Here is a 42,800-nt window from a genome sequence, read left to right on the forward strand (position 1 = left end):
TCTTCCCGCGCGATGCCTATCGCCAGACCTTCGAGCACCTGCTCGAGCAGACACCGCCCAGGGACGCGTGCAGGATCATGGTCGAACTCCTCGCCATCGCCCATGAGCGTGCCTGCGAGGCTGAACTCGCCAGCGTCCTCGCCGCCGATAGCAACGCCGGCCGACAGCCCGACCTCAATGCCATCCGCCAGCGCTTCGCACCCGATCCCGCCAGCCTGCCCGCACTCACCATCCCGACCATGCCGCTCGCCAGCTATGACATCCTGCTCCAGGGAGCAGCCGCATGAGCGAGACCGCACGCACCGTCGACGCCCAGCGCCTTACCCTGCTGCTCAACGAGCTCAGGCTCCCCGCCATCAAGCAGGTCTGGCCCGACTTCGCCGCCCGCGCCGACAAGGAAGCATGGCCCGCCGCACGCCTCCTCGCCACGCTCGCCGAGCACGAGGTCGCCGAGCGCGACCGCAGGCGCATCGAGCGCCACCTCCTCGAAGCCAGGCTGCCGCCCGGAAAGACCATCGCCACTTTCGCCTTCGAGGCCGTGCCGATGATCTCCAAGGCCCAGGTCCTCGCCCTCTGCTCCGGCGACGGATGGCTCGATACCGGCGCCAATCTCCTCGCCTTCGGCCCACCCGGCGGAGGAAAGTCCCATCTCGCCGCAGCCATCGGCCTCGCCCTCGTCGAGAATGGCTGGCGCGTGCTGTTCACCCGCACCTCCGACCTCGTCCAGAAGCTCCAGATCGCACGTCGCGAACTCGCCCTCGAGGCCACCATCGCCAAGCTCGACAAATTCCACCTGCTGATCCTCGACGACCTCGCTTACGTCACCAAGGATCAGGCCGAAACCTCAGTCCTCTTCGAACTCATCAGCACACGCTACGAGCGCCGGTCCCTGATGATCACCGCCAACCAGCCCTTCGGCGAGTGGGGAAAGGTGTTCCCCGATCCCGCCATGACACTCGCCGCCGTTGACCGCCTCGTCCACCACGCCACCATCTTCGAGATGAACGTCGAAAGCTATCGCCGCAAAACCGCCATCCAACGACGAACCGGACCAGGACGCCCACCCACACGAGCGACAATCACCGAAAACGGCAGATTGTCGCGCCACGACATGTGTGGACGGCCCGCGGGGTTCAAGGTGGCGTCGCAGAGAAGCATGGCGGCGGTTCGACTGCGGTCATGTGTCCGGCTTCTTCGTGCGGTCTATGACCGCGAGCCCAGATGGGTTCCGCGAATGGCATTCCAAAACAATCAACCGGCATTGAGATGCCTTTGTCGCGCACTGGATGTGTGCCATTCGTCGGCTCGACCGATCGCCATCTTCTCCTATCGCTCTTGAACCCCAGGCACCGACGCGGGGCTCAGGCGGCGCTCGGCTGACGCCGATACGCTTCCCCCCGCGCCATCATCGCCCAGACGACCCGGGCGATCTTGTTGGCCAACGCGACCGCCGCGACCTTTTTCGGCTTGCGCGCCAGCAATCCCAACAGCCAGGCCGAACTCGACGGCCGCCCCGGTCTGGTAACCCGGATCACCGAAGTTGCCCCGACCACCAACAGCGACCGCAGCCTCTTGCTGCCGGCCTTGGTGATCTTGCCCAGTCGGTGTTTGCCGCCGGTGGAATTCTCCCGCGGCGTCAGGCCGAGCCAGGCGGCGAAGTGGCGTCCGCTCTCGAAGTTCGCCGGGTTCACCGACAGCGCCAGGGTGATCGCGGTGATCGGGCCGATGCCGGGAACCTTCACCAAGAGTTGACTGATCGGGTTGCTCTTGTGTTGCTCGAGGATTTGCTTGTCCATTGCCGCGAGCTTGGCGTCGAGATCGGCGATATGCTCGCCCATCGCCGCGAAGGCCACCTTGGCGGCCGCGGGAATCTCGGCCGCCTCGGCCAGGACCGCCAGCAGCGGCTCGACATTGGTCGTGCCTTTGGCTGCGATCACGCCGAATTCCGCCGCATGCCCACGCAGCGCGTTAATCGCCGCAGTCCGCTGCCCGACCAGCAGCTCGCGGTGCTTCACGATGACCGTCGCTGCCTGCTCATCAAGGCTCTTCACCGGCACCGTCGGCATGCTTGGCCGTGACGCCGCTTCGCCGATCGCCTCGGCATCGTTGCGGTCGTTTTTGTTACGCTTGACGAAGGGCTTCACATACTGCGGCGGGATCAGCTTCACCCGATGGCCCATCGCACCGAGCCGGCGGCCCCAGTGATGCGCGCCGGCACAGGCTTCCAACGCCACTTCGGTCGGCTCCAGCTTGGCGAAGAACGCCTCGACCTGCGACCGCCGGAGGTCCCGGCGCAGCGCCGGCCGCTCCGCCTCATCGACCCCGTGGATCGTGAAAACATGCTTGGACGTATCGATCGAAATGCGTTTGTATTCCATTGGGCGGCCCTCTCCTTGGGTTGGTAATGCGACCCTACCTTGGCACATCCGATGCCGGCGGGCCGTCCACCCCAACAATCAAGTCGCCGAAACCCGCTTGCCAGCATCAAACCAATCCGATTAACGTTCCGAGGTCGCGATCACTTTCTCATCCTGATCGTCGCGCTTCTCATCCTGATTGTCGCGCTACACGCTTTGCCGCCATGGCCAGCCATTATCTGTTCGAGACGGATTTTTGCAACCCGGCATCGGGGTGGGAGAAGGGACAGGTTGAGAAGAACGTGCAGGATGCACGGCGCCGGCTATGGCAGTCTCTGCCCAGCTTCCCTGACCTGGCTGCGCTCAACGCCTGGCTTGAGGCATGTTGCATCGAGCAATGGGGGCAAATCCAGCACGGCACTCTGCCTGGCACCATCGCCGACGTGCATGAGACCGAGCGCGCTAGCCTGATGCCGCTGGGGCGTTCCTTCGATGGCTTTGTTGAGCACACCAAACGTGTGTCACCGACCTGCCTCGTGCATTTTGAGCGCAACCGCTACAGCGTGCCGGCATCCTTTGCGAACCGGCCGGTGAGCCTGCGGGTCTATCCGGAACGGATCGTTGTCGCCGCGGAGGGGCAGATTCTGTGCGAGCATCCGCGGATTATAGAGCGCGGTCATCACCTGCCGGGCAAACGGTTTATGACTGGCGGCATTATCTCGCCGTCCTTCAGCGCAAGCCTGGGGCTTTGCGCAATGGCGCGCCCTTCGCTGAGCTGCCGGAAGCCTTCAGGCAATTGCAGACCCAGCTTCTCAAGCGCCCCGGCGGCGACCGTGAGGTGGTCGAGATCCTCGCCCTTGTGCTTCAGCATGACGAGCAGGCGGCGCTGTGCGCCGTGGAACTGGCGCTCGAGGCGGGCGTTGCCACCAAGATCCATGTCATCAACGTTCTGCACCGGCTGACGGACGGGAAGACACCGCCGGCAGCCCCCATCGACGCACCTCAGGTCCTGCGTCTGACACGCGAGCCGGTTGCCAATGTCGAGCGCTATGACGCCCTGCGCGACAGGGACCAGCGCCATGCGTCATGATCCTGCAAGCGCCGCCGTGGTGGTGATGCTGCGCGGCCTCAATATGTTCGGCATGGCCCAGGCCGTTGGCGAGCTGATCGAACAAGGCGCCCCCGCCTTCGATGCGGCTGTGCCCATTCTCTCCCAGCTGCTGAAGGCGGAGGTGGCCGAGCGCGAGGTCAGGTCCATCTCCTGCCAGATCAAAGCAGCCCGGTTCCCCGCCTACAAGGACCTGGCCGGCTTCGATTTTGCCGCCAGCGAGGTGAACGAAGCCCTGATCCGGCAACTGCACCGCGGCGACTTCATGGATGGAGCCGATAATGTTGTGCTCATCGGCGGCCCCGGAACTGGCAAAAGCCATATGGCCACTGCCTTGGGCGTCCAGGCGGTCGAACATCACCGCAAAAAGATCAGGTTATTTGCCACCGTCGATCTGGTCAATGCTCTTGAACAGGAAAAGGCAATGAACAGAGCAGGCCAGCTCGCCGAGCGCCTGCTGCGCCTCGACCTCGCTATCCTCGAGGAACTCGGCTACCTGCCGTTCAGCCCGTCAGGCGGTGCACTGCTCTTCCACCTGCTCTCCAAGCTTTACGAACGCACCAGCGTCATCATCACCACCAACCTCAGCTTCAGCGAATGGGCCGGCGTGTTCGGGGATGCCAAGATGACCACAGCCCTGCTCGACCGCCTGACCCATCATTGCCACATCATCGAGACCGGCAATGACAGCTTCCGCTTCAAGGACAGCGCCACCAAACCCAAAGCCAGAAAGGATAAATCACCAGCAGCTTGACCGTCCCTCGCAACGCGGGACATACCTTCAACCCGGATCAATTCTCGATGAAAATCCCGGGTCAGATCTCGGTGGAAATCAACAGGCCAGCGGTCAAATGCACCGCACCGGAAGGCCGGACATATGACCGCTGCCGACCAGTTTGTTCAGCACAAAAAATGTCTTGCCAACGAGGCCGTCCACATATGACGCCGGATTCTCACGTTGATCGTCGCGCGACAGTGGGGACGACTTTATTGCTGTAATGTCGTCTGAGGCTGATGTTTGTGGGCATGAGCGACGTCTGTGTTCCTGTTATTTTCAAAGTGGAGCCGGTTGAGGCGATAGGAGCCGCTCCTGCGAGCACTCGTAGGAGTGCTTCGAAGGACCGGGCATCATGAGGTCGCACCGGACACCGGCGAAGAGCACTGTGCGCTGATGGCGACGCTGATCAGGTCCGCCAGGCTCAGCGGCGTCGAACCGCTCGCCCGGCTCACCGACGTAATCCAACGCATCGTCGCCGGACGCACCAAGGCCAACGAAATCGGCAGCCTGATGCCGTGGAACTGGAAAACTCAGGCTGCTCTGCCAGCCGCCGTGTAGCGCTTGCTCGCAAAAGCAAGGCCGTCATTCAGATAGCGCTTACGCACCGGGCGCACGCGATGGCGCACCAACTGACGCAGCAAATGCACGAACAGTTCGGCGGTCAGGCCGCCCTCATAGGTGCAGTAACAGAACCCGCCCTTGGCGTTGACGGCCGACGCAGCGTTGATCGTCTGACGCTGACCCGGGCGCTCAACGACCGGTTCAGTGGAAATCGGCATCGAGCGTTCCGTCACTCCGAGGCAACGCGCACAGCAGCGTGAGACCAGCAACAGAAGAGACGACTGAGGCAGCAAGGATACCCAGCTTCGCTGCGTTGAGCGTGGCATCTTGAAATGCCTGGCCGGCGATAAACAGCGCCATGGTGAATCCGATACCGGTAAGAAGAGCCCCACCGACAAGTCCCCCCCAGGTGAGCCCCGCCGGCCGAATGGCGACACCCGTGCGCACCCCCAGCCATGCGAATGCTGTGACGCCGATCGGCTTGCCGAGGACGAAGCCCGCCATCACCGCCAGCGAGACTGGGTTGATAAGTCCCTTGATCGTGATCGGTACCCCCGCGTTTGCAAGCGCGAAAAGCGGCATAACGCCGAAGGCGACCCAGGGATGGAGCATGGCCTCGAGCCTCTCGACGGGCGACAACGTCTCGCCCCACTTGGACAGTGGGTTTTATAAAGTCTGGTGATATCAATAGTTTATTTGCCCGCGTGCGGGTGTTGCCACTACATTTTTGGGGCGTTGGGTCGGCGGTGCGTGGCCGCGGCTTCAGTCTGCGGGGTGCTCGCTGATGTTGTGGGGCAGCGCGATGCCGGCGGCCTTGAAGACATTGCCGACCTGGCCGGTGACGTGGGTCCTCGTGGTGATGACCTTGCCGCCCTTTTCGATGGTTGCCTGCTGGAGCCTGTCGAGATCGTTCAGCAACTTCTGCCATTCGGGCTGGAAGCCCCTGGCGCCGCACAGGCGGTTCAGTTCCTTGGCAAGTGTCAGGGCCAGGAAGGAACAGAAAACGTGGCCGCGGATCGCGGCGTCAGCCTGGTGAAAGATCGGCCTTGTATCGAAGCTGGCCTTGGCGGCGCGGAACAGGGCCTCGACCTCGAGCAGGTCGCGATACCGGATCACGGCCTGCAGGGGCGTGACCCTTGCGTTGGTCCTGAGCACGCTGAGGCCATCGAAGCGGGCCTCCTCGGCCAGCTTGCCCGGATCGATCTCGAAGGCGTTGCCGCGGCTGCGGAGATAACGTCGGTAGGCCGAGTTGCCGACCAGCGCCTTGTCGCCCTTCTTCAGCTGGGCCTGCAGCCCGTCGATGATGGCCTGGCGGTCCTCCCTGTCCTTTCTCGCCTCGGCCTCATTGACCGTGACGATGTAGCGCTGGGCCGCCTTGCCCTTGCCAATCCGGACCTCCTTCACCCACAGCTGGGTCTCGCCATGCTGGCGATCGAGCACGAGCGGGACCATCGCGGCCTTGTCCTTCAGCACGACGTCGCGGATCACCCGGCTGGTGCGCTCGCGCGCGCCGAGGATGTATTCCACCCCCAGCGCTTCCAGTGCCGCGATGGTATCGGCGCTGATCATGCCGCGGTCGGCGACCACGCAGGCGCGGGTGATGCCGAAGCGCTCGCGCAGGCGCGTGACCACCGGCATCAGGATCTTCACGTCGGCGGTGTTGCCCGGCACCATCTCGGTGCAGATCGGCCGCCCTTCGGCATCGATCACCAGGGCCAGGATCATCTGCGCGAGGTCGGGGCGATAATCCTTCGAATGGCCACGCCGGCCCAGCGTCTCGCCGCCCTCGCCGTAGAAGGAGAGCGAGGTCGTATCCATGAACACCAGGCTGAGATCGGTGAACAGGTCGCGCCGGCGTTCGAAGAGTTGCTCCTCGATCACGTCCTTGACGCAACGTGGCGCGAGGGCGCCCGCTTGCCTGTCGCCGAGTTCCTCGCCCAGCCAGGCCATCGCGCGATAGAAGTGGTGCAGCGCCAGATCCTCCGCGCCATCGATGGCGTAGCTCTGCATCCAGTCGACACAGGAGCGGTCGGAGCCCGAGACGAACAGCCGGTGCAGTGTGGCGACGAAGACGGCGCGCTCGACGGCAAAGCCGAACTGGCGGCCCTCGAGGAGGTTGTTGAGCACCTCGCCGATGCCGAGCCGGTCCCAGAGGCGGCCGAACAGCAGGGGGCCACCGATCCTGTGGGCGGCGATCCGGCCGGCATCGATATCGGAGAGGATGATGGAACGTTCGGCGTGCCGTGCGATGGAGGCGACGAGCCTGTCGAGTTCGCCGGATGCGGCGAGGACATCCTTGCGACCGAGGGGTTTGATGGTGCGCTGGCGGACGGATTTGCCCACGCGCACGCTTTCGACGAGGTAGAGATAGCTGTGGCCGCGGGCGACTCTCTCGACGACGAACATGCTGATGTTGTGACGGCAATGCCATGCCGAATTCAACAAAAAACTGCCATTCAGCCAAAACTGTTGTTACTACACATTTTTCGCGCCCAAATGTCACCCATTATATATCAATGACTTATATCCATTCGTTGTAACCGGGGCAGAATCCCGGGCGATTTTGTTCAAGCCTGGTGGGCGCGGGCCCTGAGCAGATCCGGGAGATAGGGGACGGCGGCCTGATCGGGGACGTGGAGGCGATCGCCGAGATAGTCCCAGAACGAGAAGCCGAGCCTGGTTGTGGTGCGCATGAGGCCGAGGAAAGCGTCGCGGCAGTCGCGGCCGAGGACGGCCTGGGTGCCGCCGCTGATCTTGCGCCTGGTCACGTGCAGGCGGATGTCGCGCTCGGAGCCGTTGGTGTGGAGCGGGATCTCCGGGCGGTCGAGCACGGTCAGCAACTCCGCCTTGTTGGCGTGCAGGCGTGCAAGCAGGCGGTCGAGAGTGGCAAAACCGGTGCGTCTTCGGAAGATGCGATCGAAGCGGACGCGCAACTCGCTTCGGCGTCGTCGCGTGGGATCGGCACGGTAGGCCTTGAGATCGGCGTAAAACCACCAGATCAGATTGCGGACATGCGCCTGCGCGGCCCGATGTCGCTCGGTGAAAGTGTCGAGCCTGTGCACCAATCGTTCGGCGTGGACCCAGCACAGCGCGTGCCTGCCGACCACGAACTGTCCGGCGTCGTCGCTGACGATGACGGTGTCATTCAGGAACCCGTGGTCCCGGACGGCACCCCAGAGCGCACCTTCGGTGGCGATCCGGACCGGGTCGGGATGGACCTTGAGCACGCTGATGCCAAGCCGCTCCAGATGCGCCTGCCAGGCCGCATGATCGGCGAACTCTTTCGCCGCGGCGTCGGCAAGAGTGCGGATCACCGGGCCAGCGAGCGCGCGCCCGCGCATGTAGGCGAGTGCCGCGTCGTTGACGACATAGTCGGTGTGCCCGGCCCGCAGCAGGTCGAGGAAGTTCAGCCGGCTCTTGCTCTCCCTCGTGCCGAACCAGGCGAAATCGTCATTGCCGACATGGGTGCAGAACCCGTTCCGCCCGGCATGCCGCGCGCCGGTGTCGTCCACCGTCACCCAAGCCGCTGTCGCAAGTCCCGCCCGCAGGACGTCGCGGCTCTCCGCAAGGAAACCCTCCTGTCCCTCGATCAGCAGCCGCAGCACCTGCCGCTTGGAGATCGCCACCCCAAAGGCCCGCAACTGCGCCGTCAGCCGCTCCACCGTCACCTGCCCCTGGTGATGCAGCATCAGCACGAAGCGTCGCAGTTCCGCGCCGAAATGCCCCACCACCCCCGACGGCAGCGGCGCAACGATCGTCCGGCCCGCCGGCGTCACCCACCGCTCCCGCCGGTAGCGGATCGCTCGCGCCCGCAGAACCAGATCCTGAACCAGAAAACTCTCATATCCCTTGAACCGCGAGCCCGCCGGTGCATCCGCCGCGATGACCCGCTCCTCGATGCCAATCCGGGGCGTGAATTTGCCCCGACCTTTGCCGCCCGGCGCCCGCGTCGGCGACGTCGCGCGCTCCATCCCGCTCGGCCGGCTCGGCGGCTTGATGTCGGGAGGGCCTTTAAGCCCCTTCAGACGCGCGACCTCCTCACGCAACGCCGCAATCTGACGCGCCTGCTCCGCGTTCTCCGCCAGAAGCTGAAGCACCATATGCTTCAGCTCACTCGCAGGCAGATCATCAAAGTCGGACGGCTCGGTCACCCAAAGTTTGAATCAGTCCCAACCGTGACCGCGCAAGCAAAAAATCATTCCCCGCCCGGACTTTTGCCCCGGTTACCATTCGTTCCCCATCCGTTCTCACCCCACTGTCCAACTCGGGTCTCGCGCACCGCGATACCGGCAACCTGCAGCGCCCGGTTATCCTCGGTATCGCCACTCCAATGATCTCCCGGGGGATAGGAGAGCACCTTTCGCAAGATTTCCCCCAGACGCTGGTCGCTCACCCAGCCAGCCGTCGGTGTCATGAGCCCGAGGATAACACCAACAATCGTCGCGTGGATGCCGGACGCATTGACGGCGAGCCAGATTATTGCCCCAGCCAGAAAGTAGACGCGGATGTTACGAACGCCGAGTAATGCCATCCCCCGAATTATCACCAGTCCGACGGCGCCGAGCGCAAGGGCAGTCCAGTCGATTGATCGACTGTAACCGACGGCGACCACGAGGATGGCGGCAAGGTCGTCGACGACCGCAAGCGATAGCAGGAAGACGCGTAGGCCCGGAGGCACACGCGAACCAAGGAGCGCCAGGCAGCCGATGACGAAAGCTGTGTCGGTCGGCATCACGACGCCCCAACCATGCTGCCCAGGTTGGCCATGCTGCAGCGCCAGATACAAGCCCATGGGCACAAGCATGCCTCCTGCCGCAGCTACGACCGAGAGAGCCACCATGCGCGGGTTCCGAAGTTCACCAAGCACCACTTCGCGCTTGATCTCGAGCGCGACGATGAAGAAGAACAGCGTCATTAGACCGTCGTTGATCAGATCCCGCAAAGAGCGCAGAAACTGGAACGCACCGATCTGAATGCCGATTGGTGTCTCCCAAAGAGATCTGAAGCCATCGGACCAGGGTGAGTTGGAAAGCGTCAATGCAACGACGGTGGCCAACAGGAGAACGGCACCACTCGTGGCTTCGATGCGCAGGAACTGCGAAAACGAGTTGGTCAGCGCGTCGATGTGTGTGGTCGGCAGTTCGCCTTGCTGCGGCTTACTGTTCTGGTCCGTAATCAAATCGGCCATCTCCCCTTATATCTCGAGAAAACCCACCCCGCCCGGGGTGTCGAGGCGGTTACCCGTCCCGGCAAGCCCAATTTTTCCCGGCATCAGGCTGAATGCGGGCAGTGCGTGTCGGAATATGCCGTAGCCAGCACTCTCGCAGGATGCGGATCCGGCGTCCGGAATCCACCCGAACGGGGTCGGACCACACCGATCAATGGGACATCGGGCCGTGAAAGCTGCCACCAAACAACAGGAATAGCACGAGGATGACGATGAGCAGGGTCAGGATTCCCCCATAGCCGCGTCCTCCATAATAACCCGACCGGTAACCGTAGTATCCTCCACCGCCAAAGAGAAAAATCAGCACCAATATAAGCAGGATGAGGCCCATGAGCGTATCCGTTCCAAACTATTTTGCAGGTCAATCTGGTCAAGTGTTGCCTACACCGTGACCGATGCCCGGCTGCACCGGATCGGTGCGAGATCAATCAGCAAATGTTGATGCAGCCAATTGATACCTAACTTCCCGACCTTACTGAGTTGTTGTCGAACGTAAGATCTGCGTGGTCGTGGTGCCTTGCACTGGCAGCACTGGTGCCGCCACGGACGAGGTAGTTCGAGGTACGCCGTTTGGATTAAGTGTATCCGTGAGCGCGCTAGCCGCCCGACGAGGTGCGCGTCGTCCAAAGAATACCCTCGGCATCAGAGCGAAAACGCACCGTAACGTTTCTATCCGAATGGGTTACTGACCAATCAATCCCCGCCTTTCCGAATTCCTTCGAGAGAAGTTGCAACCATGTCATATTACGGCTGCGATCATAATAGCCTTTGGGCATCGGATACTGCTGTGATTGCAAGGCGACTCTTTCCACTGATCCTGGCGGAAATGGCGCAATCATTTGTTCGTTGGCTAACATGAGTTCATTCCTTCAATTTGAGACCACGGCGCTCCTCCAGTCGATTTTCCTATCCTACAGGAAACGCATTGCAATCTTGCCAGTACGGGGTGGAGCGTCCGCGTTGGCTGTAGGCTTGATAGCCAATTAAGGAGCCAGCGGCCCGCCTGGCATCTCAGCAACCGTTACCCCATGATCTCCCTAGCGATCTGATACTGCAAAGTACGAATAACGGCGCACCCCTCGAAAGAGACGTCTACAGGGACACTGCCAGAGCGTGCTCGCACAAGCCAAAAGGCACCTAGCTGCGGTCAGTATTAGACCCAGCGATGAATGCCGCCGAATAGCATTATCAGAACCAAGGCGATGATGGTTAGGCCGAGTAGCCCTCAAAAGCTACGACCGCTATAATAGATGCAAAAGTAACCGTAGTAACAGTCGCCACCCTACAAGAGGACGATTGGAAGTATCAGAATGATCGATGCAATGGATCGGGATTCTTCGTAATGGGTAGCAGCTAGGCCGATGGGTCTCGCTGCGGACGTGATTGCTATACGCCGACGTTCGCTTGTCGTCGAGCAACACGGTCGCCGTTATCGAGATTTTGGCCGACGTCTTGGCGTTATATGTTATGCGGATCCTTTACACACACGCAGATCATCGTTGCCAGGGTCAGGATCTGCGTTATGGCCTTGATTTGGATTGATTTGGTGCGGGCCGTCATGGCGTGTGCTTTACCGCGCTGCTTGTGAGCGCATTGCCTCCCGAAGAGATGTCCCTACCGACACCGGCAGTCGTATGGCAGCCGTCAAGCAGGGGCGCTACGGCTATCAAGACGAGTAGCGCCAGTGCAATCCTGAAACTCTTTTGCATGGTGATCATCCTTTCCGTTTTCCGTCGTAAGATGACGAGTGGATCCCGATGTGCAATTGGACGGTTCCCCGAAACCACTGTTTGACGTAATGCCCGCCCCGAACGCACAAGTGTATCTGCGATAGTCGGCGGGTGGTATGCACCCAGTTCTGAGGAACAAAAACTTACTCGTCGGTCTGGTTTTAAGCCGACAGCGCACTAGTGGGCACGCAGATGTAGCGCCGATTGTTTCGGCTTCAGTGCCAAAAAAATTGTCGACCGCTGCGTGGGTTTGTCGCAATTCAGATCAGGGGCAACAAGGCAGGCGGATCGCGGTAGGCGTGGTCTACTCGACGGTGTCGATCGGTTGTCCCGGGGGCACTTAGCCATCGCAGTATGTGCTTTGTGGGCCCGTGTAGCCTACCGGAACAAATCTGAAGATTTGGCTGCATCTTGTCTAATTCCTGGTGGGTCCACTGGCGGGATTGTGCGCGGTTGGATCGCCGGACAACTGGCTTACGATGTGGTCGTTTCCGCAACGTCTGTATGACTGATCATCAGCGTCGACACTGCCGATTCCGCAAGCGACGTCGTCATCATGGCGGATACTCCCGAAACACCGTTTCGAAGGCGATCGCTCGCGTGTTCAATTTTATAGAATAGATGATTCGCGCCGACACTGATAGTATCGGAAATTACTTAGTGTCCGTCCGCAAACAAACTGAGTCGGCAGAGTCGGTTATGCGCCGCAGGGTCTTGCGTCGTCTGAATCACTTGTGATTCGTAAGCGAGGCGTGGCGGCCCTTCTTCGATGGTGATGGTACGGATGAACCGGCCGAATCTGTTCTTCTGATGGGCGAAGACGTGTTCGACATGGGCGCGGATCGACGATTTCGCGCCATTGGCCCGCGCGACATGTCGCGGCATCGGCTTGCCGGCCGGCTTGCGCCGGTGAATGCGGCTGCCCAACATCGGTGATGGCAGCCATTTCTCGTTTGTCTGCGGGCGATAGCACTACTTTGGCAGAAATCTGATTTTTAGGATTCCCATGGCACGGATTGCGTGATTCATGGGGAGCCAGCTTTGATGGAGGCTGGCGATGGACGAGGACTGGCAGGGAGATCTGGAGCGGTGGCTTGCCCCTTATCTGAAAGGTCTGGGCAACAAGACGCGACGACGGATGTGCCCGGCTTATATCGCCGGCTTGATCGGGCCGGGTGATCGCAAAAGCATCCAGCCCATGGCGGCCCGGTCGGACGCCATTTCCTATGACCGGCTGCATCATTTCATCGGGGCTGGTCTGTGGGACAGCGCGCCACTGGAAGCGACCTTGTGGGACCAAGCGGATAAATTGGTTGGTGGCAATGAAGCCTGGCTGATCATCGACGACACCGCCTTGCCCAAGAAGGGTAAGAGTCCATTTCGAATCGGATTATTAACGAGCCAATCTGCGTAGCAGGAGAATGCTGGACGCGGCGTAGAGGAAGGCCTCGACACTCTCGATAGTGGCTTCGAAATCCTTTGCCAGCCGCCTGTTGCGATTGATCCAGGCGAAGAACCGTTCGACGACCCAGCGTCGAGCGATGACGGCGAAGCCGACCTGGTTGTTGGCCTTGCGCACCACCTCGATGCGGATCGGGCTGGCGTCGGCGACACGGGGCCCGGCATAGCCGCCATCTGCGTAGCCCAGCGCCACAAACGGCCAACTCGCACGCGACGCACGGAGCAGCGGTCCAGCCCCGTCACGATCCTGGATGGCCGCCGAATGGGCCTGCAGCTTGAGCGCCCGGCCGTCGGTATCGACCATGGCGTGCCGCTTGCGCCCCTTGATCTTCTTTCCAGCATCGTACCCCCGCGTGCCGCCACTCTCTGTCGTCTTGACGCTTTGACTGTCGATCACGGCCGCCGTCGGACTGGCCTCGCGACCCACCCTCTCGCGGTCGCGCATCACCAGATGGTGGTTGATCCGCTCCCAGGTGCCGTCGTCGCGGAACCGGGCAAACCAGCGATACGCCGTGGGCCACGGCGGAAAGTCCTTCGGCAGCAGGCTCCAGGCAATCCCACCACGCAAGACGTAGAAGATCGCGTTGACAATCTCGCGCATCTCCCACTTCCGATGCCGGCCGCATGGGCTCGGCGCGGGCAGGAACGGCGACAGGAGCAACCACTCCGCGTCGGTCACGTCACTTCCATAGCGCAGTCCGGTGCGGCTATGCTGCGCACGGGTGGTTGGCGTCCACATGGTGTCTCCGGCAAGGCTTCGAACACCTGCCCGGAATCACATTTGGCCCAACCATCCAACCCCTCATCAAAAACGTTCCGACCCCATTCCGAAATGGCCTCTAAGGCCTCGGTTGGCGTCGCGCCGCAATATGCTACGGCGCTCGGCAAGAATGCCAACTGTCAGACGCTGGTGTCGGTGACGCTGGCTTCGGGCGCAGTTCCGCTCATGCTGAGCTTGCGGTTATTTCTGCCGGAAAGCTGGACGAGCGATATCGCGCGCATGGACAAGGCGGGCGTGCCTGCCTGTTTCCAGGAATACCGCACAAAGCCCGAGATCGCGATCGAGGAGATCGATCGCGTCATCGCTGCCGGCGTGCGCTTCGGCTGTGTGCTGGCCGATGCCGGTTACGGGCTGTCGGCTCCGTTCCGGCAGGCGCTGAGTACACGCGGCCTTTGCTGGGCTGTCGGCATCCCCCGGCACCAGAAGGTCTATCCGGCGGATGTGCAGCTGATCTTCCCGGTCGCAGGCCGCGGTCGCCCACGGGTGCGTCATGTGCCCGACGTCAAATCCATGGCGGCACAAGCGATGCTCGAAGGCGCGAAGTGGCGGCAGCTCGGTTGGCGCAAGGGAACAAAGGGGCGTCTGACAGCCCGCTTTGCCGCCATGAGGGTACGCATTGCTGATGGCGCGCCCCAGCGAATCGGTTCTGCCGGTGCCCAGCACATGCCGGGAGAGGAAGCCTGGCTGGTGGGTGAGCATCGCTCGAATGGCGAACGAAAATACTATCTCTCGAACCTGCCTGCCGACACCCCGATCAGAGCTCTGGCTGGCGCCATCAAGGCGCGCTGGATCTGCGAGCAGGCCCATCAGCAACTCAAAGAGGAACTCGGCTTGGACCACTTCGAGGGCCGATCCTGGACTGGCCTCCACCGCCATGCCCTGATGACGATGATGGCCTACGCCTTCTTGCAATCCCGAAGGCTCGCTCAGGCGGGACGGAAAAAAAAGAGTCCCCGGTCCGCCTCCCCAACCCACCCTGCCAGCAGTGCGCCAAGCCATCCTTGACCGTCTTTCTCGCTCACCGCCGCGGCATTGCCCTCATTGCGGATGTAGCCTCATCGGACATCACAACAAACTTCTGCCAAAGTAGTGATAGGCACTGTCCGCCCAAACCTCCGAAGAGGAATTCTGTGTGCTCACCAGTCATGACAGCATCCTCCCATCCGGCTGCGCGGCCGAGGTCACAGCACTCTCGTGGATGAAGCCGAAGCGCCGGTCGATGGCGATGTGGGATTTGTAGCCGAACACCGGCAGCGCAATCTGGGGCAGTGGCGTGCCGTCCGGCCGATACCGGATCTTGCCACCAATTTTCAGCGTCCACCGGGCATCCGTGTCCTTCTGGGCCGCCTTGTTCTGCTCATTCGGCCAGATCTCACGGGCCGTCTTGCCAGCCTTGATCGCTTCCTTCTCCGCGTCCGTGTTCCGTTGCATCGGCACCAGCGACGCATTGACGATCTGGCCCGACATCGGGATGTAGCCCTTGTTCTGCAACCGCCAGTCGAACGCCCTCATCACTCGCTCCAGCGTGCCGGTCTCGGTCAGTTTGTTACGGAACAGCCGGATCGTGTTCTCATCCGGCGTCGGTACGCCAAGATCAAAGCGCAGGAAGCGCGTCCAGGACAGGCGGTCACGGATCATGAACTCCATCCTGGCATCGCTCAGATTGTGCTGGTCCGATAGCGTCCGTCAATGTGGTGGAAATTCTGGTGTAGCTGAAGCGGCCAATGGTCACGCGGCGACGGTGGAAATTCGTGGTGTATCGGCATCGATGGCGGGTGCCATGAGTTCGACCATTCCCTCGATCTGCATATAGCGGTTCTGTGTCTGCCATTCGTCGTTGGCCTCGAGCAGCACGGCCCCGATCAGGCGGATGATCGAACCTTCATTGGGAAAGATGCCGACGACATCGGCGCGGCGCTTGACCTCCTTGTTCAGGCGTTCGAGCGGGTTCGTCGAGTGAATTTTGGTTCGGTGCTGGGCGGGAAAGTCCATGTGCGCCAGCACGTCGGTTTCACTGTCGTCGATGAACGCGCCAAGTTTTGGCCATTTGCCCCGGAGCTGGTCGGCCACATGGCGCAGGGTCTGGCTGGCACTGACGCGATCCGGCTGGATAAACGCCTGACGCAACGCTGCAGACACCATGCTCTGCTGCCCCTTCGGCACATAGGACAAGGCGTTGCGCATCCAGTGAACGCGGCATCTTTGCCAGGATGCCCCCATCACCCGGCGGATCGCCGCCTTCAATCCTTCATGAGCATCGGAGATCACCAGTTTCACCTCACGCAACCCACGGCGGACCAAGCTCTTGAGAAAGGTCGACCAGAAGGTCTCCGCCTCGGACGGGCCGATGTGCAGGCCGACGATCTCGCGCCGACCGTCGGTGTTCACCGCCACTGCGATTATCGCTGCAACTGAGACGATCCGCCCACCTTCGCGCTGCTTGAGATAGGTCGCATCCAACCACAGATACGGCCACTCGCCGGCGAGTGGCCGGTCGAGGAAGGCGTTCACCCTCTCATCGATGTCCTTGCACAGTTTCGAGACCGTGCTCTTGCTGATCCCCGTCAGCCCCATGGCCTGCACCAGCTCGTCTACCCGCCGGGTCGAGACGCCGCCAATCCAGGCTTCCTGGATGACCGCGGCCAGCGCCTTCTCCGAGGTCCGGCGAGCTTCCAGGAACGGCGGGAAGTAGCTCCCCTGCCGCAGCTTCGGGATCCGAAGCTGCAAGCTGCCAAGCCGCGTGTCCAATGCGCGTTCCCGGTAGCCGTTGCGATAGGTCGCGCGCTCGCCGCTGCGCTCGTAGCGGCTGGCGCCGATCAGCCCATCCACATCCGTCTCCATCAGCAGTTGAACCACCGCCTCCGCAACGCTGCGCAGAAAATCGCCGTCCCCGGCTTTGGCCAGTAGCTCAGCCAGTGGTAATCTATCTTCGGTCATCGGGTTCTCCAGGCTTCAGGTTGAAGTCTCGCAACTCCACCATAGCCGACTGATCCGATGGCCACCTCAAACTACACCGTTACAGGGCCCAAAAGTGCCTCCTCGACGCCGCGAGTGGAACTTCGGCGGTTCCTGAAAGTGGCGTGACCACCACCGCAGGTAGCAGCCCTGCCACGCTGGGGCCAGTTTCTTGGTTCGGCTGGAGTGCCGTTTCTTCGTCCCGGCCTGATCGTGCGCGGGGCGTCGTGCACAGCCGCGGTCAAGAATGGCCGCAGGCCATCGCGTAGCGACGCGCAGCGTTCTTGACGGCGGCGAGCACGGCGCCAGTCTTGAGGCAGACGGGCCGAGCAGCCGCATCCCGCAGTCCGATCGCGCATTGGCGCGGCATGCGGTGCCAGCCCGCACGGGACACTCTGATTGCGCGGAGCACCGCCATGGCAAGCAGCGACATCTTCACCCTCGGCCTCGGACTGACCCCACCCTGGCGCGTGGTCGACCAGCGGTTGGAAACCGACTACCAGCCGCATGAGTTGCATCTGGCCGTCGCCGCCGACCCAGGCGCCCGCTTCCCCTGCCCAACCTGCGGCCGGCTGTGCAAACCGCACGACTGGAAGGAACTGAGCTGGCGGCACCTCAACTTCTTTCAGCACGCCTGCATCATCGAGGCCCGTGTGCCACGCACCGACTGTCCGGAGCACGGCGTACTCCGCATTGCTGTGCCTTGGGCACGTCCCGACAGCGGCTTCACGCTGTTGTTCGAGCAGGCCGCGCTGGCTCTGATGCGCGAGATGCCGGTTGCCGCTGCCGCGCGCATCATCGGCGTCACCGACCAGCGGCTGTGGCGCATTCTGCGGTACTATGTCGGCCGGGCGATCGAGCGGCTCGATCTCAGCGGGGTCGAGGCGATCGCACTCGACGAAACCGCGGCCAAGCGAGGCCACAGCTACGTCACCGTGTTCATTGACCTCGATGCGGCCGAGCGCCCGGTGCTGTTCGTCACCCCCGGAAAGGGTAAGGAATGCATGACCGCCTTCCGGGCCTTCCTGGCGGAGCACGGCGGCGAGGCCCGCCGCATCGCCGAGGTGGTGTGTGACATGTCGGCGGCCTTCCTTGCTGCTGCGGCGGAGAGCTTCCCGCAGGCCTCGGTCACCGTGGACTGGTTCCACGTCGTGCAGATCTTCACCACCGCGGTCGAGCAGGTGCGGCGCGCCGAGGCGCATCAGCACAACCTGCCCAAGGGGGTACGCTGGGCCACGTTGAAGCGACCGGAAAACCTGACCATGGCCCAGCGGCAGGCGCTCGACCAGTTGGAGAACAGCGGCTTCGCCACAGCCGAAGCCTATCGCGCCAAGGAGATGCTGCGCTGGGTTCGCCTGGCCGCAACGCCACAGGCCGCGCGCTGGCGGCTGACCAACTTCCTCAACCACGTCACCGCCCGGCTGGACGATCCCGACCACCTGCTCGATCCTGTTCGACAGGCCGTCGATACCGTACGGCGCAATGCCAAGCGGATCATTCGACGCTGGAAGTCAGGCCATTCCAATGCCCGCCTCGAAGCGCTCAATGGGCTGTTCCAGGCAGCCCGCGCTCGCGCCCGAGGCTATCGCAACACCGCTACCTTCGCGTGCATCATCTACCTGCTCGGCGCGCCCATCAACGCCATGCTCGACGTCTTCCATTCCACTTGAGACGTCGAAGAGCCCCAAAAGTCCACCACGACCCCGGACACTACCGCTGGTCCCGAAGGATCGGCGCCTTGAACATCGAAACAGGATTGAAGGGAGGACGGCCGCACGTGGCTCCGGCGCCGTAACCCAGCCATTCAACCAGCCAGCCACGGAAATGCTAGAAATCGACCTGCGCCTCCAGAACCTCCAGCGGGTCCCCAGTCTTGCTCAGACGCTCAATATGCTCCGAAAGCCCGAATAGCGACCACGCCTCCATCCACCCGCCCCAAGTCACGACCGCCTCTGTCGCGCGACATGTGTGGACGGCCCGCGGGGTTCAAGTGGACGGCGGGAAGATTTGGGGGCGGTTCGACTGCGGTAATGTGTCCGGCCTCTTGATGCGGCATCACGGCCGCCGGCCCAGATGGGTTCCGCGAATGGCATTCCAAAACAATCAACCGGCATTTGAGATGCCTTTGTCGCGCACTGGATGTGTGCCATTCGTCGGATCGACCGATCGTCATCTTCTCCTAACGCCCTTGAACCCCGGCACCGGTGCGTGGATCAGGCCGAGGCCGGCTGATGCCGGTAAGCCTCACCACGCGCCATCATCGCCCAGATGATCCGGGCGACTTTGTTGGCCAGAGCGACCGCCGCGACTTTCCGTGGCCTGCGCTCCAGCAGTCCCAGCAGCCAAGCGGTGGCCGACCGCCGCCCTGGCTTGGCGACGCGGATCAATGCCGTTGCCCCCACCACTAGCAGCTGTCGGAACCTCTCATTGCCGGCTTTACTAATCCGCCCCAGGCGATGTTTGCCCCCCGTGGAATGCTCCCGTGGCGTCAACCCGAGCCAGGCCGCGAAATGCCGCCCGCTCTCGAAGTTCGCCGGGTTGACCGACAGCGCCATGGTGATCGCGGTGATCGGTCCGACACCGGGGATCGCCCAAAGTCGCTGGCTGACCGGACTTCCCTTGTGCTGCTCGAGGAGTTGTCGGTCGACTGCCACGATCTTCGCATCAAGATCGGCGACGTGCCGACCCATTTCAGCGAACATCGCCTTCGCAATCTCCGGGATCGTCGGCTCGGCCGCCAGGGCAGCGAGCAGCGCTTCGACATTTCCTTTGCCTTTGGCCGCGACGATACCGAACTCCGCCGCGTGCCCGCGGAGCACGTTGATCGTCTGGGTCCGCTGCCCAACCAGCATTTCTCGATGCTTGACTATGACCGCCGCGGCTTGCTCCGCCACCGTCTTCACCGGCACCAACGGCATCGTCGGCCGAGACGCCGCCTCGCTGATGGCCTCAGCATCGTTGCGATCATTCTTGCCGCGTTTGACGAAAGGCTTCACGTATTGCGGCGGGATCAGCTTCACCAGGTGGCCCAAGGCGATAAGCCGCCGGCGCCAGTGGTGCGCCCCGGCACAGGCTTCGAGCGCCACCTCGGTCGGCGCCAGCCGGGCGAAGAACCGCTCGATCTGCGCGCGCCGGAGGTCGTGGCGCAAAACCGGTCGTTCTTTCTCGTCCACCGCGTGGATCGTGAAAGCATGCTTGGACGTGTCGATCGAAATCCGCTTGCATTCCATCTGGCGGCCCTTTCATCGGATTGGTTATTCGACCCTACCTTGGCACATTCGATGCCGGCGGGCCTCAGTGAACGTATGGCCCGCCCCGTCCGCAAGGGGTGATTTTCATCTGGCTCTAATCAGTCTGCTTCAACGTATCCGGTCTCGGGTTTCGAACCCGGCCAAGATGGAGATCCGCGCGGCCTGATCCTCATAATCACGCCGGCCTCGGAGGCCGTTCAATGAGTCAGGTTTTCAAGCCGCCGTTCGACTGTCAGGCCATCTTCCTTTCACCTCACGCAGACATCGACTGCCCTTTCGCGCCCAACTGTGAGCGCTGTTCGGGCGATTCCGTCATGCGGCCGCAGCCGCCGCTTCGAATTGGGCGTCGTAATTGCAACCGTGCGCCAAAACGGCCCATGCGATCCGAGCCAGCTTCGCGGCCAGCGCGACTACGACCACGTTCTTATGAGCTCGATCGAGCAATCCCCGCGCCCAGCGGCCCAACGGCGTATCGCGTTCGACAAGATAAGGCAGCGCCGCTCGTGCGCCATGGATCAAGTTCTTCCGCAAATAACGATTGCCGCGTTTGCTGATGCCGAGCAGGCGCGGTTTTCCTCCCGTTGTCATTTGCCGTGGAACGAGCCCCAGCCACGCCGCCATGTCTCGCCCACGTTTGAATGCCTGCGCCTCGCCGACCGCCGCCGCCAGCGCCGTAGCGTTTATCGTTCCAATTCCTGGGATTTTGGTCAAACGTCGCACAGCCACGTCGTCACGAGCCAACTGAACGAACTCGGCGTCGAAGCCGGTGATCCTCTGGTCGAGTGAACGCCATTCCGCCCGAAGATCTTCGATCAACGTCCGGATGCGCGGGCTCAACGCGGCAAAACCGCCATCTTCGGCCAATGTCTCAAGCTCGGCTTCCAGTTTCCTCCGGCCTTGCGGAACGACGATCCCTCGCTCCAGCAGCAACGCCCGCAAGTGATTGATCAGCGCCGTCCGTTCCGAGACGAGACGCTCCCGGGCTCGGTGCAAAGCCTGGAGATCAGATTGGTCCTGGCTCTTCACCGGCACGAAACGCATCGTTGGCCGCGTCGCAGCCTCTGCGATCGCCTCCGCGTCGAGATCATCGTTCTTCTGCGCCTTCACGTACGGACGGACATATTCCGGCGACATCAGCCGCACCTCATGGCCCCGCGCGGCGAAAATCCGCCCGAGGTGATGAGCGCCGCAACATGCTTCCATTGCCACAATGCACGACCCAAGCTCGCCAACGAAACTTTCCAACGTTCCCCGCCGAAGTCTCCGCCTCAAAACAACCCGGCCGGCGGCGTCCATGCCCACCACGCTGCAAGAGTTCTTCCCAAGATCGATGCCGAGAATCATGATATCCATCGGTCTGCTCCTCTCTCCAAACCAGCGGCGATACTACCCGATCGCCACGAGAGGGGCGGGCCATCCCATAATCACGAATTCTACAACCTTCACAGGGTTAATGCGGGTGTCCAGCTGCGAAGGTTGAGTAGTTTCCGACTCTCCCCGCGCCGGCATACATTCCCGATAAATGTTCCACTCTATTCTCTGCGTCTCAAAACAATTGTGGCCAACGGCCTGTGGAAGGGGCGTCCACGATCCAGCAAATGCGGGGCACACCCGACACCCGTGTTGCTCAGTCGAATAATCACTGTGGGATATCAGAAAGGGATTGAAGCCATGTATATCGGCGGTGGACTTCTGGGACTGGTAGTGCTGGTTGTGATTATCGTTCTCGTATTGCGTGTCATGTAATAGCCTTGCACAATGATACCGACTCGCGGGGGATTCCTCAGGACTGTTCAACGCTAATTTCTGAGCCGGGGTGAGTCCGATGCGAAACACCGCGGTGCCAACTGATTTTCTGGGGAATATAGGGGTTACCGACCGGCGGGGTTTCGGATTCTTGGGAAGGCGACCGATTCGGAAGTTGCAGTGCCCACGTGCAGTCCGTTGCTTGATATCCTGGCGGAAGTCCCGGATCTGCGCTGCGCGGAAGGGAAGCTCTACAAGCTGCCGCGTGTCCTGCTGTTCTCTATCCTGGCGATCATCAGCGGGAGCAACTCGTATCGCGGCAGAAAGGGCGGTCTTCTGAGTATGATTGATCTGGTCGACGGCGGCGCTGAAGCTTGCGGCAACCACTACGCCGACACCCGGACGGGTTATCAGCAACCGACATGTCGGGTCGGCCTTGACCGCGGCCATCAGCTTGCGGTCCAGTACGGCGATCTGATCGCGGACGGCGCGCCAGGCCGCAAGCAACGGCTCGACCACGCCGGCGACCTCGGGCCGGCCCTCCAGCGCGATGCGCACCTTCGCTTCGAAGACGCATCCGGCCCCGCCTGTCGCCCTCAGCCCAAACGTCTTCAACGTGCTGCGGATCTGGTTCGACACATCGATTGAAATACCGATGAGTTGTGAACGGGCACCGACCAGACGGCGCATGGCGTGTGCGGCCCAGCCCTAAACACGAGCCTCCCGATACCAGCCAGTCCGGACCAACTGCGCCAAAGTTTCAGCGTCGGGTGCGTCAGTCTTGTTCCGCTGCGACGCTGTCGCCATGCGTGCATGGCGCGCATCGAGGCAGATCACCGGAAAACCGACATCCTTGAGCGAATGGTAGAGCCACGGCGCCAACTGTCCGGTCTCGAGCCCGACCCGAACGAGTTCGGGCGCATGCCGGCGCAGGGCCGCGGCGAGCACCTCCGGCTCGCTGGCCCTCTTGCCCCGCCAGACCAGCTTCCCGTAGTCGTCCACAACGTGAATGGCGGTGTCTTTGTCCGAAACGTCCAGTCCTGCGTAGTGCGCCATGATTGCCTCCCTGGGTTCCAACAAGCGGACCACCCGCTCGCATCGCGCCCCAGTTTGACAGATCAAACCGCCGGATCGCGATCACCGCATGGGGAACGCATCATTGCCTGGTTGAACCGATGCCAGGCCTGAGCATGGATTGGGAGTGCCTCAACCGAAACGCCCTGGCATTCATCCTCTGGGCCTCAATTCGGCTGATGCTACGAAGGCTCTGTCAGAACAGAATATCATCTTGGACCGACTCTAAGTGTGACGTCGGATAGTTGTCGATGTAAGTATTTCCCGAGCCTCCCGGGCAATGCGATGGTCTGATATCTTGAGTTTGTTCTTGGGCAAGCTATCATATGCCTCCCACGAACGGTAACCTTGGACCATTTCTGGAGAAGTCACATGACAATAGCGAATCCCGCCGCTGTGAGCCCCGGCACCCATCAATCGGCCCCCAATCATCCGGCGGCCGCCGTGCATATCGCTGCGGCATCGCATCACGCCGTAGCAGAACACCATCACCTCGAGGCCGCGCACCATCTCAACATGGGTGAGCACGAACCCGCAAAGCTGCATGCTGCCGCGGCCATGGCGCATTCAGAGAAGGCCCATGCCAAGACGGTTGAAGCGGCCAAACCACCTGCCAGATAGGTCTCGGTAAAGCTTACGAACTTTTCCGAGTGGCCGATCGTTCCTGAATTACCTGATCTGGCAATTCTCGGTATCATGTTTTTCGGAGCGGGCCTGCGGTGCCGAGACAGTCGATGCGGACAATAACAGGAACGATCGGCGCAGGAACTTGGGATCGCTGCATAGGGGCTGTCTGTCTAACACATGCATATCGCATATTCACACAGGTCGTGAATATGCGGCTGCGGATGCAACGTGACGATCAACTGGGTAGGCAGCCTCAACCGGACTCTTACTCACCAGTCTGTAATAGGCTACACTGGAGGCGAGGAAGAATGAGCGCACGAGTGCAGGTACTCGCTTGATGGCGGCGAGTTGGGCGTCGATCTTATCACGCAGCTTCTCACCCTTGCGCAGCGGATTCCTGGCCACGCCGGTGCGCTTCACATGGCTCCAGACCAACTTGTCCGGGTTCAGTTCCGGCGCGCAGCCTGGAAGGAAATGCAGCGTCAGACGCCCCGCGGTCGAGGCCACGTAGTCCTTGACCAGGCGCGTCTTGTGGGCAGAGCCTCGGAGAACCTCCTGCCTCAATGCATCTTAATCTCGTCGCCTGACCTCGTCAGGCTCCCCAAACCAGAGACGCCGCCACAGGCAATTTCCACACAATCCAAGACGCCAACGTTCTCGGCGAAGGTGACGTCTTGGACATAGTGGGAGGAATTTTCGACTGCGCCCACGGCGCACGCTGAGAAGGGCCCACTCCAAGACCGTCGAGGTGGACAAGACTCCGGCCAAATAGCCCACAATGCCGCGCCCCGGCTTTGCAAGGCTCGGTATCGCGCGCGCTCGGAAGCCTCGGCCACATTGGCGAGATCGGATTTCTTCCACTGGGAACTACGTAGATTCCGGTCCTGCATGATCGTTTCGCGGGTCGCCATGTTGAGCAGTGCGACTATCTCGGCATGCGCGTCAAACACCCGCCTACCGGCCAACACAGAGGTGCTGCGGACCCGACGCGCGACCATGGCGCGTCCATCAGGAGCTTTAGCATGAGATCGTATAGACTGGCTTGGTTCACCGTTGCCGCCGGAGCCGGGTTGCTACTCGGCGGCTGCGGCTATTCGCCGGGAGGCCGTGCCCTGTCCGGTGCTGCGATCGGCGCAGGGACGGGCGCGGTTGTCGGTTCGGTGACCGGCATCGGGCCGGGTGGTGGCGCGCTGATCGGCGGTGGCGTGGGTGCAGCCGTCGGCGGTCTCACCAGTCCGAGCACGATCAACCTCTCGCCCCGTTAACCGGAACCCGCCCAGGTGACGTTTAAACACCCTGAAAGCAGGAAAGAATCCATGAACCGCATTCAGGTTATCACGCCGCTCGGCGCCGGCCTCGCTCTGGCGACGGCTGGCGCGAACGCGCAGACGACGACCACAACATCCACCGCCCATACGCTACAGCCTACCGCGATGACGTGGACGCCGGTCATGCCGTCGCCGAGCGGCACGCTGAGCACGACCGAAACCAGCCGCAGCGTCGATGCGGCCGGGAATACGTCGCAATCGCGGAAGACGACCTATGGCAGCGAAGACGGTGCGGTCAGCCAGTCCACCAGCACCACCACGATTACACCTGTGCCACACACTAGCACCACGACCGACACAACGTCTCCATACTCGACCACGAAATGAACCGGAGGACATCATGCGATCGAACAAGACCACCGCGGCACGCATTCTGCTTGCCACGTGGATGAGCGGGGCCGTCCTGGTCCTCGCCGGCTGCGGTGGCGGTTCGCCGGACACCGCGACGACGACGACGACGCAACATACGAGCACCTCGACCACAGCGACCGCGGCGGCGCCGCCAATGCTGGGCGCGCCCGTGACCACGACCACGCAGACCACGCGCTCGACGACGATGGAGTAGCGCGATGGCGTGCGCCGCCACCGCGCTGCATGAGTAATTTCCGAGGCTGTCCGGCGAGCGGTCGGGTCTGCCAGATTGTAGGCTCGACCGCTCGCTTCGCGCGTGCCGTCAATAGGTGGGGTATGGAACATGGATGACAGAACAGGCCGTCCGCGCAACATAGTGTCATTGCAGGTCGCATCTCTCGACGCCCATATCGGCGGTCAGATCACGGCACGGCGCGCGGAAATTGGACTCTCTCGCCGGCAACTGGCGATGACACTGCGCGTGCCAGTGAGAGGGATCGCCGCCTACGAGCGCGGCATACAGCATGTCGCACCAGCGGACCTGTTCCGGTTAGCGCAGGCGCTCGGCGTGGACCTCGCCTATTTCTACACGGATTCGGCGTCCTCGCCGCAGGCGCCAAAGGCCGAAACCGGGTGTCCGGTCGGCGGTCGCGCCGCGGGCGGCGTCGGGCAGGCCGCCGTGGACATGCGCCAATATGACGATATCGACCAGATCGCCGATAGATTCAGTCGGATTCGGAATCCGGCAATTCGGCGATGCGTTACCCGGATGCTGGACAGCCTTGCCGAGCATGAGGTATCGAGTGTCACGGTCGGAGATGTCCGGACCGAGCCACTGATCTCCGCGTTCGAAGAGCTCGCCGAGTTGGCATATGCGCCGCCCTCGGCATCGCGCGGATGAGCGCGTCGCGCCGGCGCGCGTGCGCGTGAAGGCATGCCGAACCGGACGCCCGCCACGCGCCCTTCGCGGAACGCTCGGGCCGTGGCCTGGCGGGCCTCTCGCGGGCGTCGGAGCGTATATGTGTGCCCTACATTGGAGCCGCAGGTGGCGGCTGAGCTGGTCGCCGCGCCGGGGTATGCCGCGACCGCATCGTCGAACGCTTTGATGAAGTGTGATAAGCCTCCTCGAGACGCCCGCCCTGGCGCGGCCTCCACGGGGCGAGTACGCAGAGCCGGAGATGCGTAGTTTCCGAGCCTTCTATGGGAAGTGAGGCCCTGCTAATTATTGAGGCCTCGGCAGGCCGGATCACACGATCCAGTATAGCGATCGACAGCGAACGAGCCGCACCGGGTTTCGTGCAAAGCCTTAGCAGAGATCGTAACGGGAGCCGGCTGATGGACAAGGATCGCGTAGCTGGATTGGCGAAAGAGATCAAGGGCGCCGTGAAAGAGGCCGTCGGTAAACTCGTCGGCGATGCCAAGCTGCAAGCCGAAGGACGTGCCGGCAAGACCGAGGGCAGGGTGCAGAATACGGTCGGCGGTCTGAAGGATTCCGTCCGGAAATAGCATTCCGCACGCGCGCTACTATGTGGGACGGCTGCGTTCACATCCGCAGCGCGCGCTTGAGTGCCCCACCCGATGTCTGGCTCGACGCCAAGGCAGATCCATCGGCGCTCGGCGGTGGTTGATCGCAACCTGCCCAAGCGTGCCCATGTCTGAGAACATCACAGATACATTCGCTTCAAGAGCAACAGCCGATCGGATGGAAGCATATGATCGGATGATAGTCACGCTATCAGACAGCTCACGCGGTGAGACAGACAGTGCACCAAGCCGGCCGTTGGTGCGGACAAGAAGGTGTTGCAGACGTGAGGTGAGTGTCTTGTCGAAAAGGTTGACTGGAAAGACCCCATTCATGCGCATGTGGCTGGGTGGGGCGAACGCTATCGCACGCCACTCCCGCGCCACCAAAGTCGCGCGGCGGCAGGCCGCGGCGCTGGTAAAGGATGCCGCCCGCGTCTGGAAGCGGGCGTTGGTGGATCGGCCGGTGTCGGCGGCTCGCATGTCGGCAGGTTGCGTGTCGGAAGTCGTCGGGTTCGGCTCCAATCCCGGCGCATTGAGGATGCTGGTTCATGCCCGCGCCCGGCTGCCCGCGGGCCGGCCGCTGGTCGTCGTCCTGCACGGCTGCGGCCAGGATGCCGCAGCCTTTGCCAACGCGTCCGGCTGGCTCGCGCTGGCGGACGAGTTGGGGTTCGCGCTGCTGGTGCCCGAACAGGTTCACGCGAACAACCGTGGCCGCTGCTTCAACTGGTTCCGCCCTGATGACGTCCGCCGGAGCGGCGGCGAGGCGATGTCGATTCGCCAGATGCTGAGAGTCGCGGTCGCACGCTATGGGTCCGACCCAAGACGAATCTACATTGTCGGATTTTCTGCCGGCGGCGGCATGGCCGCTGCGATGCTCGCCGCATACCCTGCGGTGTTCGCTGCGGGGGGCATTGTCGCGGGCATGCCGGTCGGCTGCGCGCAAACCCAGGTCGCAGCGATGCTTCACATGCGACGGGCAAACATGTCGCGGTCGCGGCAGGCGCTCGCTGGCGACGTCCGTGCAGTGACGCAGGCCCGTTCACGACGGTCGTGGCCACGCGTCTCGATCTGGCAAGGCGGCCGAGATCGCACGGTTGATCCGGCGAACGCCGAAATACTCGCGGCGCAATGGGGCGAGTTGCATGGCCAGGATACGGCGCCGAGGACCGACAACGTGGCATCGGGGCATCGGCATCGGACCTGGGGCCGGCCCGATCGACCGCCCGCCGTCGAGATCTGGACGCTGCCCGCGATCGGGCATGGCTTTCCCGTCGATGCCAGCCTGCCCGGGAGCGGCCGCACCAGCCCGTATCTGGCGCGCGCGGATCTGTCCGCCGCGCGCCAGATCGCGACGTTCTGGCTTCTGAACAATGACCACGCCAAACGCGCGGCCTTGCACCGCTGAATGGGTTCGCCGATGCTCGTAACACCAGTACCACGGCTACGTTGATGATAGATCTGTCGCCGCCACGGGCGCGACCGGGCACGCCAGCCGCGATCAATGACACCTCGGGGCTGATGACGCTGATCAGCGTGGTGGTGGCGGTCGCCACGCTGTCGATCGCCCGCGACGTGCTGATCCCGATCACGCTGGCGGTGCTGCTGTCGTTCCTGCTCGCCCCGCTGGTAAATCTGCTCCGCCGCACCGGGCTGGGGCGGGTGCCGGGGGTAGTACTCGCAGTGCTGTTGGCGCTCGGCGTCATCCTCGGCACCGCCGGCCTGATCGGCACCCAGGTCGCCGATCTTGCCGACGACATCCCGCGTTATACGGACACCATCCAGCAGAAGGTCGATGCCGTTCAGAGCGCGACGTTTGGCCGCCTCTCCGCTTTCGTCGGGAGCATGGGCAGCCAAATCAATCGCGACAGCCACGCGTCGGCCGGCGCGCCGGCGAGCGCCGGCACGACCGTCAGTGCAGCGTCCGCCGCGGCACCCACCAACGCGGCCGCGAAGCCGATACCGGTGGAGGTCCATCAGCCGGAACCGTCGCTGATGAAGCTGGCGAGGCGCGTCCTCACGCCGATCCTATCGCCGTTGATGACTACGGCCATCGTCGTGGTTGTGGCGATCTTCATTCTGCTGCGGCCCGAGGATCTGCGCGACCGACTCATCCGCATGCTCGGCACCGGCGATCTGCACCGGACGATGACCGCGATGGATGAGGCCGGGCACCGCCTGAGCCGGTACTTCCTGACCCTGCTGGCATTGAACACTGCATTCGGCAGCATGATCGGCCTCGGTCTGTTCGTCATCGGCGTGCCGAGCGCGGTGCTGTGGGGCATCATGGCGATCCTCATGCGCTTCATTCCGTATATCGGCCCGTGGCTCGCGGCCGCGCTACCGCTTGCGCTTGCCGCGGCAGTCGATCCGGGTTGGTCGATGCTGCTGTGGACGGGGACCCTGTTCGTGGTTAGCGAGGGCGTGATGGGCCAGGTGATCGAGCCGATGGCATATGGGCACAGCACCGGATTGTCGCCGCTGTCCGTCGTGGTCGCGGCGATCTTCTGGAGCTGGCTGTGGGGGCCGGTCGGGCTGATCCTGTCGATGCCGCTCACACTCTGTCTGGTCATTCTGGGCCGCCATGTGGATCGATTGAAGTTCCTCGACGTGCTGCTCGGCGACCGTTCAGCGTTGACGCCGGTAGAGAGCTTCTACAACCGGATGCTGGCAGGCCGACTGGACGAAGTGCAAGACGACGCCGAGCAGCTGCTGAAGTCGTGTACGCTGTCGGCATACTACGATGAGGTCGCGATCCCCGGCTTGCGACTGGCCACAATCGACATCGAGCGCGGGGTGCTGACCGAGGCGCAGACCATTCGGATCATCGCCGGGGTGCAGGGACTGCTGGAGGAAATCGGCGACCATGACGACAGCGATACGCTTCTGACTGCCGCGGGACCGGCGAGGCTGCCGTCAGATCGGCAGGCAACGCCGGAATCGCGCGAGCCCGGGCCGCCTGCCGGGCTGGGCGAGCCGGTCGGCCTGTCGCCGGACTGGCAGGCCCCTTCCGCGGTGCTGTGCGTGGCCGGCCGCGGCCCGCTCGATGATCTGGCGTCGGCGATGCTCGCTCAGCTGCTCGGCAAGCGCGGGATCGGCGCCAGCGTCGTGACGCATGAAGCCGTTAGCCTGCGTGCGGCCGACACGCTCGACATCGTGGGCGTGCAGATGGTCTGCCTGACCTATTCCGGCATTGCCGGCACATCCTCCGATCTGCGCTACACCGTGCGTCGGCTGCGGGCACGCAGCCCGTCGGTTTGCATTCTTGTCGGATTTTGGCCCTCCAACATGGTGAGTGACGACAGGCTGCGTGCTGCCGTGGCCGCCGATATCTATGCAGGTTCGCTGCACGACATGGTCGTCGCCTGCCTCGCGGAGGCGCTTGGCCCGGCAAGCGACAGAGTGCGTCAGTTGGCACCTGTCCCCGAGCCGTAGCCGGACGACGGCGTGCGCCCGATGGCAGCAGGGCCCGCCACCGTCACATTCACCGCGTCATAGCAATCGACTGACCATCCCCGAGGGTCGATCGACGATCATTCCGACGCGGCTTGCCGGGCACCGTCTTGCCTGACGCGAGGCTGATCGTCTGCTTCCGACAACGCGACCAGTGCCAGCCGGGCCAGGGCTGGCCGCGATTTCGCGCCGTTTCACTCCATGATCTCGGTGCGAGGGTTCTCGACGGTGCGCTGACTGATCTTCAGTTCGTAGGCGATGTTCTTGTTCGGATGCCGGTGACCACCAGTTCCATGACCACACGGTGACGTGCAGTGAACCGCGCCGGAAATCCCGCGCTCCACCTTGAAGCCGCCGATGCCGGGTCCCTGGCCGGCCCGCGGATCCACCACCACGACCAGCCGCTTGCGCGGGTCGGCAATCATCCCCGGCGGTGGCGTGATGCGCAGCAGCGAATAGTTCATCGGGAGCAGCAGTGCGCTGTCGCTCATCACCATTTCATGGTCGAACCGCAACGCCGTCGACATCAGCCACGCGGTGCTCGCGATCTCCTCGTTGACACGCTGCTGCAGCAGCTCAAGGAACAAGACGCCGCGCTGGAACGCGTCGATCATGTATTCGGGCCAAGCGGAGGCAAGCTGGGCCGCTGCAGAGCTGGCGGCGCCGGCGACTGCCGCCGGTCCGTGCCCTGCCCAGCGTCGGCTTGTGTCGCGCTCCGAAGTCAATGGTCATCCCGATCTCCCAGGGCCGTCGCTCGGGCCCGGATGCGATTGCCACGTAACCACCGCATCGCACGGCGGCCACCAGGGCGGTTTCGTTTCTTGCAACCATCGGCCTGCTGCACGTCCTGGCCGGGCGGCAGCGTCAACCGAATGCCAGAAGCGGCATGGATACCGCGTTCAGACATATCCTTCCCCTACGCGGCGACAGACAGACTCGGAAACCATCGATCCGTCTGCGCCGTCCCGCCGGACGCCCGGCTTCCACCAGCGGACGTCCTCGCTTCATTTAATGCTGGGGCCAGCCTTCCATTGCGGCCAGATGGTCCAAGCTCCGCAAGATCGAGGGATCATTGCGAAGGCTCGCACAGGCATCCGGTGTCGTCCGGGCGGCGGCAAGTCGGATCCGCTGCAGCGATCGCCCATCTTCTCGAAATGAACCAGGGCGGTCAGCGACAAGTACTTGCCCTGCATCCCCCACAGAGCACCGGCCTGGGTATAAGCCTCGATCATCGATGCCCCTTGAATCAGCGCGTTCCACCGCCGACTTCGCAACTTGCACGACGCGGCGCGCGAAGCGACCGCCACGATACTGCTCATCGGCTGCATCTGCGCCTGATACGCTGGGGCCTTCTCTTCGGGCTGCGCCGCACCGGCAACGATCGGTGCCATAACCAGTGCGATCACCGCAACGGCCCTTATCATCAAGATCCTCCGTTGCCATCAATGCGGTAAGGTGATCGATCGGGTCGCCGGTCCTGCAGCACCGGGCACGTCGGTGTGCGGAATCGCATGGCCGCCATCCTCCGCTTCAGTCATGGAAGTCTCGCGCCCGTCGGTCGGGCCTTTCGGCGTGGTAGTCGACGTGCCGACAGCCGCCGTGGCATCAGTAACTCCCGCGTGTCCGACCCGATTGGGCAGGAGGGCCAGCACCTCGGTCGCGATGGAGGCTGGCTCCGCTGCAGGGGCGACCAGTTCGGCAGATCGGCGATCATCGCGGCAAGGCGCGTCTGCACAGCTTCCTGCCACGGCTCGAAATCGAGCCTGGCCAGTGCGGAGAGGACGCTGCCGACCAGGCCTTTGCTGTCCTCGCCCATGGTTGCGAACAGGAACGCGTCGAAGGGCGAGCGAGCATTCAGTTGCGGGCGGGTCATTTCGGCTCCCGACTTTTATGATCGCTGCAATGGGCGGATCATGATCGACCCCCACGAGGCTGAACGATCATGCGACCATAGGACAATTTCGAAATTAGCGTCAGGGTCGGAAACTACCGGCCTCTGCGCGCCGGGGCGGCGACCTCCGGGACTACGTGTACAGGTCCGCGCACGCATCGCCCCGATCTGCTCGTTTCGGATCAATGATGAGCGCGGTATGACTTGCCGATTATTCGGATATAGAAACACCTATACTCGTGAATGGCATCGGATAGCTATAGAGGTAAGTACTTCCCGATTGACATTCAGTTGCGGCCGCCCCTCACCAATGAGTAATTTCCGAGTCTGCCGCGGAAGTGCGGCCGCGCGTAGTCTGCCTTGCATTCCAAAATCGGCCCGGTGCGTTCCGACGTGACCGGCCGGACGGCGTGCCGACCGAGCATTTGGCAGATCCCCATCTACCGCGCTGAATGTCTTCCGCTAGTGTCCTGCCCCTGAAATTCGTGGGTGAATTTCAGGGATAAGGAGGTCATTAAGTTACTGATTTTCTAATGTCCCGAATATAAAATCCATCAGATTTCAGATTCGGGACACTAGGTCGGAAAGGAGCAGTGCCTTGTTTCTTTATGTCGTCCCGGTCCTGGTTCTGGCTGCGCTTGTTGTTCTCGCCGCCACGGTGAAAATTCTGCGTGAGTATGAGCGCGCCGTGGTCTTTACCCTTGGGCGCTTTCAAAGGGTGCGGGGTCCAGGCCTTGTGCTGCTTCTCCCTTCTTCCAGGAAATGGTTCGGGTCGATCTGCGCATTCGCGTCATCGAGATCCCCAGCCAGGACGTGATCTCGCATGACAACGTGTCGATGAAGGTCGACGCCGTATTGTATTTCAACGTCGTCGATCCAGAGAAGGCGATTATCCACGTCCAAAACTATCTGCCAGCCACCAACATGCTCGCACAGACCACGTTACGTGCCGTGCTCGGGCAGCATGAGCTCGATGAGATGCTGTCCGAGCGAAAGAAGCTCAGCGCCGATGTCCAGAGCATTCTCGACGCGCAGACCGAAACCTGGGGCATCAAGGTCAGCAACGTCGAGATCAGAACGGTAGAACTGACTGACAACATGGTGCGGGCCATCGCCAAACAGGCGGAAGCGGAACGCGACCGGCGTGCCAAGATCATTCACGCGGAAGCCGAGTTCCAGGCATCCCAAACCTTGGTCAACGCCGCGCAGATCCTGGGAAGCGTCCCAGCCGCAATGCAGTTGCGCTATCTGCAAACGCTGACGGAGATCGGCGCCGAACAGAATTCGACGGTCGTTTTCCCGATGCCAATCGACATTATCAAACCGTTCCTCGAGCTGCTTGATAAGGCCGGCAAACCGGCTGGCGCAAACGGCGCCGATCGCGCGTTGCCCCTGAAAGGCGTCCCGCTGAGTGTGCCAGATGCGAATGCGTGACCACACTGTCACCTGCTCTGTAGGGAGAAACGGCTCCGATCCAGCCGATCCGGCCCGCGGGGTATGGGATGTCGTGCGGCGCTTGATGTCTTGGGCATGACCATCTCCGTTTATCCATCTATAGACCCATATCCATATCGGGATTTAGTCTATAGATGTTGGCTCTTCGACGTCTCAAGTGGAATGGAAGACGTCGAGCATGGCGTTGATGGGCGCGCCGAGCAGGTAGATGATGCACGCGAAGGTAGCGGTGTTGCGATAGCCTCGGGCGCGAGCGCGGGCTGCCTGGAACAGCCCATTGAGCGCTTCGAGGCGGGCATTGGAATGGCCTGACTTCCAGCGTCGAATGATCCGCTTGGCATTGCGCCGTACGGTATCGACGGCCTGTCGAACAGGATCGAGCAGGTGGTCGGGATCGTCCAGCCGGGCGGTGACGTGGTTGAGGAAGTTGGTCAGCCGCCAGCGCGCGGCCTGTGGCGTTGCGGCCAGGCGAACCCAGCGCAGCATCTCCTTGGCGCGATAGGCTTCGGCTGTGGCGAAGCCGCTGTTCTCCAACTGGTCGAGCGCCTGCCGCTGGGCCATGGTCAGGTTTTCCGGTCGCTTCAACGTGGCCCAGCGTACCCCCTTGGGCAGGTTGTGCTGATGCGCCTCGGCGCGCCGCACCTGCTCGACCGCGGTGGTGAAGATCTGCACGACGTGGAACCAGTCCACGGTGACCGAGGCCTGCGGGAAGCTCTCCGCCGCAGCAGCAAGGAAGGCCGCCGACATGTCACACACCACCTCGGCGATGCGGCGGGCCTCGCCGCCGTGCTCCGCCAGGAAGGCCCGGAAGGCGGTCATGCATTCCTTACCCTTTCCGGGGGTGACGAACAGCACCGGGCGCTCGGCCGCATCGAGGTCAATGAACACGGTGACGTAGCTGTGGCCTCGCTTGGCCGCGGTTTCGTCGAGTGCGATCGCCTCGACCCCGCTGAGATCGAGCCGCTCGATCGCCCGGCCGACATAGTACCGCAGAATGCGCCACAGCCGCTGGTCGGTGACGCCGATGATGCGCGCGGCAGCGGCAACCGGCATCTCGCGCATCAGAGCCAGCGCGGCCTGCTCGAACAACAGCGTGAAGCCGCTGTCGGGACGTGCCCAAGGCACAGCAATGCGGAGTACGCCGTGCTCCGGACAGTCGGTGCGTGGCACACGGGCCTCGATGATGCAGGCGTGCTGAAAGAAGTTGAGGTGCCGCCAGCTCAGTTCCTTCCAGTCGTGCGGTTTGCACAGCCGGCCGCAGGTTGGGCAGGGGAAGCGGGCGCCTGGGTCGGCGGCGACGGCCAGATGCAACTCATGCGGCTGGTAGTCGGTTTCCAACCGCTGGTCGACCACGCGCCAGGGTGGGGTCAGTCCGAGGCCGAGGGTGAAGATGTCGCTGCTTGCCATGGCGGTGCTCCGCGCAATCAGAGTGTCCCGTGCGGGCTGGCACCGCATGCCGCGCCAATGCGCGATCGGACTGCGGGATGCGGCTGCTCGGCCCGTCTGCCTCAAGACTGGCGCCGTGCTCGCCGCCGTCAAGAACGCTGCGCGTCGCTACGCGATGGCCTGCGGCCATTCTTGACCGCGGCTGTGCACGACGCCCGCGCACGATCAGGCCGGGACGAAGAAACGGCACTCCAGCCGAACCAAGAAACTGGCCCCAGCGTGGCAGGGCTGCTACCTGCGGTGGTGGTCACGCCACTTTCAGGAACCGCCGAAGTTCCACTCGCGGCGTCGAGGAGGCTAGATGTTAGCACTACTTTGGCAGAAATCTGATTTTTAGGATTCCCATGGCACGGATTGCGTGATTCATGGGGAGCCAGCTTTGATGGAGGCTGGCGATGGACGAGGACTGGCAGGGAGATCTGGAGCGGTGGCTTGCCCCTTATCTGAAAGGTCTGGGCAACAAGACGCGACGACGGATGTGCCCGGCTTATATCGCCGGCTTGATCGGGCCGGGTGATCGCAAAAGCATCCAGCCCATGGCGGCCCGGTCGGACGCCATTTCCTATGACCGGCTGCATCATTTCATCGGGGCTGGTCTGTGGGACAGCGCGCCACTGGAAGCGACCTTGTGGGACCAAGCGGATAAATTGGTTGGTGGCAATGAAGCCTGGCTGATCATCGACGACACCGCCTTGCCCAAGAAGGGTAAGGCCTCGGTTGGCGTCGCGCCGCAATATGCTACGGCGCTCGGCAAGAATGCCAACTGTCAGACGCTGGTGTCGGTGACGCTGGCTTCGGGCGCAGTTCCGCTCATGCTGAGCTTGCGGTTATTTCTGCCGGAAAGCTGGACGAGCGATATCGCGCGCATGGACAAGGCGGGCGTGCCTGCCTGTTTCCAGGAATACCGCACAAAGCCCGAGATCGCGATCGAGGAGATCGATCGCGTCATCGCTGCCGGCGTGCGCTTCGGCTGTGTGCTGGCCGATGCCGGTTACGGGCTGTCGGCTCCGTTCCGGCAGGCGCTGAGTACACGCGGCCTTTGCTGGGCTGTCGGCATCCCCCGGCACCAGAAGGTCTATCCGGCGGATGTGCAGCTGATCTTCCCGGTCGCAGGCCGCGGTCGCCCACGGGTGCGTCATGTGCCCGACGTCAAATCCATGGCGGCACAAGCGATGCTCGAAGGCGCGAAGTGGCGGCAGCTCGGTTGGCGCAAGGGAACAAAGGGGCGTCTGACAGCCCGCTTTGCCGCCATGAGGGTACGCATTGCTGATGGCGCGCCCCAGCGAATCGGTTCTGCCGGTGCCCAGCACATGCCGGGAGAGGAAGCCTGGCTGGTGGGTGAGCATCGCTCGAATGGCGAACGAAAATACTATCTCTCGAACCTGCCTGCCGACACCCCGATCAGAGCTCTGGCTGGCGCCATCAAGGCGCGCTGGATCTGCGAGCAGGCCCATCAGCAACTCAAAGAGGAACTCGGCTTGGACCACTTCGAGGGCCGATCCTGGACTGGCCTCCACCGCCATGCCCTGATGACGATGATGGCCTACGCCTTCTTGCAATCCCGAAGGCTCGCTCAGGCGGGACGGAAAAAAAAGAGTCCCCGGTCCGCCTCCCCAACCCACCCTGCCAGCAGTGCGCCAAGCCATCCTTGACCGTCTTTCTCGCTCACCGCCGCGGCATTGCCCTCATTGCGGATGTAGCCTCATCGGACATCACAACAAACTTCTGCCAAAGTAGTGTTAGGGGTGCAGGGAGCGATCAAGTTCTGATCAGCTTTGGATCCGCTCGAAGCCGCACGCCGACACAACGCCCTGAGCAGCGAGGCGCACGGCGATTGTAGTGGGTTACGCCATCGATAGCGCGGAGGATCTGGCGCTACACCACTTCTATCGCCGTGGCATGGCGCTCGGCTGCGGCGTGCGGCTTCGGCGACCAAAGCTGATCAGACTTGATCGCTCCTGCACCCCTAACACACTTGGCAGAAGTTTGTTGTGATGTCCGATGAGGCTACATCCGCAATGAGGGCAATGCCGGCGGCGGTGAGCGAGAAAGACGGTCAAGGATGGCTTGGCGCACTGCTGGCAGGGTGGGTTGGGGGAGGCGGACCGGGGACTCTTTTTTTCCGTCCCGCCTGAGCGAGCCTTCGGGATTGCAAGAAGGCGTAGGCCATCATCGTCATCAGGGCATGGCGGTGGAGGCCAGTCCAGGATCGGCCCTCGAAGTGGTCCAAGCCGAGTTCCTCTTTGAGTTGCTGATGGGCCTGCTCGCAGATCCAGCGCGCCTTGATGGCGCCAGCCAGAGCTCTGATCGGGGTGTCGGCAGGCAGGTTCGAGAGATAGTATTTTCGTTCGCCATTCGAGCGATGCTCACCCACCAGCCAGGCTTCCTCTCCCGGCATGTGCTGGGCACCGGCAGAACCGATTCGCTGGGGCGCGCCATCAGCAATGCGTACCCTCATGGCGGCAAAGCGGGCTGTCAGACGCCCCTTTGTTCCCTTGCGCCAACCGAGCTGCCGCCACTTCGCGCCTTCGAGCATCGCTTGTGCCGCCATGGATTTGACGTCGGGCACATGACGCACCCGTGGGCGACCGCGGCCTGCGACCGGGAAGATCAGCTGCACATCCGCCGGATAGACCTTCTGGTGCCGGGGGATGCCGACAGCCCAGCAAAGGCCGCGTGTACTCAGCGCCTGCCGGAACGGAGCCGACAGCCCGTAACCGGCATCGGCCAGCACACAGCCGAAGCGCACGCCGGCAGCGATGACGCGATCGATCTCCTCGATCGCGATCTCGGGCTTTGTGCGGTATTCCTGGAAACAGGCAGGCACGCCCGCCTTGTCCATGCGCGCGATATCGCTCGTCCAGCTTTCCGGCAGAAATAACCGCAAGCTCAGCATGAGCGGAACTGCGCCCGAAGCCAGCGTCACCGACACCAGCGTCTGACAGTTGGCATTCTTGCCGAGCGCCGTAGCATATTGCGGCGCGACGCCAACCGAGGCCTTACCCTTCTTGGGCAAGGCGGTGTCGTCGATGATCAGCCAGGCTTCATTGCCACCAACCAATTTATCCGCTTGGTCCCACAAGGTCGCTTCCAGTGGCGCGCTGTCCCACAGACCAGCCCCGATGAAATGATGCAGCCGGTCATAGGAAATGGCGTCCGACCGGGCCGCCATGGGCTGGATGCTTTTGCGATCACCCGGCCCGATCAAGCCGGCGATATAAGCCGGGCACATCCGTCGTCGCGTCTTGTTGCCCAGACCTTTCAGATAAGGGGCAAGCCACCGCTCCAGATCTCCCTGCCAGTCCTCGTCCATCGCCAGCCTCCATCAAAGCTGGCTCCCCATGAATCACGCAATCCGTGCCATGGGAATCCTAAAAATCAGATTTCTGCCAAAGTAGTGCTAACATCTAGCCTCCTCGACGCCGCGAGTGGAACTTCGGCGGTTCCTGAAAGTGGCGTGACCACCACCGCAGGTAGCAGCCCTGCCACGCTGGGGCCAGTTTCTTGGTTCGGCTGGAGTGCCGTTTCTTCGTCCCGGCCTGATCGTGCGCGGGGCGTCGTGCACAGCCGCGGTCAAGAATGGCCGCAGGCCATCGCGTAGCGACGCGCAGCGTTCTTGACGGCGGCGAGCACGGCGCCAGTCTTGAGGCAGACGGGCCGAGCAGCCGCATCCCGCAGTCCGATCGCGCATTGGCGCGGCATGCGGTGCCAGCCCGCACGGGACACTCTGATTGCGCGGAGCACCGCCATGGCAAGCAGCGACATCTTCACCCTCGGCCTCGGACTGACCCCACCCTGGCGCGTGGTCGACCAGCGGTTGGAAACCGACTACCAGCCGCATGAGTTGCATCTGGCCGTCGCCGCCGACCCAGGCGCCCGCTTCCCCTGCCCAACCTGCGGCCGGCTGTGCAAACCGCACGACTGGAAGGAACTGAGCTGGCGGCACCTCAACTTCTTTCAGCACGCCTGCATCATCGAGGCCCGTGTGCCACGCACCGACTGTCCGGAGCACGGCGTACTCCGCATTGCTGTGCCTTGGGCACGTCCCGACAGCGGCTTCACGCTGTTGTTCGAGCAGGCCGCGCTGGCTCTGATGCGCGAGATGCCGGTTGCCGCTGCCGCGCGCATCATCGGCGTCACCGACCAGCGGCTGTGGCGCATTCTGCGGTACTATGTCGGCCGGGCGATCGAGCGGCTCGATCTCAGCGGGGTCGAGGCGATCGCACTCGACGAAACCGCGGCCAAGCGAGGCCACAGCTACGTCACCGTGTTCATTGACCTCGATGCGGCCGAGCGCCCGGTGCTGTTCGTCACCCCCGGAAAGGGTAAGGAATGCATGACCGCCTTCCGGGCCTTCCTGGCGGAGCACGGCGGCGAGGCCCGCCGCATCGCCGAGGTGGTGTGTGACATGTCGGCGGCCTTCCTTGCTGCTGCGGCGGAGAGCTTCCCGCAGGCCTCGGTCACCGTGGACTGGTTCCACGTCGTGCAGATCTTCACCACCGCGGTCGAGCAGGTGCGGCGCGCCGAGGCGCATCAGCACAACCTGCCCAAGGGGGTACGCTGGGCCACGTTGAAGCGACCGGAAAACCTGACCATGGCCCAGCGGCAGGCGCTCGACCAGTTGGAGAACAGCGGCTTCGCCACAGCCGAAGCCTATCGCGCCAAGGAGATGCTGCGCTGGGTTCGCCTGGCCGCAACGCCACAGGCCGCGCGCTGGCGGCTGACCAACTTCCTCAACCACGTCACCGCCCGGCTGGACGATCCCGACCACCTGCTCGATCCTGTTCGACAGGCCGTCGATACCGTACGGCGCAATGCCAAGCGGATCATTCGACGCTGGAAGTCAGGCCATTCCAATGCCCGCCTCGAAGCGCTCAATGGGCTGTTCCAGGCAGCCCGCGCTCGCGCCCGAGGCTATCGCAACACCGCTACCTTCGCGTGCATCATCTACCTGCTCGGCGCGCCCATCAACGCCATGCTCGACGTCTTCCATTCCACTTGAGACGTCGAAGAGCCAACATCTATAGACTAAATCCCGATATGGATATGGGTCTATAGATGGATAAACGGAGATGGTCATGCCCAAGACATCAAGCGCCGCACGACATCCCATACCCCGCGGGCCGGATCGGCTGGATCGGAGCCGTTTCTCCCTACAGAGCAGGTGACAGTGTGGTCACGCATTCGCATCTGGCACACTCAGCGGGACGCCTTTCAGGGGCAACGCGCGATCGGCGCCGTTTGCGCCAGCCGGTTTGCCGGCCTTATCAAGCAGCTCGAGGAACGGTTTGATAATGTCGATTGGCATCGGGAAAACGACCGTCGAATTCTGTTCGGCGCCGATCTCCGTCAGCGTTTGCAGATAGCGCAACTGCATTGCGGCTGGGACGCTTCCCAGGATCTGCGCGGCGTTGACCAAGGTTTGGGATGCCTGGAACTCGGCTTCCGCGTGAATGATCTTGGCACGCCGGTCGCGTTCCGCTTCCGCCTGTTTGGCGATGGCCCGCACCATGTTGTCAGTCAGTTCTACCGTTCTGATCTCGACGTTGCTGACCTTGATGCCCCAGGTTTCGGTCTGCGCGTCGAGAATGCTCTGGACATCGGCGCTGAGCTTCTTTCGCTCGGACAGCATCTCATCGAGCTCATGCTGCCCGAGCACGGCACGTAACGTGGTCTGTGCGAGCATGTTGGTGGCTGGCAGATAGTTTTGGACGTGGATAATCGCCTTCTCTGGATCGACGACGTTGAAATACAATACGGCGTCGACCTTCATCGACACGTTGTCATGCGAGATCACGTCCTGGCTGGGGATCTCGATGACGCGAATGCGCAGATCGACCCGAACCATTTCCTGGAAGAAGGGGAGAAGCAGCACAAGGCCTGGACCCCGCACCCTTTGAAAGCGCCCAAGGGTAAAGACCACGGCGCGCTCATACTCACGCAGAATTTTCACCGTGGCGGCGAGAACAACAAGCGCAGCCAGAACCAGGACCGGGACGACATAAAGAAACAAGGCACTGCTCCTTTCCGACCTAGTGTCCCGAATCTGAAATCTGATGGATTTTATATTCGGGACATTAGAAAATCAGTAACTTAATGACCTCCTTATCCCTGAAATTCACCCACGAATTTCAGGGGCAGGACACTAGCGGAAGACATTCAGCGCGGTAGATGGGGATCTGCCAAATGCTCGGTCGGCACGCCGTCCGGCCGGTCACGTCGGAACGCACCGGGCCGATTTTGGAATGCAAGGCAGACTACGCGCGGCCGCACTTCCGCGGCAGACTCGGAAATTACTCATTGGTGAGGGGCGGCCGCAACTGAATGTCAATCGGAAGTACTTACCTCTATAGCTATCCGATGCCATTCACGAGTATAGGTGTTTCTATATCCGAATAATCGGCAAGTCATACCGCGCTCATCATTGATCCGAAACGAGCAGATCGGGGCGATGCGTGCGCGGACCTGTACACGTAGTCCCGGAGGTCGCCGCCCCGGCGCGCAGAGGCCGGTAGTTTCCGACCCTGACGCTAATTTCGAAATTGTCCTATGGTCGCATGATCGTTCAGCCTCGTGGGGGTCGATCATGATCCGCCCATTGCAGCGATCATAAAAGTCGGGAGCCGAAATGACCCGCCCGCAACTGAATGCTCGCTCGCCCTTCGACGCGTTCCTGTTCGCAACCATGGGCGAGGACAGCAAAGGCCTGGTCGGCAGCGTCCTCTCCGCACTGGCCAGGCTCGATTTCGAGCCGTGGCAGGAAGCTGTGCAGACGCGCCTTGCCGCGATGATCGCCGATCTGCCGAACTGGTCGCCCCTGCAGCGGAGCCAGCCTCCATCGCGACCGAGGTGCTGGCCCTCCTGCCCAATCGGGTCGGACACGCGGGAGTTACTGATGCCACGGCGGCTGTCGGCACGTCGACTACCACGCCGAAAGGCCCGACCGACGGGCGCGAGACTTCCATGACTGAAGCGGAGGATGGCGGCCATGCGATTCCGCACACCGACGTGCCCGGTGCTGCAGGACCGGCGACCCGATCGATCACCTTACCGCATTGATGGCAACGGAGGATCTTGATGATAAGGGCCGTTGCGGTGATCGCACTGGTTATGGCACCGATCGTTGCCGGTGCGGCGCAGCCCGAAGAGAAGGCCCCAGCGTATCAGGCGCAGATGCAGCCGATGAGCAGTATCGTGGCGGTCGCTTCGCGCGCCGCGTCGTGCAAGTTGCGAAGTCGGCGGTGGAACGCGCTGATTCAAGGGGCATCGATGATCGAGGCTTATACCCAGGCCGGTGCTCTGTGGGGGATGCAGGGCAAGTACTTGTCGCTGACCGCCCTGGTTCATTTCGAGAAGATGGGCGATCGCTGCAGCGGATCCGACTTGCCGCCGCCCGGACGACACCGGATGCCTGTGCGAGCCTTCGCAATGATCCCTCGATCTTGCGGAGCTTGGACCATCTGGCCGCAATGGAAGGCTGGCCCCAGCATTAAATGAAGCGAGGACGTCCGCTGGTGGAAGCCGGGCGTCCGGCGGGACGGGCAGACGATCGATGGTTTCCGAGTCTGTCTGTCGCCGCGTAGGGAAGGATATGTCTGAACGCGGTATCCATGCCGCTTCTGGCATTCGGTTGACGCTGCCGCCCGGCCAGGACGTGCAGCAGGCCGATGGTTGCAAGAAACGAAACCGCCCTGGTGGC

At 62.6% G+C, this 42,800-nt stretch carries 36 protein-coding genes and 6 pseudogenes (1 of these 42 cut by a window edge); 20 read left to right on the plus strand and 22 right to left on the minus strand.

All coding sequences use genetic code 11. The features are described 5' to 3' along the window. On the plus strand, positions 1 to 287 hold the 3' portion of the coding sequence (gene istA / locus HUW10_RS01145; protein WP_011930483.1) for an IS21 family transposase. It extends 1,243 nt beyond the left edge of the window; the window shows 287 of its 1,530 coding nt (coding positions 1,244–1,530); its start codon lies beyond the left edge, outside the window; the stop codon is at positions 285 to 287. Further along, positions 284 to 1,339: an IS21-like element helper ATPase IstB gene (istB, locus tag HUW10_RS01150; RefSeq protein ID WP_304503467.1), complete on the plus strand. Its 1,056-nt coding sequence runs from the start codon at positions 284 to 286 to the stop codon at positions 1,337 to 1,339. The genes istA and istB (HUW10_RS01150) overlap by 4 nt, the downstream gene beginning before the upstream one ends. 22 nt (positions 1,340 to 1,361) lie before the next feature. Here the strand turns inward: istB (HUW10_RS01150) and HUW10_RS01155 are convergent, their stop codons facing one another. Next, positions 1,362 to 2,378 carry an IS110 family transposase gene (locus HUW10_RS01155; protein ID WP_174501859.1) on the minus strand — a complete coding sequence of 339 codons (1,017 nt, stop codon included), beginning with the start codon at positions 2,376 to 2,378 and terminating at the stop codon, positions 1,362 to 1,364. Positions 2,379 to 2,569: 191 nt separating this feature from the next. On the opposite strand from HUW10_RS01155, the pseudogene HUW10_RS01160 reads away from it, so the two are divergent. The 3 genes and pseudogenes from HUW10_RS01160 to HUW10_RS01170 form a co-directional block, all read left to right on the plus strand. After that, positions 2,570 to 3,447, plus strand: a pseudogene (locus HUW10_RS01160) (Mu transposase domain-containing protein); the annotation flags it as partial. Further along, positions 3,437 to 4,219 (plus strand): IS21-like element helper ATPase IstB, encoded by a 783-nt coding sequence (gene istB, locus HUW10_RS01165; RefSeq protein WP_174501860.1) that lies wholly within the window; start codon positions 3,437 to 3,439, stop codon positions 4,217 to 4,219. The pseudogene HUW10_RS01160 and the gene istB (HUW10_RS01165), both read left to right, overlap by 11 nt. Before the next feature lie 417 nt (positions 4,220 to 4,636). After that, positions 4,637 to 4,801 carry a transposase domain-containing protein gene (locus HUW10_RS01170; protein ID WP_231295204.1) on the plus strand — a complete coding sequence of 55 codons (165 nt, stop codon included), beginning with the start codon at positions 4,637 to 4,639 and terminating at the stop codon, positions 4,799 to 4,801. Here HUW10_RS01170 and HUW10_RS01175 read toward each other — a convergent pair. From HUW10_RS01175 to HUW10_RS01215, 9 genes and pseudogenes are all read right to left on the minus strand, one after another. Next, positions 4,774 to 5,022, minus strand: coding sequence for a transposase (locus HUW10_RS01175; RefSeq protein WP_174501861.1), 249 nt, complete (start codon positions 5,020 to 5,022; stop codon positions 4,774 to 4,776). The two genes, HUW10_RS01170 and HUW10_RS01175, sit on opposite strands and share 28 nt — an antisense overlap. Continuing rightward, positions 5,006 to 5,443, minus strand: coding sequence for a Na+/H+ antiporter NhaA (locus tag HUW10_RS01180; RefSeq protein WP_011930534.1), 438 nt, complete (start codon positions 5,441 to 5,443; stop codon positions 5,006 to 5,008). The genes HUW10_RS01175 and HUW10_RS01180 overlap by 17 nt, the downstream gene beginning before the upstream one ends. A gap of 123 nt (positions 5,444 to 5,566) precedes the next feature. Further along, positions 5,567 to 7,246: an IS1634 family transposase gene (locus HUW10_RS01185; protein WP_236656132.1), complete on the minus strand. Its 1,680-nt coding sequence runs from the start codon at positions 7,244 to 7,246 to the stop codon at positions 5,567 to 5,569. Positions 7,247 to 7,371: 125 nt separating this feature from the next. Next, positions 7,372 to 8,904 carry a transposase gene (locus tag HUW10_RS01190; protein ID WP_236656147.1) on the minus strand — a complete coding sequence of 511 codons (1,533 nt, stop codon included), beginning with the start codon at positions 8,902 to 8,904 and terminating at the stop codon, positions 7,372 to 7,374. 95 nt (positions 8,905 to 8,999) lie between these two features. Then, on the minus strand, positions 9,000 to 9,992 hold the full coding sequence (locus tag HUW10_RS01195; RefSeq protein WP_236656149.1) for a Na+/H+ antiporter NhaA: 993 nt from the start codon (positions 9,990 to 9,992) through the stop codon (positions 9,000 to 9,002). 190 nt (positions 9,993 to 10,182) lie between these two features. Next, positions 10,183 to 10,362: a hypothetical protein gene (locus tag HUW10_RS01200; protein WP_043508774.1), complete on the minus strand. Its 180-nt coding sequence runs from the start codon at positions 10,360 to 10,362 to the stop codon at positions 10,183 to 10,185. 265 nt (positions 10,363 to 10,627) lie between these two features. Continuing rightward, a complete protein-coding gene (locus HUW10_RS01205; RefSeq protein WP_155856278.1) occupies positions 10,628 to 10,888 on the minus strand; it encodes a hypothetical protein in 261 nt (86 codons plus the stop codon). Positions 10,889 to 11,587: 699 nt separating this feature from the next. Further along, complete coding sequence (locus HUW10_RS01210) at positions 11,588 to 11,749, minus strand: entericidin A/B family lipoprotein (RefSeq protein ID WP_081432803.1); 162 nt, start codon at positions 11,747 to 11,749, stop codon at positions 11,588 to 11,590. 786 nt (positions 11,750 to 12,535) lie between these two features. Next, positions 12,536 to 12,730 (minus strand): annotated as a pseudogene (locus HUW10_RS01215) (IS5/IS1182 family transposase); the annotation flags it as partial. Positions 12,731 to 12,818: 88 nt separating this feature from the next. Here HUW10_RS01215 and HUW10_RS01220 point away from each other — a divergent pair. Continuing rightward, positions 12,819 to 13,130, plus strand: a pseudogene (locus HUW10_RS01220) (transposase); the annotation flags it as partial. A gap of 24 nt (positions 13,131 to 13,154) precedes the next feature. Here the strand turns inward: HUW10_RS01220 and HUW10_RS01225 are convergent. Beyond that, a complete protein-coding gene (locus HUW10_RS01225; protein WP_174501863.1) occupies positions 13,155 to 13,961 on the minus strand; it encodes an IS5 family transposase in 807 nt (268 codons plus the stop codon). Positions 13,962 to 14,069: 108 nt separating this feature from the next. On the opposite strand from HUW10_RS01225, the pseudogene HUW10_RS01230 reads away from it, so the two are divergent. Then, positions 14,070 to 15,008, plus strand: a pseudogene (locus HUW10_RS01230) (IS701 family transposase); the annotation flags it as partial. A gap of 138 nt (positions 15,009 to 15,146) precedes the next feature. Here the strand turns inward: HUW10_RS01230 and HUW10_RS01235 are convergent. Together HUW10_RS01235 and HUW10_RS01240 are read right to left on the minus strand one after the other, a co-directional pair. Beyond that, on the minus strand, positions 15,147 to 15,665 hold the full coding sequence (locus HUW10_RS01235) for a transposase (RefSeq protein ID WP_255540007.1): 519 nt from the start codon (positions 15,663 to 15,665) through the stop codon (positions 15,147 to 15,149). 66 nt (positions 15,666 to 15,731) lie between these two features. After that, entirely contained in the window at positions 15,732 to 16,940 is a 1,209-nt protein-coding gene (locus HUW10_RS01240) for an IS256 family transposase (RefSeq protein ID WP_011930484.1), read from the minus strand. A 434-nt stretch (positions 16,941 to 17,374) separates the two neighbouring features. Between HUW10_RS01240 and HUW10_RS01245 the strand changes: the two genes are divergently transcribed. Next, positions 17,375 to 18,628 (plus strand): ISL3 family transposase, encoded by a 1,254-nt coding sequence (locus HUW10_RS01245; RefSeq protein ID WP_011930454.1) that lies wholly within the window; start codon positions 17,375 to 17,377, stop codon positions 18,626 to 18,628. A 543-nt stretch (positions 18,629 to 19,171) separates the two neighbouring features. Here HUW10_RS01245 and HUW10_RS01250 read toward each other — a convergent pair. From HUW10_RS01250 to HUW10_RS01260, 3 genes and pseudogenes are all read right to left on the minus strand, one after another. Next, positions 19,172 to 20,188 (minus strand): IS110 family transposase, encoded by a 1,017-nt coding sequence (locus HUW10_RS01250; protein WP_011930538.1) that lies wholly within the window; start codon positions 20,186 to 20,188, stop codon positions 19,172 to 19,174. Positions 20,189 to 20,521: 333 nt separating this feature from the next. Continuing rightward, complete coding sequence (locus tag HUW10_RS01255) at positions 20,522 to 21,562, minus strand: IS110 family transposase (RefSeq protein WP_011930539.1); 1,041 nt, start codon at positions 21,560 to 21,562, stop codon at positions 20,522 to 20,524. Between the two features lie 723 nt (positions 21,563 to 22,285). Further along, positions 22,286 to 23,011: pseudogene (locus HUW10_RS01260) on the minus strand (transposase); the annotation flags it as partial. A 390-nt stretch (positions 23,012 to 23,401) separates the two neighbouring features. Between HUW10_RS01260 and HUW10_RS01265 the strand changes: the two are divergent. Continuing rightward, on the plus strand, positions 23,402 to 23,650 hold the full coding sequence (locus HUW10_RS01265) for a hypothetical protein (protein WP_155856277.1): 249 nt from the start codon (positions 23,402 to 23,404) through the stop codon (positions 23,648 to 23,650). A 288-nt stretch (positions 23,651 to 23,938) separates the two neighbouring features. Here HUW10_RS01265 and HUW10_RS01270 read toward each other — a convergent pair. After that, positions 23,939 to 24,193, minus strand: a pseudogene (locus HUW10_RS01270) (transposase); the annotation flags it as partial. Positions 24,194 to 24,678: 485 nt separating this feature from the next. On the opposite strand from HUW10_RS01270, the gene HUW10_RS01275 reads away from it, so the two are divergent. The 7 genes from HUW10_RS01275 to HUW10_RS01305 all read left to right on the plus strand — a co-directional run bounded on the left by HUW10_RS01275 (position 24,679) and on the right by HUW10_RS01305 (position 30,291). Further along, positions 24,679 to 24,921, plus strand: a complete 243-nt coding sequence (locus HUW10_RS01275; protein ID WP_043508773.1) for a YMGG-like glycine zipper-containing protein — start codon at positions 24,679 to 24,681, stop codon at positions 24,919 to 24,921. Between the two features lie 51 nt (positions 24,922 to 24,972). Continuing rightward, positions 24,973 to 25,311, plus strand: coding sequence for a hypothetical protein (locus HUW10_RS01280; RefSeq protein ID WP_011930511.1), 339 nt, complete (start codon positions 24,973 to 24,975; stop codon positions 25,309 to 25,311). Positions 25,312 to 25,324: 13 nt separating this feature from the next. Next, complete coding sequence (locus tag HUW10_RS01285; protein WP_043508772.1) at positions 25,325 to 25,549, plus strand: hypothetical protein; 225 nt, start codon at positions 25,325 to 25,327, stop codon at positions 25,547 to 25,549. A 129-nt stretch (positions 25,550 to 25,678) separates the two neighbouring features. Next, on the plus strand, positions 25,679 to 26,236 hold the full coding sequence (locus tag HUW10_RS01290; protein WP_011930509.1) for a helix-turn-helix domain-containing protein: 558 nt from the start codon (positions 25,679 to 25,681) through the stop codon (positions 26,234 to 26,236). A 434-nt stretch (positions 26,237 to 26,670) separates the two neighbouring features. Beyond that, positions 26,671 to 26,841, plus strand: coding sequence for a CsbD family protein (locus tag HUW10_RS01295; protein WP_011930545.1), 171 nt, complete (start codon positions 26,671 to 26,673; stop codon positions 26,839 to 26,841). Positions 26,842 to 27,190: 349 nt separating this feature from the next. Beyond that, positions 27,191 to 28,264 (plus strand): PHB depolymerase family esterase, encoded by a 1,074-nt coding sequence (locus HUW10_RS01300; protein ID WP_050751056.1) that lies wholly within the window; start codon positions 27,191 to 27,193, stop codon positions 28,262 to 28,264. Between the two features lie 44 nt (positions 28,265 to 28,308). After that, positions 28,309 to 30,291, plus strand: a complete 1,983-nt coding sequence (locus HUW10_RS01305; protein ID WP_011930506.1) for an AI-2E family transporter — start codon at positions 28,309 to 28,311, stop codon at positions 30,289 to 30,291. A 212-nt stretch (positions 30,292 to 30,503) separates the two neighbouring features. Here HUW10_RS01305 and HUW10_RS01310 read toward each other — a convergent pair whose 3' ends face one another. Together HUW10_RS01310 and HUW10_RS01315 are read right to left on the minus strand one after the other, a co-directional pair. Beyond that, positions 30,504 to 30,923, minus strand: coding sequence for a DUF3141 domain-containing protein (locus tag HUW10_RS01310; protein WP_043508783.1), 420 nt, complete (start codon positions 30,921 to 30,923; stop codon positions 30,504 to 30,506). 390 nt (positions 30,924 to 31,313) lie between these two features. Further along, positions 31,314 to 31,733, minus strand: a complete 420-nt coding sequence (locus HUW10_RS01315; RefSeq protein WP_043508784.1) for a hypothetical protein — start codon at positions 31,731 to 31,733, stop codon at positions 31,314 to 31,316. Positions 31,734 to 32,962: 1,229 nt separating this feature from the next. On the opposite strand from HUW10_RS01315, the gene HUW10_RS01320 reads away from it, so the two are divergent. Beyond that, complete coding sequence (locus HUW10_RS01320) at positions 32,963 to 33,634, plus strand: slipin family protein (RefSeq protein WP_217425387.1); 672 nt, start codon at positions 32,963 to 32,965, stop codon at positions 33,632 to 33,634. Positions 33,635 to 33,808: 174 nt separating this feature from the next. Here HUW10_RS01320 and HUW10_RS01325 read toward each other — a convergent pair whose 3' ends face one another. Continuing rightward, complete coding sequence (locus HUW10_RS01325; protein ID WP_011930454.1) at positions 33,809 to 35,062, minus strand: ISL3 family transposase; 1,254 nt, start codon at positions 35,060 to 35,062, stop codon at positions 33,809 to 33,811. Positions 35,063 to 35,496: 434 nt separating this feature from the next. Here HUW10_RS01325 and HUW10_RS01330 point away from each other — a divergent pair, with 434 nt between their 5' ends. Then, on the plus strand, positions 35,497 to 36,753 hold the full coding sequence (locus tag HUW10_RS01330) for an IS701 family transposase (protein WP_011930501.1): 1,257 nt from the start codon (positions 35,497 to 35,499) through the stop codon (positions 36,751 to 36,753). 404 nt (positions 36,754 to 37,157) lie between these two features. Here HUW10_RS01330 and HUW10_RS01335 read toward each other — a convergent pair whose 3' ends face one another. Then, entirely contained in the window at positions 37,158 to 38,414 is a 1,257-nt protein-coding gene (locus tag HUW10_RS01335; protein ID WP_174501864.1) for an IS701 family transposase, read from the minus strand. Between the two features lie 435 nt (positions 38,415 to 38,849). Between HUW10_RS01335 and HUW10_RS01340 the strand changes: the two genes are divergently transcribed. Beyond that, complete coding sequence (locus HUW10_RS01340; protein WP_011930454.1) at positions 38,850 to 40,103, plus strand: ISL3 family transposase; 1,254 nt, start codon at positions 38,850 to 38,852, stop codon at positions 40,101 to 40,103. A gap of 174 nt (positions 40,104 to 40,277) precedes the next feature. On the opposite strand, the gene HUW10_RS01345 is transcribed toward HUW10_RS01340, so the two are convergent. Continuing rightward, positions 40,278 to 41,114 carry a slipin family protein gene (locus tag HUW10_RS01345; RefSeq protein ID WP_011930502.1) on the minus strand — a complete coding sequence of 279 codons (837 nt, stop codon included), beginning with the start codon at positions 41,112 to 41,114 and terminating at the stop codon, positions 40,278 to 40,280. A 1,064-nt stretch (positions 41,115 to 42,178) separates the two neighbouring features. Between HUW10_RS01345 and HUW10_RS01350 the strand changes: the two genes are divergently transcribed. After that, positions 42,179 to 42,598 carry a hypothetical protein gene (locus HUW10_RS01350; protein ID WP_043508784.1) on the plus strand — a complete coding sequence of 140 codons (420 nt, stop codon included), beginning with the start codon at positions 42,179 to 42,181 and terminating at the stop codon, positions 42,596 to 42,598. Positions 42,599 to 42,800: the final 202 nt, after the last annotated feature.

It is taken from the genome of Acidiphilium sp. C61 (assembly GCF_905116885.1).
GTDB lineage: Bacteria > Pseudomonadota > Alphaproteobacteria > Acetobacterales > Acetobacteraceae > Acidiphilium.

Coding starts and splice junctions, on each gene's coding strand:
- HUW10_RS01300 (WP_050751056.1), top strand. CDS start 27,191: ATGCGCATGTGGCTGGGTGGGGCGAACGCTATCGCACGCCACTCCCGC.
- HUW10_RS01195 (WP_236656149.1), bottom strand. CDS start 9,992: ATGGCCGATTTGATTACGGACCAGAACAGTAAGCCGCAGCAAGGCGAA.
- HUW10_RS01325 (WP_011930454.1), bottom strand. CDS start 35,062: ATGGCAAGCAGCGACATCTTCACCCTCGGCCTCGGACTGACCCCACCC.
- HUW10_RS01315 (WP_043508784.1), bottom strand. CDS start 31,733: ATGATAAGGGCCGTTGCGGTGATCGCACTGGTTATGGCACCGATCGTT.
- HUW10_RS01170 (WP_231295204.1), top strand. CDS start 4,637: ATGGCGACGCTGATCAGGTCCGCCAGGCTCAGCGGCGTCGAACCGCTC.
- HUW10_RS01290 (WP_011930509.1), top strand. CDS start 25,679: ATGGATGACAGAACAGGCCGTCCGCGCAACATAGTGTCATTGCAGGTC.
- HUW10_RS01225 (WP_174501863.1), bottom strand. CDS start 13,961: ATGTGGACGCCAACCACCCGTGCGCAGCATAGCCGCACCGGACTGCGC.
- HUW10_RS01200 (WP_043508774.1), bottom strand. CDS start 10,362: ATGGGCCTCATCCTGCTTATATTGGTGCTGATTTTTCTCTTTGGCGGT.
- HUW10_RS01245 (WP_011930454.1), top strand. CDS start 17,375: ATGGCAAGCAGCGACATCTTCACCCTCGGCCTCGGACTGACCCCACCC.
- HUW10_RS01190 (WP_236656147.1), bottom strand. CDS start 8,904: ATGGTGCTTCAGCTTCTGGCGGAGAACGCGGAGCAGGCGCGTCAGATT.
- HUW10_RS01265 (WP_155856277.1), top strand. CDS start 23,402: ATGACAATAGCGAATCCCGCCGCTGTGAGCCCCGGCACCCATCAATCG.
- istB (WP_304503467.1), top strand. CDS start 284: ATGAGCGAGACCGCACGCACCGTCGACGCCCAGCGCCTTACCCTGCTG.
- HUW10_RS01320 (WP_217425387.1), top strand. CDS start 32,963: ATGGTTCGGGTCGATCTGCGCATTCGCGTCATCGAGATCCCCAGCCAG.
- HUW10_RS01285 (WP_043508772.1), top strand. CDS start 25,325: ATGCGATCGAACAAGACCACCGCGGCACGCATTCTGCTTGCCACGTGG.
- HUW10_RS01350 (WP_043508784.1), top strand. CDS start 42,179: ATGATAAGGGCCGTTGCGGTGATCGCACTGGTTATGGCACCGATCGTT.
- HUW10_RS01280 (WP_011930511.1), top strand. CDS start 24,973: ATGAACCGCATTCAGGTTATCACGCCGCTCGGCGCCGGCCTCGCTCTG.
- HUW10_RS01255 (WP_011930539.1), bottom strand. CDS start 21,562: ATGGATATCATGATTCTCGGCATCGATCTTGGGAAGAACTCTTGCAGC.
- HUW10_RS01335 (WP_174501864.1), bottom strand. CDS start 38,414: ATGGACGAGGACTGGCAGGGAGATCTGGAGCGGTGGCTTGCCCCTTAT.
- HUW10_RS01250 (WP_011930538.1), bottom strand. CDS start 20,188: ATGGAATGCAAGCGGATTTCGATCGACACGTCCAAGCATGCTTTCACG.
- HUW10_RS01175 (WP_174501861.1), bottom strand. CDS start 5,022: ATGCCGATTTCCACTGAACCGGTCGTTGAGCGCCCGGGTCAGCGTCAG.
- HUW10_RS01305 (WP_011930506.1), top strand. CDS start 28,309: ATGATAGATCTGTCGCCGCCACGGGCGCGACCGGGCACGCCAGCCGCG.
- HUW10_RS01210 (WP_081432803.1), bottom strand. CDS start 11,749: ATGATCACCATGCAAAAGAGTTTCAGGATTGCACTGGCGCTACTCGTC.
- HUW10_RS01330 (WP_011930501.1), top strand. CDS start 35,497: ATGGACGAGGACTGGCAGGGAGATCTGGAGCGGTGGCTTGCCCCTTAT.
- HUW10_RS01310 (WP_043508783.1), bottom strand. CDS start 30,923: ATGATCGACGCGTTCCAGCGCGGCGTCTTGTTCCTTGAGCTGCTGCAG.
- istB (WP_174501860.1), top strand. CDS start 3,437: ATGCGTCATGATCCTGCAAGCGCCGCCGTGGTGGTGATGCTGCGCGGC.
- HUW10_RS01155 (WP_174501859.1), bottom strand. CDS start 2,378: ATGGAATACAAACGCATTTCGATCGATACGTCCAAGCATGTTTTCACG.
- HUW10_RS01340 (WP_011930454.1), top strand. CDS start 38,850: ATGGCAAGCAGCGACATCTTCACCCTCGGCCTCGGACTGACCCCACCC.
- HUW10_RS01275 (WP_043508773.1), top strand. CDS start 24,679: ATGAGATCGTATAGACTGGCTTGGTTCACCGTTGCCGCCGGAGCCGGG.
- HUW10_RS01205 (WP_155856278.1), bottom strand. CDS start 10,888: ATGTTAGCCAACGAACAAATGATTGCGCCATTTCCGCCAGGATCAGTG.
- HUW10_RS01240 (WP_011930484.1), bottom strand. CDS start 16,940: ATGACCGAAGATAGATTACCACTGGCTGAGCTACTGGCCAAAGCCGGG.
- HUW10_RS01295 (WP_011930545.1), top strand. CDS start 26,671: ATGGACAAGGATCGCGTAGCTGGATTGGCGAAAGAGATCAAGGGCGCC.